Source organism: Morganella sp. EGD-HP17, from assembly GCF_000512315.2.
In the GTDB taxonomy this organism is placed as follows: domain Bacteria; phylum Pseudomonadota; class Gammaproteobacteria; order Enterobacterales; family Enterobacteriaceae; genus Morganella; species Morganella morganii.
Map to the genome: position 1 here is coordinate 1 of NZ_AZRH01000011.1, position 57,671 is coordinate 57,671.

Consider the following 57,671-nt stretch of genomic DNA (forward strand, 5'->3'; position numbering starts at 1 on the left):
TCCTCATTTGGTGTCAAGTATTTATTTTCAGACTTTTCACCTTGTTATCTCAGCAGACTTCGCGTTCTGTGCTGTGACAACGGATGCGCATTATAGGGAGTTTTCATCTGACCGCAAGGGGTAATTTATAAAAATGTGCTGACTGCTGATTAATGCAGCAAATCATCCTGTAATCGTTAGTTTTTTCAGCGATTCGAGTCCCAATTGCTGCAAAACAGGCTGTAATTTCTGTGTCGTTTCATCATCCCGCATGCAATACGCCACATTTTTTTCTGCAGTTAAGTGATGAGGTTTCTCACTGTTATTGATTAACCACTGCACGCGGCGGGCAATCGCCGCCCCGGAGTCCACCAGCCGGGTGCCATCCGGTAATGCCGATTTCAATTCTTCGGCAATCAGCGGGAAGTGAGTGCATCCCAGAACTACTGTGTCAGGCGGCTCTTTCATATTCCGCCACGGCGCAAGGATTGTTTCCAGGGCACCCGCCGGAATCGCCTCACCATACAGCTTGCGCTCTGCGAGTTCGACCAGCTCCGCCGACCCCAATAGTGATACCTGACACTCAGAAGCAAACCGGTCAATCAGCTCCCGGGTGTAAGCCCGTTTTACCGTTGCCCGCGTTGCCAGCAGCCCGACCAAGCCGTTGCGTGTCAGTTTCGCTGCCGGTTTAATCGCCGGAACCACGCCGACCACCGGAATATCAGACATTGCACGCAGTGCAGGCAGCGTAATAGTGCTTGCGGTATTGCAGGCAATGACAATCACTGCCAGCGGATGCTGCTGAGCAATCTGACGGACAATCTTAGTCACACGTTCGACAATAAAGGCTTCGGTTTTTTCACCGTAAGGAAATGCCTCATTATCGAATGCATATATATAGTGGAGATCAGGAAGTAATTGTCTTACTTCCTGATAGACAGATAAACCGCCCATGCCGGAGTCAAACAGCAGCACTGTCGGGCGGGTTTTCGGATCAGAAGTTGTAGCTTCCTGTAAGGAAGTATTCGCGGCCAGCGGTTCGATAGCCATACGCAGTCTCGTAGTCTTTATCAAACAGGTTAGCTACTTTACCACGAATTGTCAGATGGTCAGTGATCGGATATGCAGCTGTGATATCAAAAACACTGGCACCGCCGAGTTTTTGCTTATTCGCCGCATCATCATAACGTTTACCGATATACTGATAGGTCAGCCCCATATCAACATCGGCCACCGTCCAGTCCAGCTGATATTTAACCTGCTGCTGTGCACGGCGCGCCAGACGCTTATCCGTCTCTTTGTCTTTTGCATCCAGGTATTGATAAGTCATCTGATGATGGAAAATCCAGGTATCAAATTCCCCTACCCACTCGACACCTTTGATTTTGGCTTTACTGCGGTTGATATAGGTATTCGGTGAACCCATTTCATAGTCAATCAGGTTCTTAATATCATTATGGTAGCCGGTCAGTTGCCAGGACAGCGGTCCGGTATTTCCCTCCAACCCTAATTCCCATTGTTCACTCTCTTCCGGTTTTAAATCCTTATTACCGACGATAGTTCCCCAGTCAAATGTCGTATTAGCATATAACTGTCCCAGCGTTGGTGCTTTAAACCCGGTTGCATAAGAACCGATAACCCGGTAACCATCAATAAACTCCCATCCGGCACTGGTCTGCCACGTAGTATGCCAGTTAAATTCTGAATGATGGTCAGACCGGACGGCGGCCTCAAGAATAACCTTGTCTATTTCCTGCTGCCCGGTCAGATATAAACCGGTATCAGAAATAGATTTACTGTCGGCTATCATTGCGGTGCCGGGTTCCATTTCCTGTTTCTGATAATCAATACCGGCATTGATGCTGCCATATCCGACACGGTAATTGTTACCCCACTGTGCAGAATACTGTTTTGAATTGTCCAGGGTTGCGCCATCACCATAGCGACCATAACGGTTATCATAGTTATAGTCTTTAACCCGGCTGTAGCTCATGATCAGCTGAGAAGAATAATCCCCCTGATTAAATGTGAGACCCGCATCATATGTCCGGTTTTCTAACTCACGGCGATCACTTGCCGGATCAGCGGGTAACGACCACATCTCAGATTTAAATCCGAAATATTTACTGCGGTTATCATAACCATATGCACGTCCGTACACTGCAAACCGATCATCCAGTTTATGGTGCACATCCAGCCAGTAGGTTTTATTCATAAAGCCATAGTCACGGCCGCTTGGTGTGGCATAACCATCATAATCACGGCGGATATCAAACCCTTTGGAATAGGTATACGCCGCTGCGGCTGTCACACGGGTATTGTCACCAATCTGCTGCTGAGTGGTTCCGGTATAATTCTGATAGCCGTGTGAACCAATACCCGCTGTGATATTTGAGCCGATGTCATCGCGGATAGTAATTATATTCAGCACACCACCGATGGCATCCGAACCATACACAGCAGAACGTGCACCACGGATATACTCAACCCGCTGTACCAGTGCCACCGGGAACTGATTCAGATCCGGCTGACCGGAAATACCGGCATTATTCAGACGGACACCATCTATCAATACCAGTAAATGTTTTGCGTCTGTCCCGCGAACCGATACTGTACTGTTCTGACCCAGACCGCCGCTCTGTGTCACATCCACCCCCGGTAACCGGCGCAGAATATCGACGACAGAATTCGACTGCCACTTATCTATCTCTTCACGGGTCACAACGGTTACCGGCGCCAGCACGGACGAAACCGGCTGCTGGAAGCGGTTAGCAGAAACAATTATCTGATCATCATTAGTATTAGCAGAAGCGCTAAACGATAACGCGGAAAACACGGCCAGTCCGACAGCGGACAGCGCATAAGGCGAGGTCATTTTCATTTTTTCCTGAGCACCCACATATATATAAAGAGGATGCCACCCGTCTGCTTTGTAGCGTCAGCAGGACGGACGACAAATCTTCGGCAGGTCTTCGGACTCAGGAGGGTACTACGTTATTCCCCGCAACGACTTCCCGTCATTTATAACAGTGTCATCGTGTTGCTTTTACCATTACCGCTGCGCGCCAGTTCCGGAATTTCACCGGATTCCCTTTTCATTCTTATGAAGAAACCGAATTATCATGCTACGATCCGGTTTTAAAACCTGTCCAGAGTAAGATATCTGAATTGTCGGGCGGGACACTTTATTCATAAACACACGAACAATTTTTGTGATCAGCAAAACGGATCGACGCGCCATGCATAACACGTTACCTATTGAAAATTATGAAGAACAACTTGCAGAGAAGGCAAGAAGCCTGCAAACAATGATGCAGCCTTTTCAGGCGCCGGATGCTCACGTATTTGCCTCACCAGTTTCACACTACCGGATGCGCGCCGAATTCCGTATCTGGCATGAAGGGGATGACCTCTGGCATATCATGTTTGATCAGCAGACCAAACAGCGTATCCGGATTGATACCTTCCCGGCCGCGAGCCAGCTGATTAATGACATGATGCAGGCCATTTTGCCGTTACTGAAACAGACTCATCTTCTGCGTCATAAACTTTTTCAGATTGATTATCTGTCGACACGCAGCAACAAAATTATTGTTTCCCTGCTCTATCATAAAAAACTCGATGACAGCTGGACAGAGGCCGCTAAAACATTACGGGCACAATTGCAGTCACAGGGTTTTGATTTACAGTTGATTGGCCGTGCCTCTAAAACAAAAATCATGCTGGATAATGATTATGTTGATGAAGTTTTACCGGTCGCAGGTAAAGAGATGATTTACCGCCAGGTTGAAAACAGCTTCACGCAGCCGAATGCAGCGGTCAATATTCATATGCTGGAGTGGGCACTTGCCGCGACAGAAGGTTCACAGGGCGATTTGCTGGAGCTGTATTGCGGTAACGGTAATTTCTCACTGGCGCTGGCGCGTAATTTCCGCCGCGTGCTGGCAACCGAAATCGCCAAACCGTCAGTGGCTGCCGCGCAATATAATATCGATGCTAACCATATCGATAATGTGCAGATTATCCGTATGTCCGCGGAAGATTTCACACAGGCGATGCAGGGCGCGCGTGAATTTAACCGCCTGGCGGGAATTGATCTGTCCTCTTATGAATGTAATACCATATTTGTCGATCCGCCGCGCAGCGGACTGGATGCGGAAACCGTTAAACTGGTTCAGGGCTACGAGCGGATTCTGTATATTTCCTGTAATCCGGAAACATTATGTGAAAATCTGGAAACACTGAACCAGACACATGATGTCGTGCGGCTGGCGCTGTTTGATCAGTTTCCGTACACCCCGCACATGGAAAGCGGCGTTTTGTTGATCCGGCGCGGATAAGTTGTTAAGTATTTCCCCGGAAAGTTCTTGATCGTTGATCAGGAACTTTTTTACTTTATGAGTTTATATCAATTATTTCTTTATGATCTCCGGCTGGCGTCCCGGTTTTATTGATTCATCAGAATGATCCACTGAGCCCGCTGATAAACGGTGAAAAATACATCATAAAGTGACATTTAAATCCTGTAAATATTCATTCAACGAATATTCATTACACTCATAACATTTCAGAGACAAAAAATAACCCTCACGCAATAGATTAACAACCCGCCCAAGACCATTAAAAAAAACGTTTGCGGTAAATAAATATTTAACAATTTACTGTGAGCTATTCCTGATATTAATTATTCTTCTGAATTTAAGGTCTTATTTTCATTTTCACTCATCTATACTCGGCCGTAAATAATCCCGCAACTTAATCGAAAGGTATTTTTATGTCTCTGAAGAAAATGACGTTAATTTCAGCCGCCCTGTTATTTGGTAGTTTTCAGGCAAATGCGCACAATATTTGGATTGAACAAACTGACGGCTCTGATTATGTTGTCCGTTTTGGTCATAATCCGACAGAAAAATATCCGGAAAATAAATTAAAACCGGTTCAGGCTGTAATGCATGACGGTAAAGTGGAAACCGTCAATACCACCTTTAAAGATGGCGAAGCTTACTTTGTCATGCCTGAGAATGCGTCAATTATATTATTAGGTTACGACAACGGTGTCTGGAGTAAATTAAAGAATGGCCGCACCGTTGAGAAAAATAAAATTGAAGTACCGGATGCGGAGTTCAGCAAGAACCCGATTAAATTCAGCAAAAATATCGTTAAGTGGGATGACAACGCTACAAAAGTCTTTAACACCCCTTATGAGCTGGTACCGATGACTAAACCGGTGGCCGGTCAGGAGTTTGAGATCAAAGCCCTGAAAGATGGTCAGCCGCTGGAAGGCATGAAAATCGCCAAAAGCGAAGAAGACCCGGGTGTGCTGACCAACAAAGACGGCCTGGCAAAATTCAAAGCTGAAAAAGGCGCCAATAAAGTTTACGCCGAATACAAACTGGATACACCGGATAATAAAGAGTACGGATTCCAGCAGCTTGAATATGTTTTATCTTTTGACGCTGAGTAATTAAATGTTATGAAATCTGTTTATTTATTTGCTATTTTACTGATTAACGGGGTGCTGTTGGCAACAACAGCACAAGCTCACTCCATGCATGTGGTTGCACAGCTGGAAGGTAATGTGATCAGCGGCCAGTCTTATTATTCTGATATGTCTCCGGCAAAAGATACTTATGTCGGTACGTATCTGAAAGGCCACGAAGATGATGAAATATCCGGAAAGACCGATGAAAAAGGGTATTTTAAAATCGAAGTCCCGGCGACCGGTGATTATATTCTCTATGTTGAAGGTGATGAAGGGCACAAAGTAGAAACGGAAGTTCCGGTTATTTCCGCCTCAGCTAACACCGGCAGCAGTGATTCCTCTTCCGGTTATATTCAGATCCGCCAGGATATTGACCAGCTGAAGAATAAAATCTATCTGCAGAATATTCTCGGTGGTGTGGGCTATATCGTGGGTATTTTCGGTGTGATTGCATTCTTCCGTGCCCGTGAATTAACAAAGCAGGCCGCTAAAAACGCCGCATAACAGGAGGAAGACCATGCATTTATCTGAAGGCGTATTACATCTTCCTGTTCTGGCCGGTGCCGGTGTGGTGGCTGCAGCCGGGGTTGCCATCGGCATCCGCCAGCTGGATACCTCGCGTCTGTCACTGGCAGCCCTGTTCGGGGCGGCATTCTTTGTTGCCGGTACCATCCATGTGCCGATCGGGGTCAGCAGTGTGCATCTGATCTTAAACGGGCTGGCCGGATTGTTTCTCGGCTGGGCGGTTTTCCCGGCATTCCTGATTGCCCTCGCGCTGCAGGTACTGTTTTTCTCCTTCGGCGGCTTCGCGGTTCTCGGGGTTAACCTGTGTAATATCTCTATCCCGGCGCTGCTGGTCTATTACCTGTTCCGTAATTCCCTGCGTCCGGGGCTGAGTCAGGGACGTCTGGTTTATCTCGGGGTAATGGCCGGGGTTATCGGTACGCTGGGTACGGTGTGCCTGACCTCGCTGGCACTGGTGCTCGACAGCGGTAAATCCTATATCGATCTGGTCTGGCTGCTATTTATCGGACACCTGCCGATTTTTGTCACCGACTCCCTGATCAGTGTGGGGATCCTGCTGGCGCTGGCCAAAATGCGTCCGGCCTCCCTGATGGTCAATCAGCCCGGGCAGCATACCTATGGATAAATGGCTGCCTCCTCACCGGCGCCTGCTTCTTGCTGTTCTCTGGGCTTTTCTGCTCAGCGGTATCCGGCAGACCGACTGGCTTATCGCCGGTTTGTCGGGTGCTTTTCTGCTGTTTGTTGTCTGCCGCCGCCGTCAGTTGGGCCGTTCACTGCTGACGGTGCTGAAACTGAATATTTTTATCCTGTTTGTCTGGCTGACACTGCCGTGGAAAATTGAGAGTCAGGGCATTGTTCAGTCCCCGGCCGGGGTGTTTCTCGCCCTGCAAATCACGCTGAAAATGAATGCGATTCTGCTGTTTGTCTCTGCGATGCTGACAAACATGACAGATATCGATCTGGCGTGTGCGGTGAAACGTTATCCCCTGCCCGATAAACTGATAAAGCTGTTTATTCTGACTATCCGTTATATCGCGATTTTCAGCGAAACCAAACAACAGCTTGAAACGGCCATGAAAGCCCGGGGATTCCGCAAAGGGATGAATAAACGGACATTTACCATGTTGTCCCAATTGGTCGCCCTGCTGCTGATCAAAGCCATGCACAAAGCGGAAACCACTGAAATGGCGCTGAAAGCCCGGGGTTTTTACGCGCGTCCGTCTTCTGTTAATACAAAAAGGTCTGTTAATGACGTCCCAAAATCCCCTGATTCAGGTCAGCAATCTGGTTGTCAGCCGCAACAATGCGCCGATAATTCAGGATCTGAGCTTTGAACTGAACGCCGGAGAACGGCTTTTTCTGTGCGGTGATATCGGCAGCGGGAAATCAACACTGCTGCACACACTGTTAGGTTTTATCCCGTTCACCGGGGATATTTCGGTTTTCGGTAAATCCCGTCTTTCCGAAGATGATTTCACAGAGGTGCGCGGCCCTCTGGGATTGCTGTTTCAGCATCCGGATGATCAGCTGTTCGGCCCGGGTGTGCTGGATGATGTGATGTTTGGTCCGCTGAATATGGGGATGACACAGGATGCGGCGCGGGAACGCGCTTTACAGTGCCTGGAAATGCTGGATATTGTCCGGCTGAAAGACCGCGCTGTGACTGAGATTTCCGGCGGAGAGAAAAACTTCACCGCACTGGCCGGTGTGCTGGCAATGTCGCCGTCTGTTCTGTTGCTGGATGAGCCGACCAACGGACTCAATGAGAAAAATATTCAGCGTCTGGAAGACATTCTTACACAACTGGATCTGCCGATGATTGTGGCCTCGCATAATCAGCAGTTTACACAGCGGATGGCGCACTGCGTGATCCCGTTCCCCTGCCGCTCCTGAGCCTGATATAAAAAACCCCCGGCAGCGGTTGTCCGGCTGCCGGGGGTCTGTTCAGACGGATCGTAATCAGGCGTCCACAAATACCATTTTAAGAATAAACAGCAGCGATACCACCACCACACACAGGTTCAGCTCACGCCAGCGGCCGGTACCCAGCTTCATTGCGCAGTAAGCGATAAACCCTAATGCAATCCCTTCTGTGATAGAGAAGCTGAACGGCATCATCACGGCAGTCACAAACGCCGGAACGGATTCGGTCAGATCATTCCAGTTTACCCGCACCAGGCTGGAGGTCATCAGCACACCGACATAAATCAGTGCCCCTGCAGTCGCATAGGCCGGCACCATTGACGCCAGCGGTGAAATAAAGATAGCCGCGAGGAACAGCAGGCCGACCACGATAGCTGTCAGGCCGGTACGCCCGCCGACAGAAACCCCGGAGGTACTTTCAATAAATGCGGTAACAGAGGACGTACCCATCGCAGAACCGGCGACGGAGCTGATGCTGTCCACATACAGCGCTTTTTTCATGTTCGGGAAACGGCCTTTTTCATCCGCCAGCCCGGCCTTATCAGTCACGCCGATCAGGGTGCCGGAGGAGTCAAACAGGTTCACCAGCATAAACGAGAAGATAATCCCGGCGAGAGATAAATCCAGCGCGCCCATAATATCAACATGGCCGACAACCGAGGTGATTCCCGGCGGCACATCAAACACGCCCTTGTAGGTCACATCCCCGAGGAAAAGTCCGATGGAGGTTGTCACCACAATCGATACCAGCACCGCAGCATGGATATTGCGCGCGGCCAGAATGGCGATAATAAAGAAGCCCAGTGCACCCAGCACCACACTGTGATCGGTAAACTTACCGATAGTCACCAGGGTATCCGGGTTCGGCACAATAATACCGGCGTTTTTCAGCCCCATCATGGCGATAAACAGCCCGATACCACTGGTGATACCGACCCGCAGACTCAGCGGGATATGGGCAATCAGCCAGTAACGGATGCGCAGTAAGGTCAGGATAAACAGCCCGACCGCACCCCAGAAAATCGCGCCCATCGCCACTTCCCAGGAGTAGTGCATCGCGCCTACCACCACAAAGGCGAAAAAGGCATTCAGCCCCATTGCCGGCGCAACCGCCACCGGCAGGTTAGCAAATAACCCCATTCCGATACTGCCGATGGCAGCGATCAGACAGGTGGTGACAAACACCGCTTTGATGTCCATCCCGGCGAACGAGAGGATCTGCGGGTTTACAAAAATGATATACACCATGGTGAGGAAGGTGGTCAGCCCGGCAATAATTTCTGTGCGGACAGTGGTACCGTGTTCCTGTAATTTGAACACGCGCTGGAGCAGGCCCTGATGAGGATCAGTGCCGGAAGTCGGAGTAGTCATGAATAAGAAGTCCCGGAAATTTGTTTTTTTCGGCTTATCCTACCGCATCGTTTTCAAAAAGAAAACGTTTGCGTTTCATTGCGGGAAAATCCCGGCCATTAACCGTACCGGGATTGTTACTGATCAAACTTATGATGAACAGGATGCCGGTTTTTCTGACAGCCGTACCGGTTTCTCTCTTCCCCGGCCAAACAGACGGGCAAGCCACGACTGACGGGGCTGCCGCTGTAATGAATAACGGCGCATCAGCGCATTTGCCCCCAGTTCCAGCCCGGAACACATCACAAAATAGATAAAAGCAACAAACAGGAAAATCTCTGTCGGGTAGACCATACTGCGGTTATTGACCTGAGACGCAAGGAACGACAACTCCCCCACACCGACGATATAGGCCAGCGAGGTATCTTTAATCAGCGCAATCCACTGATTAATAAAGGACGGGATCATCATCCGCAGCGCCTGCGGCAACACAATATGCCACAGCACTTCCCACCGGCTGAAACCGAGAGACATCCCCGCCTGCCACTGCCCTTTGCCTATTGCCAGAATACCGGCCTTCACACCGTGGGCGATATAAGCCGAGGTAACCAGCGCCAGTGCGCAGACGACCGTGGTAATTTCCGGCACATCCACACCAAAGGCAATCGGCAGCAGGAAATAGACCCAAAATATCAGCATAATGATGGGAATAGCGCGGAAAAACCCGAGAAATGCCGCAAACAGGTTTACCCACCAGCCACGCAGCATTGCCAGCATCACTCCGCCGATAGTCCCGAGCACCACGGAAATGGCCCCGGCAATCAGGCTGATCACCAGCGTCAGTGCCGCACCCTCAAGCGGACCGTCCGGGAAAGTGCCGAACAACAGATATTCCCAGTTATCACGAATTACGGAAAAGTCCATCTTAATGCCCCTGTGCCAGTGCCCGTTGTGTCCGCCACTGCCCGAAGGCTTCCATTACGGCAATAATGGCGATATAGAGGATCGTCGCGACTCCGAAGGCTTCAAAGGTTTGTAAGGACTGACTTTCCACCTGACGCGATGCATAAGAGAGTTCAGCCACACCGATCGCCATAGTCAGGGACGAGTTTTTCACCACATTCATATACTGCCCGAGCAGCGGCGGCATGGCGATTCTGACCGCCTGCGGCAGCACCACATAGCGCATGGACTGCCACGGAGTCAGCCCGAGCGCCAGTGCGGCTGATTTTTGCTGCCGTCCGATACCGGCAATTCCCGCCCGTAGTTCTTCCGCAATGAACGGCGCAGAATAGAGTGTCAGCCCGAACCACCCGGCGATAAATTCAAATGACGGCCATGCGAGTGTCAGCCCGGCCAGTTCAATTTCATGCGGCGTGTTCAGCCAGATTTTCAGCGCCTGCGGCAGGATTTCTCCAGAGGCGAAATACCAGAAAAACAGCTGTACCAGCAGCGGCGTATTACGGAATACACTGGTGTAAGCACTGACTAACCAGCGGAGCGGTGCGAGCTGGCTGTCCCGCCCGGCCACCAGCAGGAAACCCAGCAATGTCGCCGCGAGAATCGTCCAGAATGAGATAAGCAGGGTGATCACAAACCCCTGCCCCAGCCATCCCAGATATTCCGGCGCAAGTAAGTGCGCACTTATAAATTGCTCAAACATCCGCTAATCCCGTCTGTTACCGCAAAAATGCAGGAAGCCTCACCGGAGTGAGGCCTGATTCAGAAAACACACTCACGTTACTTCGGCTGGTCAGCCAGCGGAGCGAACTTAAATTCACCGCGCGGTTGTTCGGCTTTGGTGCCCGGACCAAACCACTGGTTATAAATCTGCTGTGATTTGCCCTCACTTTCGAGTTTCAGCAGGGTTTTGTTCACTGCTTCCACCAGACGGGTTTCTCCTTTCGGTGCTGCAAGCGCCTGGTATTCACGGGTCAGACTGAACGGAGAGAGTTCAAACTCCGCTTTTACTGACTCCGGCAGGTTACCGAGCAACCCGACCAGTTTGGCATCATCCTGCGTGATAGCATCGACGTTACCATTGCGCAGTGCTGCGAAGGCCAGCGGGGTATCATCATAAGAAATCACTTTGGTGCCCGGATATTTCTCGCGCAGCGTCACTTCCTGAACGGTACCTTTATCCGCGCCGATGCGCAGTTTTGCCACATCTTCCGGGGTTTTCAGCACACCTTTGCGGGCAATAAATTTTTGTCCGGTCTGAAAATCAGGAATGGAGAAATCCACCTGTTTCGCACGCTCACCGGTAATGGTGAAGTTCGCCCCGATTAAATCCACTTTGCCGGAGACCAGCAGCGGAATACGGTTTGCCGGGTTAGTCGGACGCAGTTCCAGCTTCACGCCGAGATCATCGGCAACGGCCTGTGCAATATCCACGTCATAACCTGCCAGTTTTTTGGTCTGCGGGTCGATAAATCCGAACGGCGGGTTGCTGTCAAAAACCGAAATACGGATCACGCCGGCTTTCTGAATATCATCAAGCTTATCAGCCTGTGCTGTACCACTTACTAATGCTAAACCGGCAAGCAGAGCCGGAACAAATAATGTCGGTTTCATACACACCCCTGGAATCAGTCACGGAAAACGTCAATTTGTGTAAATCACCATCTCACGCTATCAACTCCTGCTTAGTTCCTGAAATACTAAGAAAGAATAATTCCATAACTGATTGTTCTAAGATGAACACAAGGGCAGAGCCGCTCTCCGCAATAACAAGCCATTATCTTTAATTTATCCATTTTTATTAAAAAAATTAATTACATTACTTATGATTATTTATCGAAATAAAATCATACGTTATTTTTTCTACGGAAATATTCACTGACCATGATAAGAGATACTAAACGCTCCATACCGCTGTTAATTAAAATTAATATCTAAAAGAAATTACTTATCAGAAAACCGTTAATAAACAATCACATCTTATTATTTGTATATTTATCTTTCCATTACCACCAAAATAAAAAATGAATACGAACTTATAAAAAATACAAGTTCTGAAAATGAAAATTTATAAACCTTGACAATAATCACATATCTGTAAATTTAAAAATTAAGAACTGGTAAATATCCCTAATGATTATAGATTTAAAGAGACTGATTCTTATTAGTCTCTTTAAATAAAAATCCGCAAAAATAGCCTCTTATTTTTGTCAGTCTGGTATCTTATTTTTACCGGAGTTAACCATGTTAAAGAAAACGCTTATTACGGCATTAGTTTCTGCCGCCTTTTTTTCAGGCTCAGCGTCTGCGGTCACTGCTGCGGGCGGGATTATAAACATCACAGGTGCTATCAGTGACACCACCTGTACTATTAACGGAGGCAACAGCGCCGACTTCGCCGTATTATTAGATCCGATTACAGTAACGGATGCCGGGGTAACCGCAAATACCGTCATTACCAAAAATCAGAAAGCATTTACCATGACATTCTCTGATTGTGCACCTGCTTCAGTCCCGCCCGGAAGTAACCTGAAAATACATTTCGCGTCCCCCAACAATATATCGTCAACCGGAAACTACCTGATTAACGATACCGTTAATGAAGGGGATCCGTCTGTCGCGAAAAATGTCGGGTTCAGTTTATCGTCAACAACCGCACCGTCAGTGGCACTTTCACTGAATGCGGCGTATGACACCGGAGTGAAGGGAGATAAAACCGCACCAGCATCGGATCAGGTGACATTAATTGCCAGTTATTACAAAACCAATACCTCTCCTGCAAAAGTCGGGCCTGTACATTCCAACGTGATTTATACAGTCTCTTATTTATAACCATTGTCAGACAGTCAGGCTTGTCAAAAAGCCTGACTGTTTACAGGGGAATATAATGAAACGCCGATTCTTTTTTCTGATGATGCTTATTTTATCAGGTAATGCTACCGCCAATATCGTGATTAACGGAACGCGGCTTATTTATCATGAAGAAAATGACAGCATTACTGTTCAGCTGAATAATAACAGCCAGACATCATCATTAGCCCAGAGCTGGACAGATGACGGTGACATTAATGCCACACCGGAAAACAGCAGTTCCCCGTTTTATGTTTATCCGCCGATTGTCAAAATAGACGGAATGCAGGGACAGCAGCTTAAAATAAAGAAAAATAATGAAAAACTACCGGATGACCGGGAAAGTGTCTTTTATCTCAGTGTGCTGGATATTCCGGCCACGCCCGCCAATGCCAAAGGAAAAAGTGTGTTACAGGTGGCCCTGCGGTCACGGATAAAGCTGTTTTACCGCCCAGCCGGGCTGACGGCAAATCCGGAAACGGTTATTGATAATATTCAGTGGAAGCTCAACGGTGACCATTTATCCGTCACTAATAATTCCCCGTATCATTTTACCATTGCGGCGGTCAATGCTAATGACAGCAGCCACACCTGGCTGGCCGCCTCCGAAATGATTCCGCCATTTTCTGAAAAACAATTACCACTGAAAAATAAACCCGCAGCCCGTAATGCCTCAGTGACCTATGTGGATGATTACGGTGTGTATAAGTCGAAGAATATTACCTTCTGACGGACGATAATAACGTGAAAACACAACACTGCCTGCCGATTCTGATTATTGCCGGATTATGGAGCTATCCCCGCGAAGGCTTCACGGAAGAGTTCGATACCACCCTGCTGGCCGGTGAATCCGCTAAAGGGGATATTTCACGTTTATATCAGGAAAATACACTGCCGTCCGGCGATCAACTGATGGACGTTTATGTCAATAACACCTGGAAAGGTCAGTTTACCGTTGAAGTAGGGGAGCATAATAATGCCCTGAATTTTCAGCCGGAAGATATTAATAAGCTCGGGCTGAATCTTTCTGATGACGCGAAAACATTATCCGCAGAGAAACAGCCGGTTCCGGCAGATGATCTGACTTCCGGACTGACTTACCACCTGAATAAAAGTACATTACGGTTAGATTTGTCCGTGCCGCAAATCGGGGTAAAGACCGCCGATGCCGGTTATATTGATCCGGAATTATGGGATCACGGGCAGCCCGCCGTTATTCTCGGCTATAACGTTAATTACTATAACGCCAGACAAAAAAAGAATAACAAACAGAGCAATAACAGCTTTTTTGCCACAGTAAACTCCGGGCTGAACCTCGGTGTCTGGCAATTCCGCGATGAATCGGTTTACACCTCTTATTCCGGCGGACATAAAGGCTGGAAAAATAACAGCCGTTATCTTTACCGTCCGATCAGCCGTATTTTATCTGCGCTGACGCTGGGGGATTTTTATACGCCGCCTTCTATGTTCGGCAGCTTTAAATTCAGAGGCGCATCACTGGGAACGGATATGAATATGCTGCCGCCGTCCGGCCAGGGATTCGCACCAATCATCCGGGGTGTTGCTCAGACCAACGCCCTCGTCAGTATTTACCAGAACGGCAATCTTATTTTTCAGGAAAACGTACCGCCGGGTGAGTTTATGTTCCGTGATATTCAGCCGACCGGCGGCAGCGGCGATTTTTCCGTCATTATTCAGGAAGCAGACGGACGGAAAGAATCATTTACCGTCCCCTTCTCCGCTGTACCCGATATGCTGAAAGAGGGAATTTATAATTACAGTCTGACCGCCGGTCAGGCACGCCTGGATAATACACACTACCGCCCGGAGTTTGTGCAGGGGGAATTCCGTTACGGGCTGAATAATACCGTGACACTGTATACCGGCGGGATTGCCGGAAAAGATTACCGCTCTCTTTTGGCGGGCAGTGCCTGGAATCTGCCGTTCGGTGCGCTTTCTGTTGATGTGACACAGGCGGATGCGGACTTTAAAACCGGCCACAAAAGCGGCCAGAGCTACCGTATCGCCTACAGTAAGTTTGTCAGCACCACCTCCACCAACCTGACTCTCGCGACATACCGCTACTCCACCGGGAATTTTTACAGTTTCACCGATGCCATCTATCAGCAGGATAACTACCGGGCGTGGGATGCTTACCGTAATGAGCAGGAAAACCTCACCGATAACACGCCGCGTCAGATACCGGATCTGATGACAATGGATGCCATGCGCGGTGCTCGCGCTAAAAATACCTTCACCGTGAATTTAAATCAGTATCTGGGAGAGAACCGGGGGGTGATTTATATCTCCGGCACACACCGGGATTACTGGAATTCCGGCGGCAGCAACCGGGAATATCAGCTTGGATATTCAAACAGTTATAACGAGATCAGCTATACCGTGTCTGCATCACGCACCCGCAATTTTGATGATAAAAATGAAACCCGGTTTTACCTGAATGTCAGCGTGCCGATTTCTGTTTTCGGTAAAAGTGCATCACTCAGCAGCGGTATTTACGCCACCGATTCCCGTTATCAGCAGGCTACTGTCAGCCTGAGCGGCACAGCCGGTAAAGATGATTTGGTTAACTACACGCTGACCGGCTCAAACCAGAACGGCGGCAGTAATCTTGCAGGCGCGAACCTTACTTACCGTAACCCGTACAGCACCCTGTCCGGCTCATTCAGTGAGGGTAACGATTACCGTCAGGCGGGCGCCGGGGCAAAAGGAACTATCGTCGCGATCCCGGGCCACATCGCCATGTCCGGTGACACCGGCAATACCTATACCATTATTGATGCCCCGCAGGCCGGTAACCGGATGGTGAATTCGGATAAAGCATCCCTGACAAACAGTGATGGTGTGGTGCTGATGACACAATCTGTTCCTTACCGCGCCAATTCTTACACTCTGTCAGACACAGAAAAAAGTTCCGGTGCCGAAGTGACCGGTAATATCGGCCAGGTCAGCCCGTATAAAGGTGCGGTCAGTTATATCCGCATGGAAACCGATCCCCGTCAGACTTTCATTCTGCGGGCGGCGCGGGAAAACGGCAGCACACTGCCGTTCGGCACAGAAGTGACTGATGAGCAGCATCAGCCGCTGGGATATGTCGGGCAGTCAGGGCTGCTCTATCTGAAAAGCGGGCAGTTGCCGTCATCACTGATCATAAAACTGACGGCAGACGGGAAACAGCAGTGTGTTATCCGCAATCCGGTGGTCACACCGGATAAAAATCACAATATCTGCCGGTAAAAGGAAACAATGATGAAAACATCCGCCGCTGTATTACTTTTATTCCTGACGGTGATAAGCAGCAGGGCGGCTTATGCCACCTGCTCGGTAACATCCACCCAGACAGCACCGGCCGTGGCGCTGGATCTTTCGGCTGATCTGATCGGCGCCACCACAACCGTATCCAAAGTATCTCAGACCAACTTCAGCGGCCCGTTTACCTGTACGACAGCATTGCCGCTGTTTCCGAATACCATCGGGATCGACTCTCCCTTTAATGGCCGGACAGCGACAATCGGGTTTAATAACGGCGCACAACTCGTCAATATCACCCTGACCGCACTGACAAAAAATAATGTTTCCGGCCTGGCGGCCGGTACTCACAACGGAACAGAACTCAATACCGGTTTCACACTGCGTTTTGATCTGGTCACCACGCCGACCGGCAACTACACCAAAGTTCCGGGTAATACTGTGACGATCACACCGGTCATTTTTGCCTCTGATGCCACCACCCTGGGGCTGGTGGGCTGGCTGGCAGCACTTCTCAATAAGATTTTGCAGTTTTTACTGACACTGCAATGGCCGTCCGATCCGAATGATATGTTTTTGCAGCCGGTGCAGATTACTTACAATCCGCCGGTGACCACCTGTACCTTTACCAATGCCGGGCTGACCGTCAGCCTGCCGCTGATGAGTATCAATGCCGTTAAAACCACGGATAAAGCCGGATACACCCCGTTCCGCCTCAATTTTACCTGTGGCGGCCTCCTCCCGGGTAACACCGCGTCCCGGGATATTGCCATGTTCCTGTCGTCGTCCAATTTACAGCCGTCCGATAAAACCGTGCTGACCAATACCATTTCCGGCGGTGCCGGTGGTGTCGGCTTCCGGGTGGTGAAAGCCAATAATCTCAGCAGTCCGGTACAGTTTTCTGACAGTGCCAATGCTCAGGGCAGTGCCACCAGCATTTTCACTGCCGCCAAAGGCAGCGCGGTTTCACCAGCGTTCTCTGTCGATCTCGGCGCGTATTATTATCCCTACAATCCGACTGCGGTAACACAGGGAAAAATAAGCAGTTCCGCGACTCTGGTTTTTTCCTACAACTGAACCGGTGGAGGACATGATGCGGACAGGCATTCTGATCATTCTGCTCCTGTGCATACAGGTGGGATACGCTGGTGTTGTCATCAATACCACGCGGGTGATTTTTCCGGGTAATCAGGAAAATACAGAAATCCAGCTGACCAACAGCGGGGACATGCCGTCACTGGTGCAGAGCTGGGTGGATGAGGGGGATATCAATTCCTCGCCGGAAACCAGCAGTGCACCCTTTATGGTGGTACCGCCGGTGACGCGGATTGCAGGGAGCGGCGGACAACAGCTGAAAATCCGTGTTCTGAAAAATAATCTTCCCCGCGACCGGGAATCGGTTTTTTATCTCAATGTGGTGGATATTCCGGCGAAGACGGCCACCACCGGTAATACCCTGCAATTTGCCCTGCGGACACGGATAAAGCTGTTTTACCGGCCGGATGATCTTTTGCAGCCGCCGGATGCAGTCCCGGAACAGATTTCAGCCTCGTTATCAGGAGAAACACTGATTCTGAAAAACCCCACGCCTTACTATTTCACATTATCCGCGCTCGTCTCCGGCGGAGATAATGCGCCGTCACATATCAGCACCGTGATGCTCGCCCCTTATTCAGAGAGCCGGGTGGCATACACCGGGCATTTATCTGCGGGAGAGTCCGTCACGCTGATCAGCATTAATGATAAAGGGCGCAATGTGCGGACAGAGAAAAAGCTGAACTGAGAATGCCGGTCAGGTAATGACCGGCTTTTGCATTACGGGTTGAGTGCATTACCGCACCGGCCGCAGAAGCGGCTGTCCGACGGGTAACCGGTACCGCACTTCTGACAATATCCGCTGATATTCTGCGGAGTATTGTTGTTTAACAGCTCCGGATAACCATTATTGTCACGGCCATGCTTATTGTAACCCGTATTACCATGTTTGCTGCCATGACCGCTGCTGCCGTGGCCGCCGCTGCGGTTCCCGTGACCGGATCCGCCTCCGCTGTTAAAAAACCGGCTGAATAAACCCATCGTACACCTCCGGAAACACTGTTTTGTCTGTTTCAGAAAGTATAAACCCCGGAGTTAACTCCAGGGTCAAATCAGAACAGGGACTTTTACAAAAACAGACAATATCGCCGGAGAAGCCACCCGGTTATGCCGGATCATTCCCTTTTTCGCCGTTATTACTGTGTGCGGAGACTTCAATCACATGCTCGCCGAGCAGGATACGTTCCACATCATCCCCTTTCACATGACGGAAATCCTGTCCCTTCACATAATAGAAGATAAATTCGCAGATATTCTGGCAGCGATCACCGATACGCTCGATAGAGCGGGCACAGAACAGCGCGGTCAGGACACTCGGGATAGTGCGCGGATCTTCCATCATATAGGTCATCAGCTGACGGACAATCCCTTCATATTCCTGATCCACTTTCTGGTCTTCGCGGTAGATGCGGATAGCTTCCTGAATATCCATACGCGCAAAGGCATCCAGCACATCATGCAGCATCTGAATGGCATGGCGGCCGAGGGATTCCAGACTGACCAGCAACGGCTGATGCTGCTGTGAAAATTTTTCCAGTGCGGTTTTGGCAATTTTATCCGCCACATCCCCGATCCGTTCCAGTTCGGCGATGGTTTTGGAAATCGCCATAATCAGGCGCAGGTCGCTCGCGGTCGGCTGGCGTTTGGCAATAATGCGGACACAGGCTTCATCAATCATCACTTCCATGATGTTGACCTGCTTGTCACCAGCGATAACCTCACGCGCCAGGTCTTCGTCCTGGTTATGCATGGCGGTGATCGCTTTGCTGAGCTGCTCTTCCACCAGCCCGCCCATTGTCATCATTTCTGTGCGGATATGCTCTAATTCAGCATTAAACTGCCCGGAAATATGTTTATTGTGATTCAGATTTTCCATGATTGTCTCCGCATCAGCCATAACGACCGGTGATGTAATCTTCGGTTTGTTTCTTGCCCGGGGTGGTAAACAGGGTATCAGTATCACTGAATTCAATTAGTTCGCCCAGATACATAAATGCAGTGTGGTCAGAACAGCGCGCCGCCTGCTGCATGTTATGCGTGACGATCACCACGGTGTATTCCGATTTCAGCTCTCTGATAAGCTCTTCAATACGCCCGGTGGAGATAGGATCCAGTGCCGAGCACGGCTCATCCAGCAGGAGAACCTCAGGGCGGATAGCAATACCGCGGGCAATACACAGACGCTGCTGCTGACCGCCGGAGAGGCTGTAGCCGCTCTGATGCAGTTTATCTTTGGTTTCGTTCCACAGTGCCGCTTTGGTCAGTGCCCACTGTACCCGCTCATCCATCTCGGCGCGCGGCAGTTTTTCAAACAGACGGACACCAAAGGCAATATTGTCATAAATAGACATCGGGAACGGTGTTGGTTTCTGGAACACCATGCCGACTTTGGCGCGTAATAACGCGATATCCTGGGTATCGGTCAGAATATTGGTGCCATCCAGCAGGATTTCGCCTTCCGCACGCTGTTCATTATACAGTGCGTACATTTTGTTGAAGGTACGCAGCAGGGTCGATTTCCCGCAACCGGACGGGCCGATAAAGGCCGTGACTTTATTTTTGGCGATATCCAGCGAAATGTTTTTCAGCGCGTGGAACTGGCCGTAATAGAAGTTCAGATCACGAACCTGAATTTTGCTTTCAGTTACGTTTTGAATTTTACTCATGACTCTCTCTCATTCATCCGCAGTCATTTAATCAGTGCTTTTTCTTCGCAAACAGCACACGCGCCACGATATTAATTAACAGCACACACAGTGTGATCAGCAGGACACCCGCCCAGGCCAGACTCTGCCACTCCGCAAACGGACTCATGGCAAACTTGAAGATAGTGACCGGCAGGTTAGCAATCGGCTGCATCAGATCCGTACTCCAGAACTGGTTGGAGAGGGAGGTAAAGAGCAGCGGCGCCGTTTCCCCGGCAATACGGGCAATCGCCAGCAGCACCCCGGTGATAATCCCGGAGACCGAGGCTTTCAGGGTAATCGCTGAAATCATTTTCCATTTTGGTGTGCCGAGGGCATACGCCGCTTCGCGCAGGCTGTCCGGTACCAGACGCAGCATGTTTTCCGTGGTACGGATAACAATCGGGATCTGTAACAGTGCCAGGGCAATCACCCCCGCCCAGCCGGAGAAGTGCTGCATCTGCATCACCACGATGGTGTAAACAAACAGTCCGACCACAATCGACGGTGCGGATAACAAAATGTCATTAATAAACCGGGTGACTTCCGCCAGCCAGGATTTACGGCCGTATTCCGCCAGATAAATCCCGGCAAGAATACCCAGCGGTGTCCCGATAACGGTCGCCCATAAGATCAGCAGGCCGGAACCGACAATGGCGTTCGCCAGACCCCCGCCTTCGGTGTTCGGCGGCGGTGTCATTTCGGTAAACAGCGCCAGCGACATGCCGTCCATCCCTTTGGTGACGGTCGAGAACAGGATCCAGATTAACCAGAACAGCCCGAATGCCATGGTGGACATGGATAAAAACAGGGCAACGCGGTTTTTCTGACGGCGCCAGAACTGGCGTTTCTGCCGTGCGCTGATATCCACTTTCGGTTGTTGAATATTCATTTCAGCCATCTCAGCGCCCCTCTTTCTTATTCAGACGCATCACCATAAATTTGGAGATAGCAAGGACGATAAAGGTGATGACAAACAGAATCAGCCCCAGCTCCATCAGTGCCGCTGTGTGCAGCCCGGATTCCGCTTCCGCGAACTCGTTCGCCAGTGCCGAGGTGATACTGTTGCCCGGCATGTACAGCGAGAAGCTGTCCAGCTGATAGGTGTTACCGATGATAAAGGTCACCGCCATGGTCTCCCCCAGGGCGCGGCCCAGACCCAGCATCACGCCGCCGATCACCCCGTTCTTGGTGTACGGCAGTACAATCCGCCAGATCACCTCCCAGGTGGTACAGCCGATGCCGTAAGCCGATTCTTTCATCATCACCGGCGTCTGCTCGAACACATCGCGCATCACCGAGGCAATATACGGAATGATCATGATGGCGAGGATAACGCCCGCCGCCAGGATCCCGATCCCGAAGGCCGGACCGGAGAACAGCTCGCCGACAATCGGGATGCTCGACATCACCTCGCCGACCGGCTGCTGGAAATAGGTGGCAAACAGCGGGGCAAAGACAAACAGTCCCCACATGCCGTAAACGATACTCGGAATAGCGGCTAACAGCTCGATCGCGATACCCAGTGGACGGCGCAGCCAGTTCGGTGCCAGTTCTGTCAGGAACAGCGCAATCCCGAAACTCACCGGGACCGCAATCAGCAGGGCGATAACCGAGGTCACGATGGTGCCGTAAATCGGTACCAGTGCCCCGTACTCTTCCGCCGGCGGGTTCCACTCTTTATTCCATAAGAAACCTAAGCCGAATTTTTCAATGCTCGGCCATGACGCAATAATCAGTGAAATAATAATTCCGCCAAGTAACAATAGCGTAATCAGCGCTGCCAGTTTTACCAGAGCACTGAAAAGTTGGTCGCCGCGTTTGCCTGGTGGTTTCATTGCCGTTTTCAGTTCGGCCATAGTCGCTTCCGTTTTTACACAGATCCCCCCGGTGCGGGGGGATCAATTACTGATAAATCGTTACTTCATCATCTGCCGTATCAGTACAGCGGCTTACCGCTGCTGTCTTTGACACTGGTTTTCCATGATGCACGGACCTGTTCAATCACTTCTTTCGGCAGTACCGCGTAATCCAGTTTTTCTGCCTGCTCACCGCCGTTCTTGTATGCCCAGTCAAAGAATTTCAGAACTTCCTGACCTTTGGCAGCATCTTTCTGATTGGTATGAACCAGGATGAAGGTGGTGGAAGTAATCGGCCATGCATTCGGACCCGGCTGGTTAGTCAGATCCTGAGCGAAGCTTTTTGACCACTCGGCTTTACGCGCTGCGTTACTGAAGCTTTCGCCGGTCGGGGAAACCGCATCACCGTCCGCAGAAATCAGCTTGGTGTAAGCCAGTTTATTCTGTTTGGCGTAAGCGTATTCCACATAACCTATAGAGCCCGGCAGACGCTGAACGAATGCTGCGATACCGTCGTTGCCTTTACCGCCCAGACCAACCGGCCAGTTAACGGTAGAGCCTGCGCCGACCTGCTCTTTCCAGTCAGGGCTGACTTTTGACAGGTAGCTGGTGAAGACGAAAGAGGTACCGGAACCATCCGCACGGCGGACAACCGCGATATCCTGATCCGGCAGTTTAACTGACGGGTTCAGTTTGGTGATTGCCGGGTCATTCCATTTTTTGATTTTACCCAGGTAGATATCACCCAGGGTTTTGCCGTCGAGCACCAGTTCACCGGACTTCAGACCCGGCAGGTTGACGGCCAGCACCACACCGCCGATCACGGTCGGGAACTGGAATAAATTATCTGCGGCCAGTTTATCTTCGGACAGCGGCGCATCTGACGCCCCGAAATCAACGGTATTGGCTACAATCTGCTTCACACCGCCGGAGGAACCAATCCCCTGGTAGTTAACTTTGTTACCGGTTTCTTTCTGGTAAGTATCAGCCCACTGCGCATACACCGGCGCAGGGAATGTTGCACCCGCCCCGGTCAGACTGGTCGCGGCAAATGCAGAAAATGCAGAGAGAGAAAGTGTCGCTGCCATAACAGTGGCTACTGCGGTACGCATCGGTTTCATGATCCCTCCTGACGGGATTTATAGATAATGACGATAAACGTTGTATCTGGTTAATGTCGGAACATGAGGGAAAATAGGACAATCTGGTGACAATAATATGTAGGTTATATGACAGTTTTATGACACTGCAGGTGCGCGGGGACACAAAACCGGAAAAATGACGGGGAAACACAAAAACGAAGAGGAATTATAATTATATGATTTTATTGATATTAAAAGTAAAACCCCTGAGATAATTGCTTACCGCAGGGGTTTATGACAGTCATATGACGATGACATGCTGCTGTCATAATAATTAATCATCTCTGTCATCCGGCAGCGGCAGCATCACGCGGATACGGAATCCGCCGCGCTGACTGCGGCCGACATCAATTTTGCCGTCATGCGCATCCACAATCCGGCGCAGAATTGCCAGCCCCAGCCCGGTACCTTTATTACTGCGCGCTTTTTCACCCTGCACAAACGGCTGGAACAGGTCCGGAATATCCGCCTCATCAATACCGTTGCCGTCATCTTCCACCTGGAACCAGGCGAAATGCTCATCACTGCCGCTGCTGACGCGGATCCAGCCGTTGCCGTAGCGGGTGGCATTGACCAGCATATTGCCCAGTGCGCGTTTAATCGCAATCGGGTTACCGGTGAGATAAACCGGTGCCTGAATAACATCATTCTGAATCGTCACATCCGAGTGGATGTGCGCTTCAATCACCTCATTGAGGACAGATGTCAGTTCCAGATGCACCATCTCCATCTCACGGCCGGTGCGCAGATACGCCATAAACTGCTCAATGATACCGTCACACTCTTCAATATCATTGTTGATGGATTCCGCCAGATAATCGTCATCCGGGTTCATCATTTCCGTTGCCAGGCGGATGCGGGTCAGCGGCGTGCGCAGATCATGGCTGACACCGGCCATCAGCACGGTGCGATCCTGCTCCAGAGTTTTGATATCTCTGGACATCTGGTTAAACGAGCGGATAACCGAGCGCACTTCTGCCGCCCCGGCTTCCCGTACCGGAACCAGCGGACCGCCGGTACCGATTTGCCGGGCTGCGGATTCCAGCTCGGTCAGCGGACGGTTCTGATAGCGGATAAACACCCAGACACCTGCAAAGACAATCAGCAGAAAGGCAAAAATATAACGGAAGACCGGCGAGAACTGATCCTGACCGATTTCAGTCAGCGGCACTCTCACCCAGACATCCGGGGCAATATAGGAGTTCAGCCACAGCACGGGATAATCGCGGCTGACTTCCAGCCGGACATCCGCATAACCGTCCAGATAATGGCTCATCTGTTTACTGAGGGATTCAAAATGACGCGCCCAGCGCAGTCCGCCCTCATCGGCTGTCTTTTCGGTAAAAAAGGTAATGCCCAGCTCTTCATAAATTTTCTTACGCAGCGCCGGAGAAACACGTACCGCGGTTCCGTCCTTCAGCACCATCTCTTCGCTCATCAGTGTGCGTACTTCATAGGCCAGCACCCGGTTAAACTGCTGCAGGCTGGGCATCACAATGAAGTTCACAACGGCCAGATAACTTGTTGTTATGGTTGCAAACAACAGAAAGATGACCAGAAATAACGAGCGCGAAAAGGTGCTCCTCGGCGAGAACCGCAGCCGCTTCATGCCTTGTTGCCGTCCGGAACGAACACGTAACCCAGTCCCCAGACGGTCTGGATATAACGCGGATGTGTCGGATCTTCCTCAATCATGCGGCGCAGACGGGAAATCTGCACGTCGATTGAACGTTCCATCGCACTGTACTCACGGCCGCGCGCCAGGCTCATCAGCTTATCGCGGGACAGCGGTTCACGCGGGTGTGACACCAGCACTTTCAGCACGGCGAACTCACCGCTGGTCAGCGGCATGTTTTCATCTTCATGGAACATCTCACGGGTGCCGAGGTTCAGTTTGAACTTACCGAACTGAATCACCGCATCATCCTGGGATGGTGCACCCGGCAGTTCATTCGCCTGACGGCGCAGCACAGCACGGATACGCGCCAGCAGTTCACGCGGGTTAAACGGCTTCGGAATATAATCATCCGCACCGATTTCCAGCCCGACGATGCGATCCACTTCTTCCCCTTTCGCCGTCACCATAATGATCGGAATCGGGTTATTCTGGCTTCTCAGACGACGGCAGATAGACAGCCCGTCTTCGCCCGGTAACATCAGATCCAGGACAATAAGATGGATAGATTCACGCGTCAGCAGGCGATCCATCTGTTCCGCATTCGCGGCGGTACGGACCTGGAAACCCTGCTCACTCAGATAGCGCTCAAGCAGCGCACGCAGACGCATGTCATCATCAACGACAAGGACCTTATAACTTTCCTGCATGTTTGACTCCCGGGTTCATTTTTTCATGCAACTCTTCAGATTAATTGTGCCTATTCAGCAATCGGCTGATAGCGGATAGACAAAATGACATAATTCACTTCACCGTTAGGTGTTATTACCGTTACTTCATCATCCGCCTGTTTTCCGATTAATGCCCGGGCCACAGGGGAATCAACAGAAATCCATTTCTTTGCCGGGGAAAATTCATCGGGTCCGACGATGCGAAAAGTCTGAATTTCTTCATCATCATTTTCCAGTTCCACCCACGCCCCGAAAAATACTTTTCCTTCCTGGCGGGGATCCGGCTCGACTATCTTTAAGTTATCCAGACGTTTTGAAAGAAACCGGACGCGTCTGTCTATTTCACGCAGACGTTTCTTTCCGTATATATACTCGGCATTTTCCGAGCGATCTCCCTGTGCAGCGGCTTCTGACACTGCCTGAGTGACCTGCGGACGTTCTGTTTTCCAGAGATATTTTAACTCCTGATCCAGCGCATCCCATCCTTCACGGGTAATCAGGTTACTTTTTGCCATATGTTACCTAAACAAAAAATAAATTATTTAAATAAATTGTAATACTAAATGCATTTTCTGAAAGATAACAGCTATGCATAATTCATTTATATTACTTTATATCGGCTGGTAATTCCCGTTTTGAACACGTATAACTGTCCCCTGAAATTTTTTTACGTCAATTTATCGCAGCCGGAAAGAATATCATGATGAATGAATCTCTGAGCCAGATTATTGCCGGTGAACTGAATGCGCAAACCCGCCAGGTCACCGCCGCGATTACCCTGCTGGATGAGGGAAATACCGTCCCTTTTATCGCCCGCTACCGGAAAGAAGTCACCGGCGGCCTGGATGATACTCAGCTGCGTCAGCTGGAAACCCGTCTCAGCTACCTGCGCGAACTGAACGACCGCCGTCAGACTATCCTCAAATCCATTGAGGAACAGGGCAAACTGACCCCTGAACTGACGGGGGCGATTAACGGCACGCTCAGCAAAACGGAGCTGGAAGACCTCTACCTGCCTTACAAACCCAAGCGCCGCACACGCGGGCAGATTGCGGCGGAAGCCGGCCTGGAACCGCTGGCAGACACGCTGTGGCAGGATCCGTCACAGGATCCGGAAACCCTCGCCGCCACCTATGTGGACAGCGAAAAAGGGGTTGCCGACACCAAAGCCGCCCTCGACGGCGCCCGCTACATCCTGATGGAGCGTTTTGCGGAAGATGCCGGTCTGCTGGGGAAAGTCCGTGATTATCTGTGGCGCAATGCGCATCTGGTTTCCGTTGTGATCAGCGGAAAAGAGGCGGAAGGCGCAAAATTCAGTGATTATTTCGATCACCATGAACCGATTGCCAATGTCCCGTCACACCGTGCTCTGGCGATGTTCCGCGGCCGTAATGAAGGGATTCTGCAACTTTCCCTCAATGCTGACCCGCAGTGTGAGGAACCGCCGAAAGAGAGCTATTGCGAAGAATTAATCCGCGATTACCTCAGCGTCCGCTTTAACAATGCCCCGGCGGACAGCTGGCGCAAAGCGGTGGTGAGCTGGACATGGCGGGTCAAGGTGCTGCTGCACCTGGAAACCGAGCTGATGGCCGCGCTGCGCGAGAAAGCGGAAGATGAAGCCATTAATGTCTTCGCCCGCAACCTCAGTGATCTGCTGATGGCGGCACCGGCCGGGATGCGTGCCACCATGGGGCTGGATCCGGGTCTGCGTACCGGGGTGAAAGTCGCGGTGGTCGATGCCACCGGCAAAGTACTGGCCACCGACACCATTTATCCGCACACCGGCCAGACCGGCAAAGCAGCGGCATCCGTCGCGGCGCTCTGCCTGAAATACCATGTGGAGCTGGTGGCGATCGGTAACGGGACAGCATCCCGTGAAACTGAACGTTTCTTTGCCGATGTGCAGAAGCAGTTCCCGGATATCAAAGCCCAGAAAGTGATTGTCAGTGAAGCCGGCGCCTCCGTTTACTCCGCGTCAGAACTGGCAGCGGCAGAATTCCCGGATCTGGATGTTTCACTGCGCGGTGCTGTTTCTATCGCCCGCCGGTTACAGGATCCGCTGGCTGAACTGGTGAAAATCGACCCGAAATCCATCGGGGTCGGCCAGTATCAGCATGATGTCAGCCAGACGCAGCTTGCCCGTAAACTGGATGCGGTGGTGGAAGACTGCGTAAACGCCGTCGGTGTTGACCTCAATACCGCGTCTGTTGCCCTGCTGACCCGCGTTGCCGGGCTGAGCAAAGTGATCGCACAGAACATCGTTGACTGGCGTGATGAGAACGGCCGTTTTGCTGACCGCAAACAGCTGCTGAAAGTCGCGCGTCTCGGCCCGAAAGCCTTTGAACAGTGTGCCGGGTTCCTGCGTATTGCAGGCGGTAAAAATGCGCTGGATGCCTCCACCGTTCACCCGGAAGCCTATCCGGTGGTGGAAAAAATCCTGCAGGCCACACAGAAAACCCTCAGTGATCTGATGGGCAACGGTGATGTGCTGCGCAATCTGAAAGCACAGGATTTTGTCACTGAACAATTCGGTGTGCCGACCGTTTCCGACATCCTCAAAGAGCTGCAAAAACCCGGCCGTGACCCGCGTCCGGAGTTTAAAACCGCCACCTTTGCCGATGGTATTGAGACGATGAATGATTTACGTCCGGGCATGGTTCTCGAAGGCGCGGTCACCAACGTCACCAATTTCGGTGCTTTTGTGGATATCGGTGTTCATCAGGACGGACTGGTGCATATCTCCTCGCTGGCCAACCGCTATGTGGAAGATCCGCATACCGTGGTCAAAGCCGGGGATATCATCAGTGTCAAAGTGCTGGATGTGGATATCGCCCGTAAGCGTATCGCGCTGACCATGCGGATGGATGAGGAGCCGGAAACGGCAGCCCGCCGCGGTGGCGGCGGCAGCGATAAACCACGGGCGGAAAAGCGTCAGAACAGCCGCCCTGCCCGTAACGGTAATAATGACACCTCTGCCGGTAACAGTGCGATGGGTGATGCCCTCGCCGCGGCATTCGGTAAGCGTAAGTAATTCCCCTGCTACCATGTACGCGGCAGCCCCGGCTGCCCGTACATTTCCCTCCTGTTAGTCACATATTGCGTTAATTAGTCGTAAAAATTGTTATTAACGTAAATCAATACGTGAAATATCTGCTCTCAATTGTTTTATACGCCGGATATCTTGATGCACATCAAACTTTGCTGGTTAATTTTCGGGCTAAATAGGTAAAATATTGTTGGTTATGATTTGCATTTACAGTATCAATTAAATTTGTAAGGGATATTTTTCTGCCAAACTGTTCGTGCAATAATCATTTGCAATATCATTCCTGTTTGCATGGTTAACCGGAGCCTTTATGACACTTCAGCCACAACACAGTTATAAAATTCTGGGCTTTTCCGGGCAAATCAGCCCGGCATACCGTCAGAAATTATTGTCTCTGGGCATGCTGCCCGGCTCTGTTTTCCGGGTGATCCGCAGCGCACCGCTGGGCGATCCGATCCAAATCGAAACCCGGCACGTCAACCTGATGCTCAGAAAAAAAGACCTGGCGCTGCTGATGCTTGATGACGTGCAGGCGTAATCCGCCGCACATCCCGCGCTGACTCACTCTTTTCCCTCTGCCGCCGGCAGAGGGGTTTGTATTTATTGATTGGCATACGACACTATGAAAGCACTCACCCTGGGACTCATCGGTAATCCCAATTCAGGGAAGACCACGCTGTTTAACCAGTTAACCGGATCCAAACAACGCGTCGGCAACTGGGCCGGTGTAACTGTGGAACGGAAAATCGGTTATTTCACCACGCCGGAACACAAGATTGAGCTGGTGGATTTACCCGGCACCTATTCACTGACCACCATCTCTGAACAAACATCCTTAGACGAACAGATTGCCTGCCACTTTATCCTCAGCGGTGAAGCGGACATGCTGATTAACGTTGTCGACGCATCCAATCTCGAGCGTAACCTGTATCTGACGCTGCAGCTGCTGGAACTGGGTGTTCCCTGCATTATTGCCCTCAATATGCTGGATATCGCCGATAAAGCGAATATCAATATTGATGTCAAAGCGCTGTCAGAACGCCTCGGCTGCCCGGTGATCCCACTGGTTTCCACCCGCGCGTCCGGTATCTGTGAGCTGAAAGCCGCGATCGACAAACACACAATGACACCGCATGAAGTGCTGGTGAACTATCCGGCTGCGCTGCTCGACAGCATGAACACTCTCGCACAGTCGATTCCTGCGGAAGAGTTCAGCGCCACACAGCGCCGCTGGCTGGCACTGCAAAGCCTGGAGGGGGATATCTACAGCCAGGCACGCGCCGGTTTCACCCCGGAGCATGTGCAGTCTGTCCGTGACGCGATGCAGGCACAGCAGCAGGAAGAGCCGGAACTGGTGATTGCGGATGCCCGTTACCAGACCATCGCGGATATCTGCGAAACAACCATTGATAACAGCCATTCCGAGCCGAATAAACTGACCGCAGCGATGGACAAAATTGTCCTCAACCGCTGGCTGGGCGTGCCGGTATTCCTGTTTGTGATGTATCTGATGTTCGTGCTCGCCATCAATATCGGCGGGGCATTGCAGCCGCTGTTTGAAGGCGGTTCGGAAGCCATTTTCATTAACGGCACACAATGGCTGGGGATGACGCTCGGCTTCCCGGACTGGCTGACCATTTTCCTCGCCCAGGGGGTCGGCGGCGGTATCAACACCGTGCTGCCGCTGGTACCGCAAATCGGGATGATGTACCTGTTCCTCTCTTTCCTGGAAGATTCCGGTTATATGGCCCGCGCGGCATTTGTGATGGACAGACTGATGCAGGCACTCGGACTGCCGGGTAAATCCTTCGTGCCGCTGATTGTCGGTTTCGGCTGTAACGTGCCGTCCATTATGGGTGCCAGAACCCTGGATGCACCGCGTGAACGTCTTATCACCGTCCTGATGGCACCGTTTATGTCCTGCGGCGCGCGGCTGGCTATCTTCGCGGTTTTCGCGGCTGCCTTCTTCGGCAAAAACGGCGCGAGCATCGTGTTCTCCCTGTATATCCTCGGGATTGTGGTGGCTATCCTTACCGGTCTGCTGCTCAAACACACTATTATGCGCGGCGAAGCATCACCGTTTGTGATGGAACTGCCGGTGTACCACGTACCGCATATGAAAACCCTGTTTATGCAGACCTGGCAGCGCCTGAAAGGCTTTGTGGTGCGTGCGGGTAAAGTCATTATTGTCGCCAGTATGGTAATCGGCGCACTGAACAGCTTCAGTTTCTCCGGTAAACCGGCGGACAGCATTAATGATTCCGCACTGGCCTCAGTCAGTAAAGTGGTCACTCCGCTGCTCAGCCCGATTGGTGTCACCAATGATAACTGGCAGGCGACTGTCGGCCTGATCACCGGTGCGATGGCAAAAGAAGTTGTGGTCGGGACACTGAATACCCTCTACACCGCTGAAAGTATCACCAACGAACCGTTTGATCCGGAATCCTTTGATTTATGGGATGAACTGGGTGATGCGGTAAATGAAACCCTGGATTCCCTGGCGGAAACCTTCACGCTCGCGGCATTATCCAACCCGATTGAAGCCAGCAAAGGCGACGGCGAGATGGACGGCGGTACCATGGGCACCATGGCCGCGAAATTCGGCTCTGATGTTGCTGCTTACAGCTATCTGATCTTTGTGCTGCTGTATGTGCCGTGTGTCTCTGTGATGGGGGCTATCGCCCGTGAAACCAGCCGCGGCTGGATGACCTTCTCCATCCTGTGGGGTCTGAACGTGGCTTACTCACTGGCCGCCCTGTTCTACCAGGCCGCCACATTCAGTACCCATCCGGGGAGCAGTTCAGTGATTATCGCTGTAGTGGTGATTTTCAACCTGATCCTGTTTGCACTGCTGCGCCGCACACGCAGCCGGGTGAATCTCAGCTTCCGCCGTGATGCACACAGCCGCTGTGGCGGCTGCTCCGGCAACGAGTGTCACTGATAAAAGGACACGGACATGATCAGCCTGATCGCAGTACGTGACGCCATTGCACTGAACGGCCGGGCAGATGCCCGGCTGCTCAGCCACCAGTTGAATGCCCCGGAAGCCCTGGTGCAGGCCATCATGGAAAAGCTGGCTGCCATGGGAAAAATTGAAGCGGTGGATGTCAGCAGCTGTCTGAGCAGCAGCTGCAAACAGTGCCCTGAAAGTCAGGGCTGTGACACAAAGGTGTATCAGATTCATTCATAAAACTTACCCGCCGTTGTGCGGGTATTTTTTTATTTAACAAACTCCGTCAGTACCTCACAAAACTCATCCGGATGTGAAATAAACGGTGCGTGAGCGCTGTTACGCATAATAACGGATGGAGAGGACGGCAGTTGCTCATCCAGCAGTGACGCGACTTTACGCGGCACCAGGCCATCGAGATAACCATAGATCCGCAGGAACGGCATTGTCAGGGACGGCAGTCCGCTGCGCAGATCGGCGGTTCTCAGAATCTCCAGCCCGGCATTCAGTACTGACACACCCGGCATCGGCTGTCCCAGTACCACTGATTTCAGTGTACGGGCATCCTGACGGGCACTTGCGGTTCCCAGTGTCTGCAGTGCCAGAAAACGCTCAACAGTACGCTGAAAATCGGTCGCCAGCTGATGCTGAAAGCCGCTCAGCACTGTCGGTTTGATCCCCGGCCAGCCTTCCTCTTCCTGTGCACCAAAACACGGCGATGAACAGATTGTCACGAGATGGCTCACTGCCTGCGGGTAACGCAGTGCAATATCCGCAGCCACCAGCCCGCCCAGTGACCAGCCCGCCAGCACCGCATTTTCCGGCATCTGCGCGAAAACGGTATCCGACATCTCCGTCAGTGACATCTCTCCGAATTCCTGGCTGCGCCCGTAACCCGGTAAGTCAACCTTGTGAATACGGAAATGCGGTGCGAGCCGCAATTCAATGCTGTTCCATACTTCGCTGTTCAGTCCCCAGCCGTGTAACAGCACAAGATCACGCGAACCCTGTCCGCTCTGCTGCCAAAAAAGCGTTGCCATCGTTATTGTTTCCTTATTTATCCGGAGGGAAGACGGATGGTTATTATTGAGAATTACTGCCTGCTGTGCAATCAGCCGCTGGCAATTGCCGCACACGGTATCTGCGGATTCTGCGAACGGGGACTGCCGGAGATGCCGCCGGTCTGCCGTCGCTGCGGCCTGCCGCTGGTGACACCGGAGCCGGAATGCGGCCGCTGTCTGCAATCCCCGCCGCCGTGGCAGAGCCTGCTGGCCGTAACCGGCTATCAGCCACCGCTGGCCGCCCTGGTTCACCGCCTCAAATACAGCGGGCAGACACACATTGCCCGTGCACTGGCACGGCTGCTGCTGCGCCGGGTGCTGGCAGCTTACCGCGCCGGGGAATGTCCGAAGCCGGATCTGCTGCTCAGTGTCCCGCTTTACCGCTACCGGCAATGGCGGCGCGGGTTTAATCAGAGTGATCTTATCACCCTTCCGCTGGCAAAATGGCTGCGCTGCCCTTATGACAGTTCCGGCCTTATCCGCACCCGTGCTACACTGAGCCAGCGGATGCTGTCCCGCACACAGCGCCTGACAAACCTGTCCTCTGCGTTTGCCGTCACCCGTGATGTCCGCGGACTGCATATTGCGCTGACCGATGATGTCATCACAACAGGGGCGACCATGACAGCGCTGTCTGAATTGCTCATTCGTGCGGGCGCGGCGGCAGTCCGGGTGTGGTGCCTTTGCCGCACCTTGTAGTGAACCCGCAAATGGGCGTATTATAACCAACCGGAACAGTCAACTATTTTTGGGCAATGTTATGATTACTATTACTGACGCTGCGCAGGCACATTTTTCCAAACTGCTTGCCAACCAGGAACCCGGCACACAAATCCGTGTTTTTGTTATTAACCCGGGCACTCCCAACGCGGAATGCGGAGTCTCTTATTGTCCGCCTGATGCTGTGGAAGCGACCGATACCGCGCTGCCGTTTGAGCAGCTGACCGCCTATGTTGATGAACTGAGCGCACCGTTCCTTGACGAAGCCGTGATCGACTTCGTGACCGATCAGCTCGGCTCTCAGCTCACCTTAAAAGCCCCGAACGCCAAAATGCGTAAAGTGGCGGATGATGCCCCGCTGATCGAGCGTGTCGAGTACGTTCTGCAATCTCAGATCAACCCGCAGCTGGCCGGGCACGGCGGCCGTGTTTCCCTGATGGAAATCACGGACGAAGGCTATGCCATCCTCCAGTTCGGCGGCGGCTGTAACGGCTGCTCCATGGTGGATGTCACCCTGAAAGAAGGGATCGAAAAAGAGTTACTGAATATGTTTGCCGGTGAACTGAAAGGCGTTAAAGACCTGACTGAACATCAGCGCGGCGAACACTCTTATTACTGATAGTGCTGTACCGGCCGGATATCGCACGGCCGTGATAATACACTGCCCGGTTATCCGCCGGGCAGGTTTCCGGTGGTGCTCTGTCACCGCTGATATTCACCTGCATACGAAAAATCATTATGGAACAAATCCGCTTAATCACACCGGATACGGCGTATGAACTCTGGCAGCAGAACGGGGCTGTCCTGGTTGATATCCGTGATCCGCAAAGCTTCCGTGCCGGTCATACTGACGGCGCATTTCACCTGACAAACGACACCGTGAATACCTTCATGGATCAGACAGATTATGAGCAGCCGGTTATGGTCATGTGTTACCATGGGCACAGCAGTCAGGGCGCGGCTCAGTATCTGCTTAATGTCGGCTATGAAACGGTATACAGCATCAACGGCGGCTTTGAGGCCTGGTTGCGCAATTACCCGGACACAGTCAGGTCACTTGCTTAACAACGGACAGCTATATGGTTTATCTGATCACCATCGCCAACCCGCGGATTGCCCAGTCATTTATTGATTATATGGCCGCCCGGGATATTGAGCTCACTATGCGTGCCACCCGCGAAGGGCGCGGCGCGGAATTGTGGCTCGACGACGAAAGCAAACTGGCACAGACACAGGCTGAGCTGGAAACCTTTATGCGTGATCCGATGAATAAACGCTATCTCGCCGCCAGCTGGGAATCCGGTGAAACCGATTCCCCGTTCCGCTACCCGGCCTCTCATGCCTTCAGTAACCTGGTGACCCCGGCCGGGCCGCTGACCATCACCATTACTGTACTGTGCGCACTGGTTTTTCTGTGGATGCAGATAAGCGGCACTGACGCGGTGATGGACTATCTGGCCTGGCCGCAGCCTGACCAGCAGGGTGAACTGTGGCGGTGGATAAGCCCGGTGTTCCTGCATTTCGGCCTGACCCATATTCTGATGAACCTGGCGCTGTGGTGGTATCTCGGCGGTCAGGTGGAAAAACAGCTCGGCAGCGGACGGCTGCTGGTGATCACCCTGATTTCTGCCCTGGTCAGTTGCTGGTCGCAATCCTTTTTCAGCGGCTCATCCTTCGGCGGCCTGTCCGGCGTGGTTTTCGCGCTGATCGCTTATGTCTGGTATACCGGTGCGCGCAATCCGTCCGCCGGTATTTATCTGCCCGCCGCCATGATGGTATTTTCGGTATTATGGCTGGTTATCGGTTACTTTGATTTATTTGGTACAATGCCGATTGCAAACATGGCCCATGCATCCGGTCTCGCGACCGGCCTGCTGATGGCGGTATGGGATAACCGCCGCCGGACGGCCTGAATAATAATGAAAATATGACATCACCGCCGCATATCACGGCACAGCCCTGAATATGCGCGGTACTGATCTGACCGGGGGATTTTGTGAAACAAACACAGCGTCATGATGCTATCGTTGAGTTAGTCAGTAAACAGGGCTATGTCAGCACAGAAGAGCTGGTCGAGCACTTTAAGGTCAGTCCGCAGACCATCCGCCGTGATCTCAATGAGCTGGCGGAGCAGAATAAAATCCACCGTCACCACGGCGGAGCTGCACAGCCGTCCAGTTCGGTGAATGCCGCCTATCATGAGCGTAAAAGCATGTGGTCGGATGAAAAACGCCGGATTGCCCGCCGTGTCGCGGCGCTGATCCCGGACGGTGCCACACTCTTTATCGATATCGGCACCACACCGGAAGCGGTCGCGCATGAGCTGCTGGAACACAAAAATCTGCGCATCGTCACCAATAACCTCAATGTCGCCACTCTTCTGATGGCGAAAGATGATTTCCGGCTGATCCTGGCCGGTGGTGAAGTCCGTTCCCGTGACGGCGGAATTGTCGGTGAGGCCACGCTCGATTTTATCTCTCAGTTTCGTCTGGATTTCGGGATTCTCGGGATCAGCGGCATTGATACTGACGGCTCCCTGCTGGAATTTGATTATCACGAAGTCCGCACCAAACGGGCGATTATTGAAAACTCCCGCTGTGTGATGCTCGTGACCGACCACTCCAAATTCGGCCGCAACGCCATGGTCAACCTCGGTAATATGGGGCTGATCGATTGCCTGTTTACCGACAAACGCCCGCCGGAAAGCATTATCAAAATCCTGGACGAACAACAGGTGCAGCTCGAAGTCTGCTGATTATCTCTGCCCGTGCCACCGCCCGGTGGCGCGGTTTTCCTCCCTTTTCCCTCTGCCGTAATTCATTATTCTTTGTATGGATATGCTAACGAATTGTTATCCATGTCACGGAGAACGTTTTTTTATGTCCTGAATGTTGGAATATCGTTCACATTGCACTATCATGAGCGATAACGAACATTAAAGAACAAATATGGTCATGCGGGAGTGAGGATGGAAACGAAAGATTTGATCGTTATCGGGGGCGGAATCAACGGTGCAGGCATTGCCGCTGATGCCGCCGGACGCGGGCTGTCTGTGCTGATGCTGGAAGCACGGGATCTCGCCTGTGCCACCTCATCGGCCAGCTCAAAACTGATCCACGGCGGATTGCGCTATCTCGAACATTATGAGTTTCGTTTGGTGAGCGAAGCGCTGGCTGAACGCGAAGTATTATTAAAAATGGCCCCGCATATCGCCTTCCCGATGCGTTTCCGCCTGCCGCATCAGCCGCACCTGCGCCCGGCGTGGATGATCCGCGCGGGGCTGTTTCTGTATGACCATCTCGGTAAACGCACCACACTGCCGGGCAGCCGCGGCCTGACCTTCAGCAGCGCCTCTCCGCTGAAAGCAGAATTTAAAAAAGGCTTTGAATATTCCGACTGCTGGGTGGACGATGCCCGCCTGGTGGTGCTGAATGCACAGGAAGTTGTGCGGCAGGGCGGCGAAGTCCGCACACGGACAAAAGTCACCCGCGCATGGCGCGAAAATGGTTTATGGCAGGTGGAAGCAGAAAATGCCCTGACCGGCGAAACCCTGCGCTGGCAGGCAAAAGGGCTGGTCAACGCCGCCGGACCGTGGGTAAAAACCTTCTTTGATGACGGATTACAGCTCAAATCCCCTTATGGTATCCGTCTTATCAAAGGCAGCCATATTGTGGTACCGCGCGCTCACGACGAGCCGCAGGCCTATATCCTGCAAAATGAAGATCACCGCATTGTGTTTGTCATTCCGTGGATGGATGAATTTTCGATTATCGGCACGACCGATGTGGAATATCACGGCGATCCGGCAGACGTTAAAATCGATGATAACGAAATTAATTATCTGCTGGATGTGTATAACGACCACTTCCGCAAAACCCTGACCCGCGATGATATCCGCTGGACATACTCCGGTGTGCGTCCGCTGTGTGATGATGAATCGGACTCGCCACAGGCAATCACCCGCGATTACACGCTTGATTTGCATGATGACAACGGACAGGCGCCGCTGTTGTCCGTCTTCGGCGGCAAACTCACCACTTACCGCAAGCTGGGCGAACACGCGCTGGATAAACTGGCGGCCTACTATCCGCACGCCGGGAAAGCATGGACAAAACAGGCGGTACTGACCGGCGGTGAACTGAACGGCCGGAGCCGTGACGATTATGCCCGAGTGCTGACAGAACGCTGGTCCTGGCTGCCGAACGGACTGGCGCTGCGCCTGGCCCGCACCTACGGCAGTCAGACAGAAAAAATTATCGGTACTGCGCAATCCCTCAGCGACCTCGGGCAGTTATTCGGCCATAACCTGTATGAAGCCGAGCTGCGCTATCTGGTACAGCACGAGTGGGTGATCACCGCAGAAGATGCGCTCTGGCGCAGAACCAAACTGGGAATGTGGCTCACACAGGAAGAACAGCTGCAGGTGGAGCAGTGGCTCCGCCGGGAAGAGCAATAACGGAAACGAAACAGACCGGCTCAAAAAGCCGGTCTTTTTTTTATCGCCTCAGCGCCGGGATTCCAGCGCCATCCGGACAGCCAGCCCGGCCAGCACAGTCCCCATCAGCCAGCGCTGCACCACCTGCCAGAACGGACGGCCCGTCATAAAGACAGCCACCGAGCCCGCCATCAGAATAATCAGTCCGTTAACTGTCAGGCTGATCATAATCTGTATTGTTCCGAGCGCCAGAGACTGTACCAGCACACTGCCGTGCCCCGGCACAATAAACTGCGGCAGCAGCGATAAATACATCACCGCCACTTTCGGGTTCGCCAGGCTGGTCAGAAACCCCATGGTGAACAATTTTTTCGGCTTATCTTCCGGTAAATCCCGCACCGAAAATGCAGAGCGTCCGCCCGGTTTGACCGACTGCCACGCCAGCCAGAGCAGATACAATGCCCCCGCAATACGCAAAGCATCATAGGCATAAGGAACAGCAAAAAAGAGCGCGGTGATACCAAATGCCGCACTGAGCATATAAAAAATAAATGCCAGGCCGACACCGGCAAGAGAAATATATCCGGCCCGCTTTCCCTGACAGAGTGAGCGGGAGATCAGATAAATCATATTAGGGCCGGGCGTTAATACCATTCCCAGTGCAACCAGGGCAAATCCGAGCAATGACGTCAAATCAGGCATAATGCACTCCATGACAGATAATGCATAACAGATTATAAGATAGATTATTGGTTTTACAGGATATATAACCACCCGGAACAGGCGATCATTGATTATAGCCGGAACAAAAAAAAAGCAGCAACGATATAATTCAGTATGTATTAATAACGTGGGTTACTGCACAAAATCGCAGGCACAAAAAAAGCGCCTTCATTTCAGCGCTTTTTCTGGGACAGTCTTTTCTCAGTGAACCTGTGACGGGCTGAGCAGCTGATAAATGGTATCCGGGGTATATTTCTCACCGGAAAAATAGATATTCCAGTCAGTCAGCATCTCCGTATTCAGAGAATACACACCGCCCTCTTCCATCTCTTCAACATAAAACGGCTGGTTGATCAGTTTGCCGGTAAACACATCATTATCCAGAGTTTCCGGGATAAACCACATGTGCTCCAGATCATCCTCATCCCCGTACGGAATACCGCATTTGACCATAAATGCCCACGGATGCTCATCCTCTTCATCACGGGCTTTTTTACCGAATAATCCGCCGAGCAGACCTTTTTTCGTTTTGACCACCGGCTGACCGTATTCCGCAAACATCTGGGCAAAATAGTGCCAGCGCAGGCGGGCTTTTACCGCCATTTCATGGGTTTCACTGTTCGGGCGGTAAAACATAATGGCGGCATCGTCGTCGAAACTACGGAAAAATGTCTGTAACACCGGCGAACTTTCATTTACACGGAATAGCATACAGGATGGATGGTCATGCTGATCGTCGCGATCTCCGCGATCGCCGAGAAATTCATTTTCCGGCATATTATCGTGAGAGTAATCGATCTCTTCGAGAGGCTTCAGCTGGTCGATCGGGGTATTTTTGTTGATCTGGCGGATCCCTTCCTGATATGGCAGCGCCACAATATATTCCAGCTGTTTTTCCGTCTGGCCGCACAACATCGGCTCATTAAACAGTACCTTACCTTCATTCAGACTCTGCCCGATAAAACTGCGCAGCAGATCAGGAATGCCGTAGTACGCATTAATGGTATGCGGCAGCAGCAGTTCCACTTCCGGGATCCCGCAGCGCAGCAGGCCGTGTGTGTGGAACCAGTACATGGTCGGCGGAGAATTTTCCGTGTCATAGATTGCATGAATGGTATACAGAGATTCAATGTTCAGCTGCACGTCGTTTTCCAGCTGAAAATTGAGCCACTCACGGGTAAAACCGCGCCCGGCTGCCGAGATATCGATGCCCAGCAATAAATTCGGCACCAGAATCTGTACCATCTTCAGCTGGTACCGGTAACTTCGCAGCACGTCATTCTGTAAAAGGCATTCAACATAAATGTCCTGCCCGGTCTGGTTGACTTCGGCCAGCAGTCCGGCAGACAGCGGATCAGTTGAATAGTAAGGATTGATTTCCAGTTCCGGTGCCCGCGGTGCCAGTGACACCAGAAACAGCAGTTCTTCATCGCCGTAATGACAGGTGTAATAAAAGCTGTTCTCATCATGTTCCGCGTATTCAATATCACCCTGTGTGAAAAAGGTTTGTGATGCCAGACGCTCTTCTAACTCTGCCAGGTTGAGCCGCGAGGGAGAGAATGCCACAACCTCCGACGTCATCCTCTTACCTTTACCTTCCGCAACCTCAAGGTAATATTGTTTTATATCCATCGGTAATGCCTTTATCCGTTCTGAGTTGTGCTGCTGTGCTGAAATTAAACTCATTTGTTCATACGTATAAGTACCACATTTTGTATGCGGAGTTCATTCAGAATAATCCACCTATTATTCTGTAAATATACATTTTGACCAAAATCGTACGTCCGGGAGCAAAAACGGCTATAATCCGGTCAATTGCCCGCCCTGTTCTGAGGTATGAAAAGTTGAATAATAACAAAAACTTAACGATTACCGTTCCGTTACCTGAGCCCTATCATACAGCGGATTTTCTCGCATTTCATTTACGTGATAATCACCATGTGGCCGAAGAGGTCACGGAAAACCGGGTGATGAAAGGAATTTGCCTGCACGGCCACCCCGCGTTACTGACACTGGAAATCAGTTCAGGAGAAGCGCGTGTCACCCTCAGCACTGACGGCCCGGGGCCACTGCCGGAAGACGAAGCCCGTATGCAGCATCTCGCCCGGCATATGCTCGGTCTGATCCAGCCGGTGGAGGAGTTCGAGACACAATATCAGGATCACCCGCTGGCCGGTCCCCTTATCCGGCAACAGAAAGGGCTGCGGATCTACCAGTCCGCCACACCGTTTGAAGCCATTAACTGGGCGATTATCGGTCAGCAAATCAGTGTTCAGGCCGCGATTTCCATCCGCCGCCGCCTGATTCAGCATATCGGCCTGCGCCACTCCTCCGGACTGTGGTGCTATCCGGATGCGGCACATATTTTACAGACCGATTTTGACGGACTGCGCAGCTGCGGTTTTTCTGTAGGTAAAGCCAATGCCCTGCTGGCACTGAGTGAGCAACTGGAAAGCGGAGCGCTGGTGCTGCCGGATGTGGTCACACCGGAGAATGCAGACGCGGTTTCCGCCTCACTGACGGCGATCAAAGGTATCGGCACCTGGACGGTCAGCTATGCCCTGCTGCGCGGCTTTAACTATCTGAACGGCTCACTGCACGGTGATGTTGCGGTACGGCGTAATCTGCAGCGCCTGCTGGCGCGGGATGAAAAAATAACGGCGGATGAAACTCAGGAATGGCTGGCAGATTTCGCCCCGTGGCGGGCCCTGATGGCCGCCCACCTGTGGCGGCTGGAGTCCGCCGCCGGGTACTGAACAAAAAAATGCCGCAAATGCGGCATTTTTTCTCTCTGCTGACTCAGCGCAGCCAGTTGGTTTTCGCCAGCTCCACAATCTCATCACCGCGCCCGTTGATAATCGCGCGCAGCATATACAGACTGAAGCCTTTGGCCTGCTCAAACTTAATTTCCGGCGGCATGGCCAGTTCCTGTTTGGCCGTCACTACATCCACCAGAACCGGGCCGTCATGGGCAAATGCGGTTTTCAGTGCATCATCCAGTGACTCGCTGTCTTCAACACGGATCCCTTTGATCCCCATGGCATTGGCCATCGCGGCAAAATCCGGATTGTGAAGATCGGTGCCGTCAGTCAGATAACCGCCCGCTTTCATCTCCATCGCCACAAAGCCCAGCACGCTGTTGTTAAAGATGACGATTTTCACCGGCAGCTGCATCTGCGCCAGGGAAATGAAATCCCCCATCAGCATACTGAACCCGCCGTTACCGCACATCGCCACCACCTGGCGTTTACGGTCATGCGCCTGAGCACCGATAGCCTGCGCCATAGCATTCGCCATCGAGCCGTGGTTAAAGGAGCCTATCAGCCGCCGTTTGCCGTTCATGGTGAGATAACGCGCCGCCCAGACCGTCGGGGTGCCCACATCACAGGTGAATACGGTGTCATCATCCGCCAGCTCACTGATTTTCTTCGCCAGATACTGCGGATGGATCAGTTCCCGTTTGCTTGCGGTTGCCAGTGCATCGAGGTCACTGCGGGCGGTCTGATAGTGTTTCAGCGCCGCATCCAGATGGGTGCGATCCTCTTTGGCCTGCAGGCGCGGCTGAATGGCATTGAGTGTGGCTTTGATATCCCCGATAACCGCCATATCCACCGCACAGTGCGCGCCGAGGCTGCCCGGGTTGATATCCACCTGAATAATTTTTGCTTTGGCCGGATAAAACGCGCGGTACGGGAAGTGCGTGCCGAGCAGCACCAGGGTATCTGCGTTTTCCATCGCATAATACCCGGAGGAAAATCCGATAAGCCCGGTCATCCCGACACTGTACGGGTTATCATACTCAATATGCTCTTTGCCGCGCAGTGCATGCACCACCGGTGCTTTCAGGGTTTCCGCCAGTTTGATAACTTCATCATGTGCCCCGGCACATCCGGCTCCGCACATCAGTGTGATGTTTTTCGCACCGTTAAGGGCATCCGCCAGTTTCACCAGCTCATCCCGCTGCGGCATCACCAGCGGCAGAGACGGCTCATACCAGACATTGCGGGCCGATTCCGGTGCCGGTCTTAATGCCACATCCCCCGGAATGACCACCACGGGCACGCCGCGCTCCAGAATCGCCTTGCGCATGGCAATACCCAGCACCTGCTGGATCTGCTCAGGATTGGAAACCAGCTCACAATAGACGCTGCACTCACGGAACAGCTCCTGCGGATGGGTTTCCTGGAAGTAATGACTGCCGATTTCGCCGGAAGGAATATGTGCGGCAATTGCCAGCACCGGCACGCGGTTGCGCTGACAATCAAATAATCCGTTGATTAAGTGGAGGTTACCCGGCCCGCAGGAACCGGCGCACACCGCCAGTTTACCGGTCAGATGGGCTTCCGCCCCGGTGGCAAACGCGGCCACTTCCTCATGCCGGGTGCCCATCCATTCAATGCTGCCCAGTTTACGTAAGCTGTCACTTAACCCGTTCAGTGAGTCTCCGGTGACACCCCAGATACGGTTGATTCCTGCATCCGCCAACATTTTTGCGATATAACCCGCTACAGTCTGCTTCATCGTAAATCTTCCCTCATACTGGTGATAAATCTGATTCGCAATAAGATGCTGCACAGAACAATACCGGCCTGCTCTGTGTGTTTATCCTGTCATTTCAGTGTAGCCCGGGCGCGCCGCAGATAAAACCACCAGTAATAAGGTAAATTTTCAGCACTAATTCAGGATATTGCCGGAGATCCGGCGGAATAATACAAAAATGGCTGCAAGGATATATAAATACACTTTTCTTAATTTCTGTTTAATAATATTAATATTATTGTTATTTCGGGTGGCGAATTTATATTTCACGCAGAATAAAAATAAAAAATCAGGAAACCAGGGCTTATATAACATATTGATATTAATAAATAATATAATATTATTTTATCACGGTGATATTATTTTTTACCGATATCATCCTTATTATTCATGCACCATGAAATACTGATATGATATAAACACGATCTCCGTCACGCTCACTTTTTTAATACTGACGTTAAAATCCCTCCTGCAAATAATAACGAAAACAGCTGCTGACAGAAACCCGCCGGTTCCGGAAGGCAGACTTTTTTTCGTAAAAATAAAATGTACTCATGTTGCGCCGGCGCTGTGGTATGACCGGTTTCCGGTCATACCCGCGCTTACATCAGGGATTCTTTATCAGCACACAAACCGGTTTCAGTTACGGGGTAAATGTAATGACCAATAAATACAATGTCAGTGAAAAACTCTTTGCGCTTGAGGCGTTCAGCAAGAAAACGCGCCAGGATTTACATAAAATCCCTGAGCTGTCCGGTGAAGAATATAAAACCTCAAAATACTGCCGCGAACTGATGGAAAGCTTCGGCTACACCATCCGTCAGTTTGAGGGATACACCGGCTTTACCGCTGAACTGACCGTCAATCCGGCATACCGCCTGATTGCTTACCGCACCGACATCGACGGCCTGGAAATGCCGGACATGACCTGCAACGAGCACAGTTCCGTACACGAAGGCTGCGCCCACAACTGTGGTCACGACACCCATATGACCATCGCGCTGACTGCGGCAAAATACCTCAGCGAACACCGCGATGAACTGACACACAATGTCCGTTTTGTCTTCCAGATGGCGGAAGAAGATATGCGTGTGCCGGGTGCGGATAAAATGGTGGAAATGGGCTGCATGGACGGTGTGGATGAAGTCTACGGGCTGCATAACGACGCCGCGATTGAAACCGGCTGCATCCGTTTTAACGCGGGTGTGATGTCCTCTTACGGCTCCGCCTGGACGCTGGATGTACACGGTGTTTCCGCGCACGGCTCCACGCCGCACAAAGGGCTGGATGCTATCCGCGAAGCCACCCGTATCATTGATTACATGGATTATATCGTCGCCAAGAAAACCGATCCTTTCAGCCCGGCTGTTTTCGGCTGCGGTATGATCAACGGCGGTACCATCCCGAATGCGCTGGCTGATTATGTGCAGGCACGCGGCACCATCCGTTCTATGGATGAAGAAACCGATAAAATCTTAAAAGCCAGCTTTAAAGAGATTGTTGCCCGCAGTGAAGCCGGTGGTTTTAAAACCACACTGGAAGCCTGCGGTTACCCGGCCGTAATTAACCATCCGCAGGCAGCGGAAGTCATTAAAAACGCGGCAGCGGCCTTCTTACCGGCTGAAAATATTGACTCAAACGGTAAGCCGATGACCGGCAGTGAAGATTTCAGCTATATGATTAATGCCACCAAAGACAGATTAGGTGCCATGTATTTCCTCGGCAGCGGTAACAAAGCCAAAGGAATTAATAACTATCTGCATGCCAATCCGTATTTTGTTGATGACGATTGCCTGCTGATCGGTGCGCAAATCTTTATTAATATTGCCACCCGCTAAAAAAGATTACACACAGCAAACACAAAGCCCGGTAACAGACGTTACCGGGCTTTTTTTATCCGGAATACAAAGGAATCAGAGCTCAGGCAATGCGCGGTAAAGCCGGTCACGGGCTTTAGGATCAACCGGCAGCCACTGTTCCGGCTGGTGAATATAATTCAGGTCAAGATGCGGCGCATAACAGGAAATAAAGTCATACATATAATCCTTCAGATGTGTATGACGGCTGATACAAATATGGGTATAGCTCGGTTTCACCAGATTACCGATATTAATACAGCGCAGTGAGTCACTGTCTTCCGCCGGATCAAACGCCACGGTGGAAATAACACCGACACCCGCTCCGCGCTTCACATAGAATTTAATAATTTCCGTATCGACCGCGGTTAATACCACATTCGGCGTCAGGTGGTTCTGATAAAATACCTGATCCAGCTTGGAACGGCCGGTGAATCCGAATACATAGGTGATCAGCGGATAATGAGCCAGCTCCTGAATCGTCAGCTGCTCATTCTGTGCCAGCGGGTGATCGTGCGGTACAATCGCACTGCGGGACCACTGATAGCACGGCAGTGTCAGTAAATCGTCATACAGATGCAGGGATTCAGTGGCGATTGCAAAATCCACATCCCCGTTTTTCACCATTTCCGCCAGCTGTGCCGGCGCTCCCTGATGGAAATGCAGCGAAATATTCGGGTAACGCGCATTAAAGCGTTCAATCACTTTCGGTAATTTATAACGGATTTGCGTGTGGGTGGTGGCAATACGGAGATTCTGTTTTGTCGTGGTATCTTCGTGTGATACCAGACTTTTAATTTTATCAAACTGCGCCAGAATATCGCAGGCAACACGATGAACTTCTTCACCAATCGGACTGAGCGATAATAAGTTATTATTTTTCCGGTTGAATAAAGAAACGTTCAGTTCATCTTCAAGAATTTTAAGCTGCTTGCTCACTGTCGGCTGCGAGGTATACAGCTTCTCGGCGGCATTCGTGATATTAAAGTCACTCCTGACCACCTCAACAAAACTTTTGAGCTGATTAATGTTCATTGCTTATTTATCCAGTTATAAAACGGATTCAAAATATTAAAATTATTAATAAACAGGGTTATAAGAGTAATACAACATGCTGTGTGTCAGGATGATAGCACAAGGCGGGTGATGAAGAAATAAACACGTTCCGCAAAAAGCGGTATCCGTTATTAGCAGGCTAATAACGGATTTTTGAGATGAGATTCAGTATCACTCAATATCACGAAATTACATCAGTTCAGATTCGACCGGCAAAATAACGGTTTCTGCTTTCCAGGATTCCCGTTCATTTCCGCTGTCGCGTTTACCCCGGCCTTCAATCTCGGTGAAGAACCAGCCAACCGGTACTTCAAAGATATCCGCAATACGGACTAAACAATCCACATCAACACGGTTTACACCACGTTCATAACGTGACATCTGCTGCTGACTGATTTCAATCATTTCAGCCAGTCTTGCTGCAGTAATGCCGTGATCTTTCCGTAACACCTGAATTTTTTGCCCGACGGCGCGTGCTATCGAGTTTTTTGCTTTGGTCATGTCGCTATCCCTCACATATGGCTGTGATAACCATCAGATTCCTCTCTGATGACTAACAAAAATATGCGTTTATTAAAGAAAGTGGACCAATTGATATTCACAAAGTTTTACTCTTTGTTGTTGTTTTAACTGCCGCATGTATGTACTTATGCAAACCAGCCTCGTACACATGTTGAAACACATATTACATATTCATTTACCAAATTGAAACCTACCGCTCCGGCACCTAACGAATTGTAAAAAAAAGAATTATTCGGTGTCCGAAAGAGTGATAACCCTATGTATTATAGTATATTTACCTTTTCTTTCACCCCCGTACCAGGTATAAACCACTAAAAATAAAATGACTCATTAGTGGTATAAAATAGTAATTATTTAGCTTTAATAGAGTAACAAACCACAATTAAATGGAAAAAAAACGATATATCTTGAAACATTTATATCTTTCTTAAATTGCTGTTGGCAGATATCACTGCATGATTTTCATATTCAGCAGATAACACCAAAGTTTATCTTATTATTACGTAAAGAAATCATTGAGGACTGTGATTATGCGTTAATTACATCAGATGTAATTATCAGGAAAACGCATACAGAAAATTGAGAAATCAGGTGAAACATACTGATAACATTGTCTGTTTTCTGAAACCGCCCTATATATTGCTTAAATTTAAACCACTCACATTATAATTATGCTGATAATTTAAAATACATCGGATTGTGATACTAAACATGTTCCGTTTCACACAACAAAATATGCTGAAAAGCATCCGTTTAAGATGCCTTATTTCCGGGGTGATCTGCACTTCCGTTGATTTTTCAGAAAAAAATAGCATTGAACATTTTACGATGCAGAGAAGTTAAATGCCAAATACACGATATTAATCAGTACAAAAACCCACTAATTTTACAAAAAATATGATTTATGCTAAATTAGGTGACCTCGTTTCAAAACAAAGGTGCTTTTTTTGGTTATTACAACACAATACTTTCCTATTCTTCCTGTCCTGTCTGCGGTTTCCTGTACCGTCTGCCGTTAGCGTCACATATTCAACAATCAATCTATTTAACGGGAAACATGAATACGGGAAAAAATACGTATTTATACTTACCAATTTAGTATTAAACATCTCCTGCTGCCGATGAATTCACTATCACACAAAAAGTCATTGCAGATTTGAGTGAAATCTCAGTTACGTGAATCCCCGTCATAAAACAAAAGGATACAACGATGAGACGCAAGAAAACAAAACAAAAACCTTTAAATATCAATGATATTACTATCATTGATGATGGAAAATTAAAGAAAGCCATCACCGCTGCCTCACTGGGTAATGCCATGGAGTGGTTTGATTTCGGGGTCTACGGCTTCCTGGCGTATGTGCTGGGTCAGGTCTTTTTCCCTTCCGCCTCCCCGGGCATACAGATGATCGCGGCGTTAGCGACGTTCTCCGTACCGTTTTTGGTACGTCCGCTGGGCGGGGTCTTTTTCGGCATTATGGGCGACAAATTCGGCCGCCAGAAAGTGCTTTCCGTCACCATCATTATTATGGCTGTCAGTACCTTCTGTATCGGTCTAATCCCGTCTTATGAAAGTATCGGGATCTGGGCACCGGTGCTGTTACTGCTGGCAAAACTGGCTCAGGGTTTCTCCGTGGGCGGTGAGTATTCCGGTGCAGCTATCTTTGTAGCGGAATATTCACCGGATCGTAAACGCGGATTTATGGGCAGCTGGCTGGACTTCGGCTCGATTGCCGGTTTCGTCTGCGGTGCCGGAGTGGTGGTGCTGATCTCCAGTATTCTCGGTGAGGAAACCTTCCGTGAATGGGGCTGGCGTATCCCGTTCTTCCTGGCGCTGCCGCTGGGCGTTATCGGCCTGTATCTGCGTCATGCCCTGGAGGAAACACCGGCTTTCCAGCAGCATGTTGAGGATATGAAAAATGCCAACCCGGAAACCGGCGAAGATAAGCCCCGCGTTTCACTGCGCAGCATTGCCTCACAGTACGGTAAGGGTCTGATGATTTGTGTCGGGCTGGTGATTGCCACCAACGTCACTTATTACATGCTGCTGACCTATATGCCGAGTTATCTGTCGCATAACCTGAATTACAGTGCGGATCACGGTGTGCTGATTATTATCGCGATTATGATTGGCATGCTGTTCGTACAGCCTCTGATCGGGATGATGAGTGACCGCATCGGCCGTAAACCGTTTGTCCTCGCGGGCAGTATCGGGTTATTTGTGCTGGCCATTCCGGCATTTATGCTGATTAACAGTGGTGTCATCGGCCTGATTTTCTTAGGCTTACTGATCCTGGCGGTGCTGCTTAACTGCTTTACCGGTGTGATGGCCTCTATTTTACCGGCCATTTTCCCGACAAAAATCCGTTACAGTGCACTGGCTATCTCATTCAATATCTCAGTGCTGATTGCCGGTGCCACCCCGACCGCCGCCGCCTGGCTGGTCGAGGCGACCAATAATCTGTATATGCCGGCCTATTATCTGATGGTGATTGCCGTTATCGGGATGATTACGGCGATTGTGATGAAAGAAACCGCCAATAAGCCGTTACGCGGTGCCACACCGGCCGCATCTGACCGCGCGGAAGCCAAAGAGATTTTGCTAGAGCATTACGATAATATCGAACACAAGATTGAGGCGATTGATGAGGAGATTGCCGCGTTGCAGAAACGCCGTCAGTCACTGATTGATCAGCACCCTAAACTGGACTGATGTCCTGCTCAGGCCCGCCTCTCCGGACGCGGGCCTTTTAATTGTTTATGCGGGAGGTAAAGTTATGACGGACTCAGCACCGGCCGTTGTCTGGCTGCGGCACGATCTGCGGCTGACAGATAACACGGCGCTTTACGCCGCCTGTCAGGCACACCGGCAGGTAAAACTGATTTTTACACTCACGCCGGGACAGTGGGAGCAGCACGCTATGTCCCCGTCACAGCAGGCGCTGATTTTCTGTCAGCTGCACGCGCTGAACACATCCGCAGCCGCACTCGGGATCACCCTGCATGTGCAGCCGTGCCATACCTTTGAGGATGCCGCTGACTGGCTGGCCGCGTGGTGCCGCGAACATCGTATCCCCGCTGTCTATGTCAATAAACAGTACGGGCTGAATGAACAGCGCCGTGATGCCCGCTTTGCCGCGCGTCTGCCGGACACCTGCCGCTTTTATGCCTTTGATGACAGTGTCCTGCTGCCGCCGGGCAGTGTGAGCACACAACAAGGCGGACTCTACAAAGTGTTCACCCCGTTCCGGCGCGCATTTCTCACCGCACTGATGCAGACCACCGTCCGCGTGCTGCCGGTACCGGAGGCCAAAGGCCAGCCGGTCTCCCCGGCACCGCTTAATCTGCCGCAGCAGGAGCATGCCCTCTTCCCTTCCGGAGAAGAGGCCGCACTGCAGCGGCTGGCGGATTTTTGTCAGAAACAGGCTGCGGATTACAAAACAGAACGGGATTTTCCGGCGATTGACGGCACCAGCCGCATCTCCGCGTATCTCGCCACCGGAATTTTGTCCCCCCGCCAGTGCCTGAGCCGTCTGCGCCTGCATTTCCCGATGGTCGCTGATGAGCCGGAAAGCGGCGCTTATACCTGGCTCAGTGAGCTTATCTGGCGGGAATTTTATCTGCATCAGCTGGCACAGCACCCGGATATCAGCCGTCACCGCCCGATGCAGCGCTGGACAGAGTCCATTATCTGGTCACCGGATAACAGCGGGCTGCTTGCCTGGCAGCAGGGTAAAACCGGGTTCCCGCTGGTCGATGCGGCCATGCGCCAGCTGAATGAAACCGGCTGGATGCATAACCGCCTGCGGATGATCACGGCCAGTTTTCTGGTCAAGGATTTACTGACTGACTGGCGGCGCGGCGAGCACTATTTTATGTCACAGCTGATTGACGGTGAATTTGCCGCAAATAACGGCGGCTGGCAGTGGGCAGCCTCCACCGGTCATGATTCGGTGCCGTATTTCCGGATTTTCAACCCGGTCACGCAGGGAAAACGGTTTGATCCGGACGGCAGCTTTATCCGCCGCTGGCTGCCGGAGCTGGCAGAAGTACCTGCGAAATACATTCATACACCCCATGAATGGGCGGAGAAAAATCAGCGTGAGATTGATTATCCGAAACCGGTGGTGGATCACCGGATGGCGAGGATCCGCGCTATCGATGCTTACGAAACCGCCCGCCGGACCGCTGCCGGCGGGGATGATAATCCGTATTAATCTGTTTTGTCTGCTGACCGGCGCACAGTGCTGTAGGTCAGCAGATGCTCCAGATTATAGTAACGGGCTTTATTCAGTACGGTGGTGTGAGACATCCCGATTTCACGGGACACTTTGCGGGCCGAACCGTAGCGGCGCAGATAATCTTCCAGCAGGCTTTTTTCCTGCCGCGCAAGAGACTCTTTCAGGTTGATATCTTCCTGCACCGGCAATACCGCAGGGGGTATTTCCGTTTTCGGTACCGGCTGCGGCCTGAGCACCGGAGAGGCCATCACTTCCTCATGGGGCAGCCACAGATCCCCGACGGTAATTTCCCGGCCGGAAGCCAGATGGATGGCCCGCAAAATCACGTTTTGCAGTTCCCGCACGTTACCCGGCCAGGAATAGGCCATTAACTGGTGATATGCATCCTGGGACAGACTGAGCTGTTTATTCAGCTCTGTCGTGTATTTGCTGATAAAGCGCTGCAGTAACAGCGGGATATCCGTCTTCCGCTCTTTCAGCGGCGGGATATTAATCGGGATCACGTTGATCCGGTAATAGAGATCTTCACGGAACGATTTGTTCTCGATCATCTCTTCCAGATTCCGGTTGGTGGCGACAATGATCCGCACATCCACCGGGATCTCTTTGTGCCCGCCGACCCGGCGGATCACGCCTTCCTGTAATACCCGCAGTAATTTACTTTGCAGGATAAGGGAAAGCTCGCCGAATTCATCCAGAAACACGGTGCCGTGGTTGGCGGATTCAAACAGCCCCATCTTCCCGCCCTTGCTGGCGCCGCTGAACGCGCCGCCCTCATAACCGAACAGCTCACTTTCAATCAGGTTTTCCGGCAGTGCCGCACAGTTAATCGGCGCAAACGGGTGAGCGCTGCGGTCGCTGGCGTTATGAATGGCGCGGGCAAACAGCTCTTTACCGGTACCGGTTTCACCGCGGATCAGTACCGTATACGGGCTTATTGAGATTTTTTTAGCGAAATCAATCAGGTTCATCATGATTTCGCTTTCACAGATAATGTCATCAAAGCTGAACGGCAGGCTTTTATTCACCGAAGACGCCATTTGCTGCACCGAGCGCAGGCTCTTGAAGGTGATAACCGCCCCCATCACCTGAGACTCTTCACTCAGAATCGGACGGCCGGAACAGATATAATACAGCTCCCCTTTCGGCGTACTGGTGACCATCTGATAGTGATCGAAACTGTTGCCGCCGAGCAGTTTGGTGAGCACTGACTGGTTTTTGCCGCTGAGAATTTTGCTGATATTGACGCCGACAATATTTTCCCGTGAGATCGAGAAAAAGTCTTCCGCCACTTTATTGAAGTAGTTGATATTACCCTGATTATTGATACCGATAATGCCGTCCGTGGTGGATTCCAGAATCGCCTGTAATTCTTTTTCTTTACGCTCGTAGGGCTGTAATTTGGAACGGGTGACACTGATAACATCAGGATTAAGCAGGAGTTTGCTCAGCAGCAGCTTAACATCCCGCTCGCACTCCGTATTGAATTTGACATAAATTTTGCACGGAAAGACTTCCATGGAATTAATGCTGATTTCGGAGGCCGAAAATTCATTGATGACTTCTTCCACCATGGCGACGCGGTCAATGGTATTAATTAACCATCTATATGCAGACATGTGATTAGTCACTCCCGGTTAGTGTATGTAGTGCTCATTTTTCACCCACCCGACCAGGGTTAACCCATCTTAGGTAATCACTGAGAGGTGAACAAAGGGCGAAATACAACAAAATAGTGCGCAATAAAAAAACCATATGATAAGTAGCCTTATCATACAGAGTGTAATTGTTATTTTGGGTTTTGTTACGTTACTTACTATAAACAAGTTCAGTCGGCTTGTACCCGCCAGATATCTCAATTCTATGAAAAAAAGTCCGCAGATTGTCAGGTTTACACCTGCATTTATTGGAGTGGCAAATCATTAAACGCGCGGTAATTAATGGAATTGATTATTCATGGCTTTGATCATTATCAACCGCCGGACGTATCGATTCAGGAAAAAATTTAAAAAGAGATCTGGATCACCCTTCCCTTTTGGGGCTATAATGTGACGCAAGTCCGGTTTTATCCCTCAATGTGATTAACCTCACTATCAGAAAGTGGCAACTTACTGTCAACTTTCTTTCCACTTTGTCATTTTTACTTACAGTCCGCTTTCCACTTCCTCCGCACTGACTTTGTCTAATCTATACCTTAAAATTATTTATCTCTTTTAATTCAATGTGTTATAAAAATAACTCCTGAGTTGGCACGGCTATTGCTTTTATTACTGCAACAACAACACATGTTGGCATAATAAAAAATTATTCTTTGGAGGATTTATGCACGATTATACGAATAAAGGTTATGACACTAAGATTGTTCACGCTGGCCAGCAGGCTGATCCACTGACTGGTGCGTTATCAACCCCAATCTATCAGACCTCTACATTCGTCTTCGACAGCGCAGCACAAGGGGCAGCACGTTTCGCATTAGAAGAAGAAGGTTATATCTACTCACGTTTAGGTAACCCTACTAACGCAGCATTAGAAGAAAAAATGCGTGTACTGGAAAACGGCGAAGCAGCGCTGGCGACTTCTTCCGGTATCGCAGCTATCTCTACCACTATCCTGACTATGTGCGGCCAGGGCGACCATATCGTTGCTTCTGACACTCTGTACGGCTGTACTTATGCTCTGCTGTCTCACACCCTGCCTAAATTCGGTATCGAAGTCACTTTCGTTCGTGCAAATGACCCTGCGAACATCAAAGCGGCGATGAAACCAAACACCAAAATGGTTTACGTCGAAACTCCGGCTAACCCGACTCTGGCAATGATCGATCTCGAAGCAGCGGCAAATGTTGCTCACGAAGGCGGCGCAATGCTGGTTGTGGATAACACCTTTATGTCTCCGTACTGCCAGCGTCCTCTGGAATTAGGTGCAGACATCGTGGTTCACAGCGTAACCAAATACATCAACGGCCACGGCGACGTTATCGGTGGTGTGATTGTCGGTCCTGCTGACTTCCTGGTTCCTGCCCGTCTGGTTGGTGTTAAAGACATCACCGGTGGCGTAATGAGCCCGTTCAACGCATGGTTAACCCTGCGTGGTCTGAAAACACTGCACGTCCGTATGGAACGTCACTGCTCTAACGCAATGAAAGTGGCTAAATATCTGGAATCTAACCCGAACGTAGAAGCAGTATTCTACCCTGGTCTGCCGTCTCACCCGCAGCACGAGTTAGCGAAAAAACAGATGAGCAACTTCGGCGGTATGATCAGCTTTGAAATCAAAGGCGGTATCGAAGCAGGCCGTAAAGTGATGGACTCTGTTGAGTTATGCATGCTGGCAGTAAGCCTGGGCGATACTGAAACTCTGATTCAGCACCCTGCATCAATGACTCACTCTCCGGTTCCGGCTGAAGAGCGTCTGAAAGCAGGTATCACCGATGGTCTGATTCGTATCTCTGTCGGTCTGGAAACACCTGAAGACATCATTGCTGACCTGGAACAGGCTATTGCGAAAGCAGTTGCTTAAGACCAGAGCGGAAAATTAAGTCCTGCAGTATGTACTCACCTCATTTGCCGTTAACACACAGACGGGGTGAGTACACGAAGCACGCGGAAAAATTCATTGAGAGCCACTCTGAATTCTCTCCGGCGTGCTTTTTAAGTATTTAACAGGTTATTTTTAGCGGTAATAAAAAGAACAACGCAGTGCTGAAATTTTTTAGAAACCATAATCACAATAAATTATTATGAAAACCAAGGGGGCTTAGTATGGCGGACATGACCTCAACCGAGAATTCCGCGAAAGCGCTGGGCAAAATACCATTTACAATGTATGACGCCGGCTGGGTAGTACTTTGTATTGGTATGGCGATCGGTGCCGGTACCGTTGTAATGCCGATTCAGATCGGTCTGAAAGGTATTTGGGTATTTATTTTAGCTTTCATGATTGCGTATCCGGCAACCTATATGTTGCAGAAGCTGTACATGAATACGCTGTCTGAAAGTGAAGAATGTGAAGACTACACAAACATAATCACACAGTATCTGGGCAGTAACTGGGGTGTGGCGCTGGGGGTTATTTACTTCCTGATGCTTATCCACGGTATCTTTATTTACTCTCTCTCTGTTATTTTCGACAGTGCCTCTTATCTCCATACGTTTGGTGTTACAGAGGGTGTGCTTTCAAGCTCACTGATCTATCGTGTGGCTGTCTTTGCCGCGCTGATTTTCATTGCCTCCAAGGGCGAGAAACTGCTGTTTAAAATCTCCGGTCCGATGGTTATCGTCAAAGTCGGTATCATTGTATCGCTGGGTCTGGTGATGATCCCTCACTGGGATTTCAATAACATCACTGCATTCCCGCCGATTGGTGACTTTACCCGTGACGTGCTGCTGACTGTACCGTTTGCGTTCTTCTCTGCGGTCTTCGTTCAGATTCTGAACCCGATGAACATCGCGTACCGTAAACTGGAATCAGACAAACGTGTTGCCACCTACCGTGCTATCCGCGCTCACCGCGTGGCCTATATCACCCTGGTGACAATCATCCTGTTCTTCTCATTCTCCTTTACGTTCTCTATCAGTCATGAGCAGGCCGTATCCGCGTTTGAACAGAACATTTCTGCACTGGCTATTGCTGCTCAGGTTATCCCGGGCGCGGTCGTGAGTGTGATGACCACCGTTCTGAACATCTTTGCAGTTCTGACAGCATTCTTCGGTATCTATCTGGGCTTCCAGGAATCAGTGAAAGGCCTTGCGGTTAACATCCTTTCCCGCTTCATGGATAAAGAGAAAATCAACCACACCGTATTAAACATCTGTATCTCTGTCTTCATCGTTGCATTACTGACTGCATGGGTGTCAACAGGGTTCTCCGTGGTTGTCTTCTTCCAGATTGGTAGTCCGTTATACGCTATCGTTTCCTGCTTAATTCCTGTTTACCTGGTATTCCGTGTCGCGAAACTGAAAAAATTCAAAGACTGGAAAGCCTGGTGTGTTATGGGCTTCGGTATCCTGCTGCTCATCGCACCGTTCTTCAAATACCTTGAGTGACGGGTAAGAGAAAACAGGCCATCCGTCGGTGCCCCGCACTGACTGAAATAAAGTAAAACCCGGAACCGGTCACAGCACCGGTTCCGGAAAGTTAAAAAACTCAGCACCGCAGTCTGAATAAAAAAACCTCTGTCCTTCTGACCAATATATTATTAAGTTCCTTGATTGGTTAGCATATTGCGGGAGATATCATCTCCCGCTTTTTTTCGTCTGAAATTTGTCCCGGTGCTGCTCTGTCATCTGTATTACAGTTTTGTTTCTGCCGGATGGCGGGCACGGCAAACCCGTACAGTAATCCGCAAATCAGCTGTACTGGTCTGTCTTTTTTATTTAAAAGCGGAAATTATGGTGATTAAAAATCGCGCGGGGAAATAATACTGTCCGCAATAAGGCTCATCCGGATTTCCTGAATATCCCCTTCTTCATTTTCATAAAGAATGTCATCCAGCCCGGTGCCGGTCATATTCATTTCCTCAAAGAAACGACCCGGAGTGAGTTTAAAGGCCAGACTGACACGCAACAACGTATCCACATCAATACGGTTTACCCCCCGCTCATAACGCGAGAGCTGCTGCTGGCTAATCCCTATTCTGTGTGCCAGCTGCTTTGTGGTTAAACCTGCATTGGTCCGGTATTGTCTGATAACCTGTCCGATAGCTTCGGATATCGCATATTTCTTCATCATTAATCAATAACCCTATAAAGACCATCACTAAAATTCCTTATTTAGCTCACTGATCATAGAAAAAACACTTAAAACTATAAGTAGTTTATCGTACATAGGGCCATTTTTGAAAAACCAAAGGTTATGCTGTTTGTGAGTACATGAGGGGGTAAATGAGACTGAATGTTTCGATATATTTCGCCTTTAAAATCATAGTGTAACGAAATAATATTACAAAATATTAATCGATTGAAAGTACAATGAATTAGTAGAATAAGTGTTATATACCAAATAATTAGAAAAAAAATATGTTTTCACTCCATTCAAATACAAATTCCGAGTTTTTACAGGATGTGAAAAAGTGTGTTTGATCCCACACATCGGATTTCAGCATAATAGGTTGATGACTCATCCTAATATGAACAGCAAACCGCAGTTAATAAATTAAATTAATGTAAATATTTTACACGAAAAATTAACTTAATTCGAATTTTGTCAGAAACACAGAAACCGGCACAAAAAAGCCGGTGACAGTTACCCTGCCACCGGCTGAATATCCGCCTGTTATTTCACCGGATTACAGACGTTCAATCACCATCGCGATCCCCTGCCCACCACCGATACAGAGTGTCGCCAGACCGGTGGTTTTATTCTGAGCCTGTAATGCATGCAGCAGTGTCACCAGGATACGGGCACCACTCGCACCAATCGGGTGACCCAGGGCAATCGCCCCGCCGTTGATGTTTACTTTGTCAGGATCAAAACCCAGGTCACGGCCGACCGCGAGAAATTGGGAGGCAAATGCTTCGTTGGCTTCGATAAGATCGATATCCTTCAGTGACAGCCCCGTTTTCTCCAGCACTTTCCGCGTGGCCGGAACCGGCCCCAGCCCCATCATCGACGGTGAAACCCCGCCGGAGGCATAACCCCGGATGCGGGCAAGCGGTGTCAGTCCCAGTGATTTAGCACGGGTTTCCGTCATCAGCATCAGAGCTGCCGCACCGTCATTGATACCGGAGGCATTACCGGCAGTCACCGTTCCCGCTTTATCAAAGGCCGGGCGCAGTTTCGCCAGCCCTTCTGCCGTTGATCCGGCTTTCGGGAATTCATCGGTATCCACCACGATATCCCCTTTACGGCTTTTCACCGTCACCGGCACGATTTCAGCCTTAAAGGCGCCGCGCTCAATCGCGCTGACGGCTTTCTGCTGTGATGACAGTGCCAGTGCATCCTGCTCTTCGCGGGTCAGGTTATAGGCTTTGGCGATGTTCTCCGCTGTGATCCCCATGTGATAGTTATTCTCGGCACATAACAGCCCGTCACGCAGAATCACATCATGCACTGCACCGTC

General features: G+C 50.7%; 51 protein-coding genes and 1 riboswitch (1 of these 52 running past the window's edge). Of the genes, 27 read left to right on the top strand and 24 right to left on the bottom strand.

Annotated elements, in window-relative coordinates; all coding sequences use genetic code 11:
- Positions 1 to 162: 162 nt before the first annotated feature.
- Both murI and btuB read right to left on the bottom strand, forming a co-directional pair.
- Positions 163 to 1,029, bottom strand: a complete 867-nt coding sequence (gene murI / locus X965_RS12305; RefSeq protein ID WP_004237999.1) for a glutamate racemase — start codon at positions 1,027 to 1,029, stop codon at positions 163 to 165.
- Positions 974 to 2,860, bottom strand: coding sequence for a TonB-dependent vitamin B12 receptor BtuB (btuB, locus tag X965_RS12310; RefSeq protein WP_036418241.1), 1,887 nt, complete (start codon positions 2,858 to 2,860; stop codon positions 974 to 976). The genes murI and btuB overlap by 56 nt, the downstream gene beginning before the upstream one ends.
- Positions 2,861 to 2,924: 64 nt before the next feature.
- A riboswitch (cobalamin riboswitch) is annotated at positions 2,925 to 3,111 on the bottom strand.
- Between the two features lie 107 nt (positions 3,112 to 3,218).
- Here btuB and trmA point away from each other — a divergent pair.
- From trmA to X965_RS12340, 6 genes are all read left to right on the top strand, one after another.
- On the top strand, positions 3,219 to 4,319 hold the full coding sequence (gene trmA / locus X965_RS12315) for a tRNA (uridine(54)-C5)-methyltransferase TrmA (protein ID WP_036418243.1): 1,101 nt from the start codon (positions 3,219 to 3,221) through the stop codon (positions 4,317 to 4,319).
- 434 nt (positions 4,320 to 4,753) lie between these two features.
- Positions 4,754 to 5,443, top strand: a complete 690-nt coding sequence (locus tag X965_RS12320; RefSeq protein ID WP_036418245.1) for a DUF4198 domain-containing protein — start codon at positions 4,754 to 4,756, stop codon at positions 5,441 to 5,443.
- A gap of 51 nt (positions 5,444 to 5,494) precedes the next feature.
- A complete protein-coding gene (locus X965_RS12325; protein WP_230587925.1) occupies positions 5,495 to 5,965 on the top strand; it encodes an Additional component NikL of nickel ECF transporter in 471 nt (156 codons plus the stop codon).
- Positions 5,966 to 5,978: 13 nt separating this feature from the next.
- Positions 5,979 to 6,611, top strand: a complete 633-nt coding sequence (gene cbiM, locus X965_RS12330; protein WP_004237994.1) for a cobalt transporter CbiM — start codon at positions 5,979 to 5,981, stop codon at positions 6,609 to 6,611.
- Positions 6,604 to 7,320 (top strand): energy-coupling factor transporter transmembrane protein EcfT, encoded by a 717-nt coding sequence (locus tag X965_RS12335; RefSeq protein ID WP_004237993.1) that lies wholly within the window; start codon positions 6,604 to 6,606, stop codon positions 7,318 to 7,320. The genes cbiM and X965_RS12335 overlap by 8 nt, the downstream gene beginning before the upstream one ends.
- Positions 7,235 to 7,879, top strand: a complete 645-nt coding sequence (locus tag X965_RS12340) for an energy-coupling factor ABC transporter ATP-binding protein (protein WP_015422339.1) — start codon at positions 7,235 to 7,237, stop codon at positions 7,877 to 7,879. Before X965_RS12335 ends, X965_RS12340 begins: the two co-directional genes overlap by 86 nt.
- Positions 7,880 to 7,945: 66 nt before the next feature.
- Here X965_RS12340 and X965_RS12345 read toward each other — a convergent pair whose 3' ends face one another.
- The 4 genes from X965_RS12345 to X965_RS12360 all read right to left on the bottom strand — a co-directional run bounded on the left by X965_RS12345 (position 7,946) and on the right by X965_RS12360 (position 11,833).
- Complete coding sequence (locus X965_RS12345; protein ID WP_004237991.1) at positions 7,946 to 9,280, bottom strand: NCS2 family permease; 1,335 nt, start codon at positions 9,278 to 9,280, stop codon at positions 7,946 to 7,948.
- Positions 9,281 to 9,409: 129 nt separating this feature from the next.
- The gene (locus tag X965_RS12350) at positions 9,410 to 10,183 is read right to left on the bottom strand and encodes an amino acid ABC transporter permease (protein ID WP_004237990.1); all 774 of its coding nucleotides are present in this window, start codon (positions 10,181 to 10,183) and stop codon (positions 9,410 to 9,412) included.
- Between the two features lies 1 nt (position 10,184).
- Entirely contained in the window at positions 10,185 to 10,922 is a 738-nt protein-coding gene (locus tag X965_RS12355) for an amino acid ABC transporter permease (protein ID WP_004237989.1), read from the bottom strand.
- Between the two features lie 77 nt (positions 10,923 to 10,999).
- A complete protein-coding gene (locus tag X965_RS12360) occupies positions 11,000 to 11,833 on the bottom strand; it encodes an ABC transporter substrate-binding protein (protein ID WP_004237988.1) in 834 nt (277 codons plus the stop codon).
- A gap of 630 nt (positions 11,834 to 12,463) precedes the next feature.
- Between X965_RS12360 and X965_RS12365 the strand changes: the two genes are divergently transcribed.
- Genes X965_RS12365 through X965_RS12385 form a run of 5 tightly spaced genes read left to right on the top strand, consistent with a single transcriptional unit; the run spans position 12,464 to position 18,119 of the window.
- A complete protein-coding gene (locus X965_RS12365) occupies positions 12,464 to 13,051 on the top strand; it encodes a fimbrial protein (protein ID WP_004237987.1) in 588 nt (195 codons plus the stop codon).
- Positions 13,052 to 13,106: 55 nt separating this feature from the next.
- Complete coding sequence (locus X965_RS12370; protein WP_004237986.1) at positions 13,107 to 13,799, top strand: molecular chaperone; 693 nt, start codon at positions 13,107 to 13,109, stop codon at positions 13,797 to 13,799.
- Between the two features lie 14 nt (positions 13,800 to 13,813).
- A complete protein-coding gene (locus tag X965_RS12375) occupies positions 13,814 to 16,324 on the top strand; it encodes a fimbria/pilus outer membrane usher protein (RefSeq protein WP_036418247.1) in 2,511 nt (836 codons plus the stop codon).
- Between the two features lie 9 nt (positions 16,325 to 16,333).
- Entirely contained in the window at positions 16,334 to 17,413 is a 1,080-nt protein-coding gene (locus tag X965_RS12380; protein ID WP_004237983.1) for a fimbrial protein, read from the top strand.
- Positions 17,414 to 17,426: 13 nt separating this feature from the next.
- A complete protein-coding gene (locus tag X965_RS12385; protein WP_004237982.1) occupies positions 17,427 to 18,119 on the top strand; it encodes a molecular chaperone in 693 nt (230 codons plus the stop codon).
- 32 nt (positions 18,120 to 18,151) lie between these two features.
- Here X965_RS12385 and X965_RS12390 read toward each other — a convergent pair whose 3' ends face one another.
- From X965_RS12390 to greB, 9 genes are all read right to left on the bottom strand, one after another.
- Positions 18,152 to 18,412, bottom strand: coding sequence for a zinc-ribbon domain-containing protein (locus X965_RS12390; protein ID WP_004237981.1), 261 nt, complete (start codon positions 18,410 to 18,412; stop codon positions 18,152 to 18,154).
- A gap of 124 nt (positions 18,413 to 18,536) precedes the next feature.
- A complete protein-coding gene (gene phoU / locus X965_RS12395) occupies positions 18,537 to 19,307 on the bottom strand; it encodes a phosphate signaling complex protein PhoU (RefSeq protein ID WP_004904690.1) in 771 nt (256 codons plus the stop codon).
- 13 nt (positions 19,308 to 19,320) lie between these two features.
- Positions 19,321 to 20,097, bottom strand: coding sequence for a phosphate ABC transporter ATP-binding protein PstB (gene pstB, locus X965_RS12400; protein ID WP_036418250.1), 777 nt, complete (start codon positions 20,095 to 20,097; stop codon positions 19,321 to 19,323).
- Between the two features lie 31 nt (positions 20,098 to 20,128).
- Positions 20,129 to 21,016, bottom strand: coding sequence for a phosphate ABC transporter permease PstA (gene pstA / locus X965_RS12405; protein ID WP_004237977.1), 888 nt, complete (start codon positions 21,014 to 21,016; stop codon positions 20,129 to 20,131).
- Between the two features lies 1 nt (position 21,017).
- Positions 21,018 to 21,974 carry a phosphate ABC transporter permease PstC gene (gene pstC, locus X965_RS12410; RefSeq protein ID WP_004237976.1) on the bottom strand — a complete coding sequence of 319 codons (957 nt, stop codon included), beginning with the start codon at positions 21,972 to 21,974 and terminating at the stop codon, positions 21,018 to 21,020.
- Between the two features lie 80 nt (positions 21,975 to 22,054).
- Complete coding sequence (gene pstS / locus X965_RS12415) at positions 22,055 to 23,095, bottom strand: phosphate ABC transporter substrate-binding protein PstS (protein WP_004237974.1); 1,041 nt, start codon at positions 23,093 to 23,095, stop codon at positions 22,055 to 22,057.
- Between the two features lie 295 nt (positions 23,096 to 23,390).
- The gene (envZ, locus tag X965_RS12420; protein ID WP_004237973.1) at positions 23,391 to 24,725 is read right to left on the bottom strand and encodes a two-component system sensor histidine kinase EnvZ; all 1,335 of its coding nucleotides are present in this window, start codon (positions 24,723 to 24,725) and stop codon (positions 23,391 to 23,393) included.
- A complete protein-coding gene (ompR, locus tag X965_RS12425; protein WP_004237971.1) occupies positions 24,722 to 25,441 on the bottom strand; it encodes a two-component system response regulator OmpR in 720 nt (239 codons plus the stop codon). The genes envZ and ompR overlap by 4 nt, the downstream gene beginning before the upstream one ends.
- Before the next feature lie 50 nt (positions 25,442 to 25,491).
- The gene (gene greB, locus X965_RS12430) at positions 25,492 to 25,977 is read right to left on the bottom strand and encodes a transcription elongation factor GreB (protein WP_004237970.1); all 486 of its coding nucleotides are present in this window, start codon (positions 25,975 to 25,977) and stop codon (positions 25,492 to 25,494) included.
- A 185-nt stretch (positions 25,978 to 26,162) separates the two neighbouring features.
- On the opposite strand from greB, the gene X965_RS12435 reads away from it, so the two are divergent.
- The 4 genes from X965_RS12435 to X965_RS12450 all read left to right on the top strand — a co-directional run bounded on the left by X965_RS12435 (position 26,163) and on the right by X965_RS12450 (position 31,698).
- A complete protein-coding gene (locus X965_RS12435) occupies positions 26,163 to 28,493 on the top strand; it encodes a Tex family protein (RefSeq protein WP_036418252.1) in 2,331 nt (776 codons plus the stop codon).
- A gap of 325 nt (positions 28,494 to 28,818) precedes the next feature.
- Positions 28,819 to 29,046, top strand: a complete 228-nt coding sequence (gene feoA, locus X965_RS12440) for a ferrous iron transporter A (RefSeq protein WP_004237966.1) — start codon at positions 28,819 to 28,821, stop codon at positions 29,044 to 29,046.
- 84 nt (positions 29,047 to 29,130) lie between these two features.
- A complete protein-coding gene (gene feoB, locus X965_RS12445; RefSeq protein ID WP_036418254.1) occupies positions 29,131 to 31,449 on the top strand; it encodes a Fe(2+) transporter permease subunit FeoB in 2,319 nt (772 codons plus the stop codon).
- Between the two features lie 15 nt (positions 31,450 to 31,464).
- The gene (locus X965_RS12450; RefSeq protein ID WP_004237963.1) at positions 31,465 to 31,698 is read left to right on the top strand and encodes a FeoC-like transcriptional regulator; all 234 of its coding nucleotides are present in this window, start codon (positions 31,465 to 31,467) and stop codon (positions 31,696 to 31,698) included.
- Positions 31,699 to 31,727: 29 nt separating this feature from the next.
- Here the strand turns inward: X965_RS12450 and bioH are convergent, their stop codons facing one another.
- Positions 31,728 to 32,498, bottom strand: a complete 771-nt coding sequence (bioH, locus tag X965_RS12455; RefSeq protein ID WP_004904680.1) for a pimeloyl-ACP methyl ester esterase BioH — start codon at positions 32,496 to 32,498, stop codon at positions 31,728 to 31,730.
- Positions 32,499 to 32,534: 36 nt separating this feature from the next.
- On the opposite strand from bioH, the gene X965_RS12460 reads away from it, so the two are divergent.
- From X965_RS12460 to glpD, 6 genes are all read left to right on the top strand, one after another.
- Positions 32,535 to 33,218 carry a double zinc ribbon domain-containing protein gene (locus tag X965_RS12460; RefSeq protein WP_004904678.1) on the top strand — a complete coding sequence of 228 codons (684 nt, stop codon included), beginning with the start codon at positions 32,535 to 32,537 and terminating at the stop codon, positions 33,216 to 33,218.
- A gap of 61 nt (positions 33,219 to 33,279) precedes the next feature.
- Positions 33,280 to 33,858 carry a Fe-S biogenesis protein NfuA gene (gene nfuA, locus X965_RS12465; RefSeq protein WP_004237958.1) on the top strand — a complete coding sequence of 193 codons (579 nt, stop codon included), beginning with the start codon at positions 33,280 to 33,282 and terminating at the stop codon, positions 33,856 to 33,858.
- Positions 33,859 to 33,977: 119 nt separating this feature from the next.
- The gene (gene glpE / locus X965_RS12470) at positions 33,978 to 34,304 is read left to right on the top strand and encodes a thiosulfate sulfurtransferase GlpE (protein WP_004237957.1); all 327 of its coding nucleotides are present in this window, start codon (positions 33,978 to 33,980) and stop codon (positions 34,302 to 34,304) included.
- 14 nt (positions 34,305 to 34,318) lie between these two features.
- Complete coding sequence (glpG, locus tag X965_RS12475) at positions 34,319 to 35,152, top strand: rhomboid family intramembrane serine protease GlpG (RefSeq protein ID WP_004237956.1); 834 nt, start codon at positions 34,319 to 34,321, stop codon at positions 35,150 to 35,152.
- A gap of 83 nt (positions 35,153 to 35,235) precedes the next feature.
- A complete protein-coding gene (locus X965_RS12480) occupies positions 35,236 to 35,994 on the top strand; it encodes a DeoR/GlpR family transcriptional regulator (RefSeq protein WP_004904672.1) in 759 nt (252 codons plus the stop codon).
- Between the two features lie 213 nt (positions 35,995 to 36,207).
- On the top strand, positions 36,208 to 37,695 hold the full coding sequence (glpD, locus tag X965_RS12485) for a glycerol-3-phosphate dehydrogenase (protein ID WP_036418256.1): 1,488 nt from the start codon (positions 36,208 to 36,210) through the stop codon (positions 37,693 to 37,695).
- 48 nt (positions 37,696 to 37,743) lie between these two features.
- Here glpD and X965_RS12490 read toward each other — a convergent pair whose 3' ends face one another.
- Positions 37,744 to 38,376, bottom strand: a complete 633-nt coding sequence (locus tag X965_RS12490) for a LysE family translocator (RefSeq protein WP_004904667.1) — start codon at positions 38,374 to 38,376, stop codon at positions 37,744 to 37,746.
- Between the two features lie 222 nt (positions 38,377 to 38,598).
- On the bottom strand, positions 38,599 to 40,029 hold the full coding sequence (locus tag X965_RS12495) for a DUF4026 domain-containing protein (RefSeq protein WP_036418257.1): 1,431 nt from the start codon (positions 40,027 to 40,029) through the stop codon (positions 38,599 to 38,601).
- A 212-nt stretch (positions 40,030 to 40,241) separates the two neighbouring features.
- Here X965_RS12495 and X965_RS12500 point away from each other — a divergent pair, with 212 nt between their 5' ends.
- Positions 40,242 to 41,153 (top strand): DNA-3-methyladenine glycosylase, encoded by a 912-nt coding sequence (locus tag X965_RS12500; RefSeq protein WP_004237951.1) that lies wholly within the window; start codon positions 40,242 to 40,244, stop codon positions 41,151 to 41,153.
- A 43-nt stretch (positions 41,154 to 41,196) separates the two neighbouring features.
- On the opposite strand, the gene poxB is transcribed toward X965_RS12500, so the two are convergent.
- Positions 41,197 to 42,918: a ubiquinone-dependent pyruvate dehydrogenase gene (poxB, locus tag X965_RS12505; RefSeq protein WP_036418310.1), complete on the bottom strand. Its 1,722-nt coding sequence runs from the start codon at positions 42,916 to 42,918 to the stop codon at positions 41,197 to 41,199.
- A gap of 677 nt (positions 42,919 to 43,595) precedes the next feature.
- Between poxB and X965_RS12515 the strand changes: the two genes are divergently transcribed.
- The gene (locus X965_RS12515) at positions 43,596 to 44,774 is read left to right on the top strand and encodes a M20 family metallopeptidase (RefSeq protein WP_032098644.1); all 1,179 of its coding nucleotides are present in this window, start codon (positions 43,596 to 43,598) and stop codon (positions 44,772 to 44,774) included.
- A gap of 75 nt (positions 44,775 to 44,849) precedes the next feature.
- On the opposite strand, the gene X965_RS12520 is transcribed toward X965_RS12515, so the two are convergent.
- A complete protein-coding gene (locus X965_RS12520; RefSeq protein WP_004237948.1) occupies positions 44,850 to 45,827 on the bottom strand; it encodes a LysR substrate-binding domain-containing protein in 978 nt (325 codons plus the stop codon).
- 210 nt (positions 45,828 to 46,037) lie between these two features.
- Positions 46,038 to 46,349, bottom strand: coding sequence for a helix-turn-helix domain-containing protein (locus X965_RS12525; RefSeq protein WP_004237947.1), 312 nt, complete (start codon positions 46,347 to 46,349; stop codon positions 46,038 to 46,040).
- A gap of 1,231 nt (positions 46,350 to 47,580) precedes the next feature.
- Between X965_RS12525 and proP the strand changes: the two genes are divergently transcribed.
- Positions 47,581 to 49,083: a glycine betaine/L-proline transporter ProP gene (gene proP, locus X965_RS12530; RefSeq protein ID WP_004237946.1), complete on the top strand. Its 1,503-nt coding sequence runs from the start codon at positions 47,581 to 47,583 to the stop codon at positions 49,081 to 49,083.
- 64 nt (positions 49,084 to 49,147) lie between these two features.
- Positions 49,148 to 50,587: a deoxyribodipyrimidine photo-lyase gene (phrB, locus tag X965_RS12535; RefSeq protein WP_036418262.1), complete on the top strand. Its 1,440-nt coding sequence runs from the start codon at positions 49,148 to 49,150 to the stop codon at positions 50,585 to 50,587.
- Here the strand turns inward: phrB and X965_RS12540 are convergent.
- A complete protein-coding gene (locus tag X965_RS12540) occupies positions 50,584 to 52,230 on the bottom strand; it encodes a sigma-54-dependent Fis family transcriptional regulator (RefSeq protein ID WP_004237944.1) in 1,647 nt (548 codons plus the stop codon). The two genes, phrB and X965_RS12540, sit on opposite strands and share 4 nt — an antisense overlap.
- 703 nt (positions 52,231 to 52,933) lie before the next feature.
- On the opposite strand from X965_RS12540, the gene megL reads away from it, so the two are divergent.
- Positions 52,934 to 54,130 (top strand): methionine gamma-lyase, encoded by a 1,197-nt coding sequence (gene megL, locus X965_RS12545; RefSeq protein ID WP_004904656.1) that lies wholly within the window; start codon positions 52,934 to 52,936, stop codon positions 54,128 to 54,130.
- Positions 54,131 to 54,372: 242 nt separating this feature from the next.
- A complete protein-coding gene (locus tag X965_RS12550) occupies positions 54,373 to 55,656 on the top strand; it encodes an amino acid permease (protein WP_004237942.1) in 1,284 nt (427 codons plus the stop codon).
- 352 nt (positions 55,657 to 56,008) lie between these two features.
- Here X965_RS12550 and X965_RS12555 read toward each other — a convergent pair whose 3' ends face one another.
- Both X965_RS12555 and X965_RS12560 read right to left on the bottom strand, forming a co-directional pair.
- Positions 56,009 to 56,341, bottom strand: a complete 333-nt coding sequence (locus tag X965_RS12555; protein ID WP_004237940.1) for a helix-turn-helix domain-containing protein — start codon at positions 56,339 to 56,341, stop codon at positions 56,009 to 56,011.
- A 556-nt stretch (positions 56,342 to 56,897) separates the two neighbouring features.
- Positions 56,898 to 57,671, bottom strand: the 3' portion of a protein-coding gene (locus X965_RS12560) for an acetyl-CoA C-acetyltransferase (RefSeq protein ID WP_004237939.1). Its footprint extends 408 nt past the window's final position; only the last 774 of its 1,182 coding nucleotides appear in the window; its start codon lies beyond the right edge, outside the window; the stop codon is at positions 56,898 to 56,900.

Excerpts from the sequence above, each read along its gene's own strand:
- pstS (WP_004237974.1), bottom strand. The coding sequence starts at position 23,095 with ATGAAACCGATGCGTACCGCAGTAGCCACTGTTATGGCAGCGACACTT.
- X965_RS12435 (WP_036418252.1), top strand. The coding sequence starts at position 26,163 with ATGATGAATGAATCTCTGAGCCAGATTATTGCCGGTGAACTGAATGCG.
- X965_RS12380 (WP_004237983.1), top strand. The coding sequence starts at position 16,334 with ATGATGAAAACATCCGCCGCTGTATTACTTTTATTCCTGACGGTGATA.
- pstC (WP_004237976.1), bottom strand. The coding sequence starts at position 21,974 with ATGGCCGAACTGAAAACGGCAATGAAACCACCAGGCAAACGCGGCGAC.
- X965_RS12555 (WP_004237940.1), bottom strand. The coding sequence starts at position 56,341 with ATGATGAAGAAATATGCGATATCCGAAGCTATCGGACAGGTTATCAGA.
- X965_RS12320 (WP_036418245.1), top strand. The coding sequence starts at position 4,754 with ATGTCTCTGAAGAAAATGACGTTAATTTCAGCCGCCCTGTTATTTGGT.
- glpG (WP_004237956.1), top strand. The coding sequence starts at position 34,319 with ATGGTTTATCTGATCACCATCGCCAACCCGCGGATTGCCCAGTCATTT.
- X965_RS12355 (WP_004237989.1), bottom strand. The coding sequence starts at position 10,922 with ATGTTTGAGCAATTTATAAGTGCGCACTTACTTGCGCCGGAATATCTG.
- greB (WP_004237970.1), bottom strand. The coding sequence starts at position 25,977 with ATGGCAAAAAGTAACCTGATTACCCGTGAAGGATGGGATGCGCTGGAT.
- megL (WP_004904656.1), top strand. The coding sequence starts at position 52,934 with ATGCACGATTATACGAATAAAGGTTATGACACTAAGATTGTTCACGCT.
- X965_RS12550 (WP_004237942.1), top strand. The coding sequence starts at position 54,373 with ATGGCGGACATGACCTCAACCGAGAATTCCGCGAAAGCGCTGGGCAAA.
- X965_RS12365 (WP_004237987.1), top strand. The coding sequence starts at position 12,464 with ATGTTAAAGAAAACGCTTATTACGGCATTAGTTTCTGCCGCCTTTTTT.
- X965_RS12345 (WP_004237991.1), bottom strand. The coding sequence starts at position 9,280 with ATGACTACTCCGACTTCCGGCACTGATCCTCATCAGGGCCTGCTCCAG.
- cbiM (WP_004237994.1), top strand. The coding sequence starts at position 5,979 with ATGCATTTATCTGAAGGCGTATTACATCTTCCTGTTCTGGCCGGTGCC.
- glpE (WP_004237957.1), top strand. The coding sequence starts at position 33,978 with ATGGAACAAATCCGCTTAATCACACCGGATACGGCGTATGAACTCTGG.
- X965_RS12460 (WP_004904678.1), top strand. The coding sequence starts at position 32,535 with ATGGTTATTATTGAGAATTACTGCCTGCTGTGCAATCAGCCGCTGGCA.
- phrB (WP_036418262.1), top strand. The coding sequence starts at position 49,148 with ATGACGGACTCAGCACCGGCCGTTGTCTGGCTGCGGCACGATCTGCGG.
- X965_RS12515 (WP_032098644.1), top strand. The coding sequence starts at position 43,596 with ATGACCAATAAATACAATGTCAGTGAAAAACTCTTTGCGCTTGAGGCG.
- X965_RS12525 (WP_004237947.1), bottom strand. The coding sequence starts at position 46,349 with ATGACCAAAGCAAAAAACTCGATAGCACGCGCCGTCGGGCAAAAAATT.
- X965_RS12385 (WP_004237982.1), top strand. The coding sequence starts at position 17,427 with ATGATGCGGACAGGCATTCTGATCATTCTGCTCCTGTGCATACAGGTG.
- X965_RS12370 (WP_004237986.1), top strand. The coding sequence starts at position 13,107 with ATGAAACGCCGATTCTTTTTTCTGATGATGCTTATTTTATCAGGTAAT.
- X965_RS12360 (WP_004237988.1), bottom strand. The coding sequence starts at position 11,833 with ATGAAACCGACATTATTTGTTCCGGCTCTGCTTGCCGGTTTAGCATTA.
- ompR (WP_004237971.1), bottom strand. The coding sequence starts at position 25,441 with ATGCAGGAAAGTTATAAGGTCCTTGTCGTTGATGATGACATGCGTCTG.
- feoA (WP_004237966.1), top strand. The coding sequence starts at position 28,819 with ATGACACTTCAGCCACAACACAGTTATAAAATTCTGGGCTTTTCCGGG.
- glpD (WP_036418256.1), top strand. The coding sequence starts at position 36,208 with ATGGAAACGAAAGATTTGATCGTTATCGGGGGCGGAATCAACGGTGCA.
- nfuA (WP_004237958.1), top strand. The coding sequence starts at position 33,280 with ATGATTACTATTACTGACGCTGCGCAGGCACATTTTTCCAAACTGCTT.
- proP (WP_004237946.1), top strand. The coding sequence starts at position 47,581 with ATGAGACGCAAGAAAACAAAACAAAAACCTTTAAATATCAATGATATT.
- X965_RS12335 (WP_004237993.1), top strand. The coding sequence starts at position 6,604 with ATGGATAAATGGCTGCCTCCTCACCGGCGCCTGCTTCTTGCTGTTCTC.
- btuB (WP_036418241.1), bottom strand. The coding sequence starts at position 2,860 with ATGAAAATGACCTCGCCTTATGCGCTGTCCGCTGTCGGACTGGCCGTG.
- X965_RS12390 (WP_004237981.1), bottom strand. The coding sequence starts at position 18,412 with ATGGGTTTATTCAGCCGGTTTTTTAACAGCGGAGGCGGATCCGGTCAC.
- X965_RS12495 (WP_036418257.1), bottom strand. The coding sequence starts at position 40,029 with ATGGATATAAAACAATATTACCTTGAGGTTGCGGAAGGTAAAGGTAAG.
- phoU (WP_004904690.1), bottom strand. The coding sequence starts at position 19,307 with ATGGAAAATCTGAATCACAATAAACATATTTCCGGGCAGTTTAATGCT.
- pstA (WP_004237977.1), bottom strand. The coding sequence starts at position 21,016 with ATGGCTGAAATGAATATTCAACAACCGAAAGTGGATATCAGCGCACGG.
- poxB (WP_036418310.1), bottom strand. The coding sequence starts at position 42,918 with ATGAAGCAGACTGTAGCGGGTTATATCGCAAAAATGTTGGCGGATGCA.
- pstB (WP_036418250.1), bottom strand. The coding sequence starts at position 20,097 with ATGAGTAAAATTCAAAACGTAACTGAAAGCAAAATTCAGGTTCGTGAT.
- envZ (WP_004237973.1), bottom strand. The coding sequence starts at position 24,725 with ATGAAGCGGCTGCGGTTCTCGCCGAGGAGCACCTTTTCGCGCTCGTTA.
- X965_RS12450 (WP_004237963.1), top strand. The coding sequence starts at position 31,465 with ATGATCAGCCTGATCGCAGTACGTGACGCCATTGCACTGAACGGCCGG.
- trmA (WP_036418243.1), top strand. The coding sequence starts at position 3,219 with ATGCATAACACGTTACCTATTGAAAATTATGAAGAACAACTTGCAGAG.
- bioH (WP_004904680.1), bottom strand. The coding sequence starts at position 32,498 with ATGGCAACGCTTTTTTGGCAGCAGAGCGGACAGGGTTCGCGTGATCTT.
- X965_RS12540 (WP_004237944.1), bottom strand. The coding sequence starts at position 52,230 with ATGTCTGCATATAGATGGTTAATTAATACCATTGACCGCGTCGCCATG.
- X965_RS12340 (WP_015422339.1), top strand. The coding sequence starts at position 7,235 with ATGACGTCCCAAAATCCCCTGATTCAGGTCAGCAATCTGGTTGTCAGC.
- feoB (WP_036418254.1), top strand. The coding sequence starts at position 29,131 with ATGAAAGCACTCACCCTGGGACTCATCGGTAATCCCAATTCAGGGAAG.
- X965_RS12490 (WP_004904667.1), bottom strand. The coding sequence starts at position 38,376 with ATGCCTGATTTGACGTCATTGCTCGGATTTGCCCTGGTTGCACTGGGA.
- murI (WP_004237999.1), bottom strand. The coding sequence starts at position 1,029 with ATGGCTATCGAACCGCTGGCCGCGAATACTTCCTTACAGGAAGCTACA.
- X965_RS12520 (WP_004237948.1), bottom strand. The coding sequence starts at position 45,827 with ATGAACATTAATCAGCTCAAAAGTTTTGTTGAGGTGGTCAGGAGTGAC.
- X965_RS12350 (WP_004237990.1), bottom strand. The coding sequence starts at position 10,183 with ATGGACTTTTCCGTAATTCGTGATAACTGGGAATATCTGTTGTTCGGC.